55 protein-coding genes, 1 tRNA gene, 1 other RNA gene and 1 pseudogene (2 of these 58 only partly in view) are annotated in these 57671 nt (G+C 30.2%); 32 read left to right on the top strand and 26 right to left on the bottom strand.

Annotated elements, in window-relative coordinates:
* The 4 genes in view from ICMP_RS02405 to sucD are tightly spaced (at most 53 nt apart) and all read left to right on the top strand, a layout consistent with a single transcriptional unit that may run on beyond the window.
* A protein-coding gene (locus tag ICMP_RS02405; protein WP_041069594.1) for a 2-oxoglutarate dehydrogenase E1 component crosses the window boundary here: on the top strand, positions 1-2183 show its 3' portion. It extends 565 nt beyond the left edge of the window; only the last 2183 of its 2748 coding nucleotides appear in the window; the start codon falls outside the window, past its left edge; the stop codon is at positions 2181-2183.
* A 20-nt stretch (positions 2184-2203) separates the two neighbouring features.
* Positions 2204-3382: a dihydrolipoyllysine-residue succinyltransferase gene (gene sucB, locus ICMP_RS02400; RefSeq protein WP_041069592.1), complete on the top strand. Its 1179-nt coding sequence runs from the start codon at positions 2204-2206 to the stop codon at positions 3380-3382.
* 53 nt (positions 3383-3435) lie between these two features.
* Positions 3436-4605: an ADP-forming succinate--CoA ligase subunit beta gene (gene sucC, locus ICMP_RS02395; RefSeq protein WP_041069589.1), complete on the top strand. Its 1170-nt coding sequence runs from the start codon at positions 3436-3438 to the stop codon at positions 4603-4605.
* Positions 4589-5458 (top strand): succinate--CoA ligase subunit alpha, encoded by an 870-nt coding sequence (gene sucD / locus ICMP_RS02390; RefSeq protein ID WP_041069586.1) that lies wholly within the window; start codon positions 4589-4591, stop codon positions 5456-5458. The genes sucC and sucD overlap by 17 nt, the downstream gene beginning before the upstream one ends.
* 552 nt (positions 5459-6010) lie before the next feature.
* Here sucD and gpmA read toward each other — a convergent pair.
* The gene (gpmA, locus tag ICMP_RS02385) at positions 6011-6718 is read right to left on the bottom strand and encodes a 2,3-diphosphoglycerate-dependent phosphoglycerate mutase (protein ID WP_052456834.1); all 708 of its coding nucleotides are present in this window, start codon (positions 6716-6718) and stop codon (positions 6011-6013) included.
* A 184-nt stretch (positions 6719-6902) separates the two neighbouring features.
* Here gpmA and pgl point away from each other — a divergent pair, with 184 nt between their 5' ends.
* A complete protein-coding gene (pgl, locus tag ICMP_RS02380) occupies positions 6903-7916 on the top strand; it encodes a 6-phosphogluconolactonase (protein WP_041069583.1) in 1014 nt (337 codons plus the stop codon).
* Between the two features lie 14 nt (positions 7917-7930).
* Here the strand turns inward: pgl and bioA are convergent, their stop codons facing one another.
* On the bottom strand, positions 7931-9220 hold the full coding sequence (gene bioA, locus ICMP_RS02375; protein ID WP_041069580.1) for an adenosylmethionine--8-amino-7-oxononanoate transaminase: 1290 nt from the start codon (positions 9218-9220) through the stop codon (positions 7931-7933).
* 75 nt (positions 9221-9295) lie between these two features.
* Between bioA and bioB the strand changes: the two genes are divergently transcribed.
* The 9 genes from bioB (at position 9296) to gndA (ending at position 17601) form a co-directional block, all read left to right on the top strand.
* The gene (gene bioB, locus ICMP_RS02370; RefSeq protein WP_041069577.1) at positions 9296-10336 is read left to right on the top strand and encodes a biotin synthase BioB; all 1041 of its coding nucleotides are present in this window, start codon (positions 9296-9298) and stop codon (positions 10334-10336) included.
* Complete coding sequence (locus ICMP_RS02365; RefSeq protein ID WP_041069574.1) at positions 10336-11487, top strand: 8-amino-7-oxononanoate synthase; 1152 nt, start codon at positions 10336-10338, stop codon at positions 11485-11487. The genes bioB and ICMP_RS02365 overlap by 1 nt, the downstream gene beginning before the upstream one ends.
* Complete coding sequence (gene bioC, locus ICMP_RS02360) at positions 11468-12226, top strand: malonyl-ACP O-methyltransferase BioC (protein WP_041069571.1); 759 nt, start codon at positions 11468-11470, stop codon at positions 12224-12226. Before ICMP_RS02365 ends, bioC begins: the two co-directional genes overlap by 20 nt.
* Complete coding sequence (gene bioD, locus ICMP_RS02355; protein WP_041069568.1) at positions 12223-12909, top strand: dethiobiotin synthase; 687 nt, start codon at positions 12223-12225, stop codon at positions 12907-12909. Before bioC ends, bioD begins: the two co-directional genes overlap by 4 nt.
* Before the next feature lie 227 nt (positions 12910-13136).
* On the top strand, positions 13137-13382 hold the full coding sequence (gene moaD / locus ICMP_RS02350) for a molybdopterin synthase sulfur carrier subunit (RefSeq protein ID WP_041069565.1): 246 nt from the start codon (positions 13137-13139) through the stop codon (positions 13380-13382).
* A 1-nt stretch (position 13383) separates the two neighbouring features.
* On the top strand, positions 13384-13848 hold the full coding sequence (gene moaE, locus ICMP_RS02345; RefSeq protein ID WP_041069562.1) for a molybdopterin synthase catalytic subunit MoaE: 465 nt from the start codon (positions 13384-13386) through the stop codon (positions 13846-13848).
* A gap of 246 nt (positions 13849-14094) precedes the next feature.
* Positions 14095-14781, top strand: a complete 687-nt coding sequence (locus ICMP_RS02340) for a Bax inhibitor-1/YccA family protein (RefSeq protein WP_041069559.1) — start codon at positions 14095-14097, stop codon at positions 14779-14781.
* A 129-nt stretch (positions 14782-14910) separates the two neighbouring features.
* Positions 14911-15498 carry a dCTP deaminase gene (gene dcd, locus ICMP_RS02335; protein WP_041069556.1) on the top strand — a complete coding sequence of 196 codons (588 nt, stop codon included), beginning with the start codon at positions 14911-14913 and terminating at the stop codon, positions 15496-15498.
* 696 nt (positions 15499-16194) lie between these two features.
* Complete coding sequence (gene gndA / locus ICMP_RS02330; RefSeq protein ID WP_041069553.1) at positions 16195-17601, top strand: NADP-dependent phosphogluconate dehydrogenase; 1407 nt, start codon at positions 16195-16197, stop codon at positions 17599-17601.
* A 76-nt stretch (positions 17602-17677) separates the two neighbouring features.
* On the opposite strand, the gene hisIE is transcribed toward gndA, so the two are convergent.
* The 11 genes from hisIE to smpB form a co-directional block, all read right to left on the bottom strand.
* Complete coding sequence (gene hisIE / locus ICMP_RS02325) at positions 17678-18301, bottom strand: bifunctional phosphoribosyl-AMP cyclohydrolase/phosphoribosyl-ATP diphosphatase HisIE (protein WP_041069549.1); 624 nt, start codon at positions 18299-18301, stop codon at positions 17678-17680.
* Positions 18295-19071, bottom strand: a complete 777-nt coding sequence (hisF, locus tag ICMP_RS02320) for an imidazole glycerol phosphate synthase subunit HisF (RefSeq protein WP_041069546.1) — start codon at positions 19069-19071, stop codon at positions 18295-18297. Before hisF ends, hisIE begins: the two co-directional genes overlap by 7 nt.
* Entirely contained in the window at positions 19053-19790 is a 738-nt protein-coding gene (gene hisA / locus ICMP_RS02315) for a 1-(5-phosphoribosyl)-5-[(5-phosphoribosylamino)methylideneamino]imidazole-4-carboxamide isomerase (RefSeq protein WP_041069543.1), read from the bottom strand. The genes hisF and hisA overlap by 19 nt, the downstream gene beginning before the upstream one ends.
* Positions 19790-20380, bottom strand: a complete 591-nt coding sequence (hisH, locus tag ICMP_RS02310; RefSeq protein WP_041069539.1) for an imidazole glycerol phosphate synthase subunit HisH — start codon at positions 20378-20380, stop codon at positions 19790-19792. Before hisH ends, hisA begins: the two co-directional genes overlap by 1 nt.
* On the bottom strand, positions 20380-21450 hold the full coding sequence (hisB, locus tag ICMP_RS02305; protein ID WP_041069536.1) for a bifunctional histidinol-phosphatase/imidazoleglycerol-phosphate dehydratase HisB: 1071 nt from the start codon (positions 21448-21450) through the stop codon (positions 20380-20382). Before hisB ends, hisH begins: the two co-directional genes overlap by 1 nt.
* A gap of 4 nt (positions 21451-21454) precedes the next feature.
* Positions 21455-22525, bottom strand: a complete 1071-nt coding sequence (gene hisC, locus ICMP_RS02300; RefSeq protein WP_041069534.1) for a histidinol-phosphate transaminase — start codon at positions 22523-22525, stop codon at positions 21455-21457.
* A 9-nt stretch (positions 22526-22534) separates the two neighbouring features.
* On the bottom strand, positions 22535-23830 hold the full coding sequence (hisD, locus tag ICMP_RS02295) for a histidinol dehydrogenase (RefSeq protein WP_041070168.1): 1296 nt from the start codon (positions 23828-23830) through the stop codon (positions 22535-22537).
* A 4-nt stretch (positions 23831-23834) separates the two neighbouring features.
* Positions 23835-24734 carry an ATP phosphoribosyltransferase gene (hisG, locus tag ICMP_RS02290; RefSeq protein ID WP_041069531.1) on the bottom strand — a complete coding sequence of 300 codons (900 nt, stop codon included), beginning with the start codon at positions 24732-24734 and terminating at the stop codon, positions 23835-23837.
* 516 nt (positions 24735-25250) lie between these two features.
* On the bottom strand, positions 25251-26000 hold the full coding sequence (locus tag ICMP_RS02285; RefSeq protein WP_052456833.1) for a DUF2076 domain-containing protein: 750 nt from the start codon (positions 25998-26000) through the stop codon (positions 25251-25253).
* A gap of 862 nt (positions 26001-26862) precedes the next feature.
* Positions 26863-27232, bottom strand: a transfer-messenger RNA (tmRNA) gene (ssrA, locus tag ICMP_RS03360).
* A 45-nt stretch (positions 27233-27277) separates the two neighbouring features.
* On the bottom strand, positions 27278-27757 hold the full coding sequence (gene smpB / locus ICMP_RS02280) for an SsrA-binding protein SmpB (protein ID WP_041070162.1): 480 nt from the start codon (positions 27755-27757) through the stop codon (positions 27278-27280).
* Between the two features lie 92 nt (positions 27758-27849).
* Here smpB and ICMP_RS02275 point away from each other — a divergent pair, with 92 nt between their 5' ends.
* Positions 27850-28122: an RnfH family protein gene (locus tag ICMP_RS02275; RefSeq protein ID WP_041069528.1), complete on the top strand. Its 273-nt coding sequence runs from the start codon at positions 27850-27852 to the stop codon at positions 28120-28122.
* A gap of 233 nt (positions 28123-28355) precedes the next feature.
* Here the strand turns inward: ICMP_RS02275 and nadK are convergent, their stop codons facing one another.
* Positions 28356-29252, bottom strand: coding sequence for an NAD(+) kinase (gene nadK / locus ICMP_RS02270; RefSeq protein WP_041069525.1), 897 nt, complete (start codon positions 29250-29252; stop codon positions 28356-28358).
* A gap of 137 nt (positions 29253-29389) precedes the next feature.
* Here nadK and grpE point away from each other — a divergent pair, with 137 nt between their 5' ends.
* Entirely contained in the window at positions 29390-30055 is a 666-nt protein-coding gene (gene grpE / locus ICMP_RS02265) for a nucleotide exchange factor GrpE (RefSeq protein WP_041069522.1), read from the top strand.
* Between the two features lie 57 nt (positions 30056-30112).
* Here grpE and ung read toward each other — a convergent pair whose 3' ends face one another.
* A complete protein-coding gene (gene ung, locus ICMP_RS02260; RefSeq protein WP_041069519.1) occupies positions 30113-30799 on the bottom strand; it encodes a uracil-DNA glycosylase in 687 nt (228 codons plus the stop codon).
* Between the two features lie 141 nt (positions 30800-30940).
* On the opposite strand from ung, the gene lepA reads away from it, so the two are divergent.
* The 12 genes from lepA (at position 30941) to sufE (ending at position 43312) form a co-directional block, all read left to right on the top strand.
* The gene (lepA, locus tag ICMP_RS02255; RefSeq protein ID WP_041069517.1) at positions 30941-32740 is read left to right on the top strand and encodes a translation elongation factor 4; all 1800 of its coding nucleotides are present in this window, start codon (positions 30941-30943) and stop codon (positions 32738-32740) included.
* A 9-nt stretch (positions 32741-32749) separates the two neighbouring features.
* Positions 32750-33685 (top strand): signal peptidase I, encoded by a 936-nt coding sequence (lepB, locus tag ICMP_RS02250; RefSeq protein ID WP_041069514.1) that lies wholly within the window; start codon positions 32750-32752, stop codon positions 33683-33685.
* 103 nt (positions 33686-33788) lie between these two features.
* Positions 33789-34469 (top strand): ribonuclease III, encoded by a 681-nt coding sequence (gene rnc, locus ICMP_RS02245; protein WP_041069512.1) that lies wholly within the window; start codon positions 33789-33791, stop codon positions 34467-34469.
* Entirely contained in the window at positions 34466-35374 is a 909-nt protein-coding gene (gene era / locus ICMP_RS02240) for a GTPase Era (RefSeq protein ID WP_041069510.1), read from the top strand. The genes rnc and era overlap by 4 nt, the downstream gene beginning before the upstream one ends.
* A gap of 130 nt (positions 35375-35504) precedes the next feature.
* Positions 35505-36236 carry a pyridoxine 5'-phosphate synthase gene (pdxJ, locus tag ICMP_RS02235; protein ID WP_041069508.1) on the top strand — a complete coding sequence of 244 codons (732 nt, stop codon included), beginning with the start codon at positions 35505-35507 and terminating at the stop codon, positions 36234-36236.
* A complete protein-coding gene (acpS, locus tag ICMP_RS02230; protein ID WP_041069505.1) occupies positions 36236-36619 on the top strand; it encodes a holo-ACP synthase in 384 nt (127 codons plus the stop codon). The genes pdxJ and acpS overlap by 1 nt, the downstream gene beginning before the upstream one ends.
* Positions 36620-37765: 1146 nt before the next feature.
* The gene (locus ICMP_RS02225) at positions 37766-38098 is read left to right on the top strand and encodes an iron-sulfur cluster assembly accessory protein (protein WP_052456832.1); all 333 of its coding nucleotides are present in this window, start codon (positions 37766-37768) and stop codon (positions 38096-38098) included.
* A gap of 6 nt (positions 38099-38104) precedes the next feature.
* A complete protein-coding gene (sufB, locus tag ICMP_RS02220) occupies positions 38105-39592 on the top strand; it encodes a Fe-S cluster assembly protein SufB (RefSeq protein ID WP_041069500.1) in 1488 nt (495 codons plus the stop codon).
* Positions 39593-39631: 39 nt separating this feature from the next.
* The gene (gene sufC, locus ICMP_RS02215) at positions 39632-40378 is read left to right on the top strand and encodes a Fe-S cluster assembly ATPase SufC (protein WP_041069497.1); all 747 of its coding nucleotides are present in this window, start codon (positions 39632-39634) and stop codon (positions 40376-40378) included.
* Entirely contained in the window at positions 40353-41639 is a 1287-nt protein-coding gene (gene sufD / locus ICMP_RS02210; RefSeq protein WP_041069495.1) for a Fe-S cluster assembly protein SufD, read from the top strand. The genes sufC and sufD overlap by 26 nt, the downstream gene beginning before the upstream one ends.
* Positions 41629-42861: a cysteine desulfurase SufS gene (gene sufS, locus ICMP_RS02205; RefSeq protein WP_041069492.1), complete on the top strand. Its 1233-nt coding sequence runs from the start codon at positions 41629-41631 to the stop codon at positions 42859-42861. The genes sufD and sufS overlap by 11 nt, the downstream gene beginning before the upstream one ends.
* Before the next feature lie 13 nt (positions 42862-42874).
* Positions 42875-43312 carry a cysteine desulfuration protein SufE gene (gene sufE, locus ICMP_RS02200; RefSeq protein WP_041069489.1) on the top strand — a complete coding sequence of 146 codons (438 nt, stop codon included), beginning with the start codon at positions 42875-42877 and terminating at the stop codon, positions 43310-43312.
* Here the strand turns inward: sufE and pykF are convergent.
* Positions 43307-44716 carry a pyruvate kinase PykF gene (pykF, locus tag ICMP_RS02195; RefSeq protein ID WP_041069486.1) on the bottom strand — a complete coding sequence of 470 codons (1410 nt, stop codon included), beginning with the start codon at positions 44714-44716 and terminating at the stop codon, positions 43307-43309. The genes sufE and pykF overlap by 6 nt on opposite strands.
* Positions 44717-44850: 134 nt before the next feature.
* Positions 44851-44923 (bottom strand) — tRNA-Val (locus tag ICMP_RS02190).
* A gap of 177 nt (positions 44924-45100) precedes the next feature.
* On the opposite strand from ICMP_RS02190, the gene ICMP_RS02185 reads away from it, so the two are divergent.
* Positions 45101-45709, top strand: coding sequence for a riboflavin synthase (locus tag ICMP_RS02185; RefSeq protein WP_052456831.1), 609 nt, complete (start codon positions 45101-45103; stop codon positions 45707-45709).
* A 248-nt stretch (positions 45710-45957) separates the two neighbouring features.
* Entirely contained in the window at positions 45958-46290 is a 333-nt protein-coding gene (locus ICMP_RS02180) for a Grx4 family monothiol glutaredoxin (protein WP_041069483.1), read from the top strand.
* Positions 46291-46324: 34 nt separating this feature from the next.
* Here the strand turns inward: ICMP_RS02180 and rnt are convergent, their stop codons facing one another.
* Complete coding sequence (rnt, locus tag ICMP_RS02175; RefSeq protein ID WP_041069480.1) at positions 46325-46999, bottom strand: ribonuclease T; 675 nt, start codon at positions 46997-46999, stop codon at positions 46325-46327.
* A 1043-nt stretch (positions 47000-48042) separates the two neighbouring features.
* On the opposite strand from rnt, the gene tyrS reads away from it, so the two are divergent.
* Positions 48043-49293: a tyrosine--tRNA ligase gene (gene tyrS, locus ICMP_RS02165; protein ID WP_102032541.1), complete on the top strand. Its 1251-nt coding sequence runs from the start codon at positions 48043-48045 to the stop codon at positions 49291-49293.
* Between the two features lie 146 nt (positions 49294-49439).
* On the opposite strand, the gene dtpA is transcribed toward tyrS, so the two are convergent.
* The 8 genes and pseudogenes from dtpA to ICMP_RS02130 form a co-directional block, all read right to left on the bottom strand.
* Positions 49440-50915 (bottom strand): dipeptide/tripeptide permease DtpA, encoded by a 1476-nt coding sequence (dtpA, locus tag ICMP_RS02160; RefSeq protein WP_041069474.1) that lies wholly within the window; start codon positions 50913-50915, stop codon positions 49440-49442.
* A 125-nt stretch (positions 50916-51040) separates the two neighbouring features.
* A pseudogene (gene nth, locus ICMP_RS02155) lies at positions 51041-51669 on the bottom strand (endonuclease III).
* Positions 51662-52324, bottom strand: a complete 663-nt coding sequence (rsxE, locus tag ICMP_RS02150) for an electron transport complex subunit RsxE (protein WP_052456830.1) — start codon at positions 52322-52324, stop codon at positions 51662-51664. The pseudogene nth and the gene rsxE overlap by 8 nt, the downstream one beginning before the upstream one ends.
* 27 nt (positions 52325-52351) lie before the next feature.
* A complete protein-coding gene (locus ICMP_RS03440; RefSeq protein ID WP_158386967.1) occupies positions 52352-52519 on the bottom strand; it encodes a hypothetical protein in 168 nt (55 codons plus the stop codon).
* 3 nt (positions 52520-52522) lie between these two features.
* The gene (locus tag ICMP_RS02145) at positions 52523-53536 is read right to left on the bottom strand and encodes an RnfABCDGE type electron transport complex subunit D (protein WP_041069471.1); all 1014 of its coding nucleotides are present in this window, start codon (positions 53534-53536) and stop codon (positions 52523-52525) included.
* Positions 53537-53555: 19 nt separating this feature from the next.
* On the bottom strand, positions 53556-55151 hold the full coding sequence (gene rsxC / locus ICMP_RS02140) for an electron transport complex subunit RsxC (protein ID WP_084121314.1): 1596 nt from the start codon (positions 55149-55151) through the stop codon (positions 53556-53558).
* A gap of 27 nt (positions 55152-55178) precedes the next feature.
* On the bottom strand, positions 55179-55718 hold the full coding sequence (locus tag ICMP_RS02135; protein ID WP_052456827.1) for an RnfABCDGE type electron transport complex subunit B: 540 nt from the start codon (positions 55716-55718) through the stop codon (positions 55179-55181).
* Positions 55719-56300, bottom strand: coding sequence for an electron transport complex protein RnfA (locus tag ICMP_RS02130; RefSeq protein ID WP_041070147.1), 582 nt, complete (start codon positions 56298-56300; stop codon positions 55719-55721).
* 130 nt (positions 56301-56430) lie between these two features.
* Between ICMP_RS02130 and fumC the strand changes: the two genes are divergently transcribed.
* A protein-coding gene (gene fumC, locus ICMP_RS02125) for a class II fumarate hydratase (RefSeq protein WP_052456826.1) crosses the window boundary here: on the top strand, positions 56431-57671 show its 5' portion. The gene runs 163 nt beyond the window's last position; only the first 1241 of its 1404 coding nucleotides appear in the window; the start codon lies at positions 56431-56433; the stop codon falls past the right edge of the window.

Raw genomic sequence — 57671 nt, 5'->3', positions numbered from 1 at the left:
AACTAACTGCAGCTGAAGGTATAGAAAAATATTTAGGCGTAAAATTTCCGGGTGCAAAACGATTCTCTTTAGAAGGTGGAGATGTGTTAATACCCATGTTAAGAGAAATTATTCGGAATGCTAACAAAAATGGTACTAAAGAATTAGTTATAGGCATGGCACATCGTGGGCGTCTCAACGTACTGATCAATATATGTGGTAAGAATCCTCAAGATTTGTTTGATGAATTCACTGGAAAATATAAAAATCATTTAGGTACTGGAGATGTTAAATATCATATGGGATTTTCCTCTAATATTGAAATTGAAGGAAGTTTAATGCATTTAGCATTAGCTTTTAATCCATCTCATTTAGAAATTGTTGTTCCAGTAATTATGGGATCAGTACGAGCACTGATTGATCATTCTTCAGAATCAACTAATAGTATATTGCCTATTACTATTCATGGAGATGCAGCTATTACTGGACAAGGGGTCATTCAAGAAACTCTTAATATGTCTCAAACTAGAGGATATCAAGTCGGCGGTACTATTAGAATTATCATTAATAATCAAATTGGCTTCACTACATCAAATTTACAGGATGCACGATCAACGGTATATTGTACAGATATAGCCAAAATGATACAATCCCCTATATTTCATGTAAATGCAGATGATACAGAAGCTGCTATTTTTGTAGTTAAATTAGCGTTAGATTATAGAAATACTTTTAAGCGTGATGTATTTATTGATTTAGTTTGTTATAGACGTCATGGACATAATGAAGCAGATGAACCACGCGTTACTCAACCTCTAATGTATAAAAAAATTCAGCAACATCCTACCGTACGCGAAATTTACTCTGCTTATTTAGAAAATAAAAAAATTATTACACATGATGAATCCATGGCAATGATTAGTAATTATCGGAATTCGTTAGATAAAGGTAAATGTATACTACCAGAAGTGCATTCAACTAATTTAATTTCTAGAAATTGGTTACCTTATTTAAAAAATAATTGGTGTGAAGAGTATCCCCAAAAGATAGACATAGATCACTTAAAGTATTTATCTCGTTCTATTTGTCAAGTTCCTAAACACATAAAATTACAGGAACGAGTTGATAAAATTTATCAAAATCGCCAAGATATGGCAGAAGGAATTCAACCGTTTGATTGGGGGGCTGCTGAGAATTTAGCTTATGCAACTTTGATAGATGCAGGAATATCAATACGTTTCTCTGGAGAAGATTCAGGAAGAGGTACATTTTTTCATCGTCATGCAGTACTTCATAATCAAAATGATGGATCTACTTATATACCATTAAACCATATTGACGGTAAAAAAGGTTATTTTAATATTTGGGATTCTGTACTATCTGAAGAATCAGTATTAGCATTTGAATATGGCTATTCTACTACAGAACCACAAAAATTAGTGATTTGGGAAGCACAATTTGGTGATTTTTCCAATGGTGCTCAAGTCGTAATTGATCAGTTTATTAGTTCTGGTGAACAAAAATGGGGTCAATTATCTGGGTTAGTAATGTTATTACCACATGGCTATGAAGGTCAAGGACCAGAACATTCATCCGCACGTCTAGAGCGTTATTTACAGTTATGTGCGGAACAAAATATGCAAATATGTGTTCCATCTACACCGGCACAAATTTATCATCTGTTGCGTCGTCAAGTACTTCGTAACATGCGCTATCCTTTAATTGTGATGTCACCAAAATCATTATTGCGTCATCCTTTAGCAACTTCTACAATATACGAATTAGCCAATGGAAATTTTTCTCTAATAATTGATGAAATTGATAATTTTAATATAGAAAATGTAAAGAGAGTAATTTTTTGTTCAGGAAAAGTATACTACGATTTATTAGAAGAAAGACGTAAAAATAAAAAAAATAATATAGCTATTTTGCGTATCGAACAACTTTATCCATTTCCCTATACACTAGCAGAGCAAATACTTAAAAAATATTCTGGTGTGAAAGATTTTATTTGGTGTCAGGAAGAGCCATTAAATCAAGGAGCATGGAATTATAGTCGCCAGTATTTTCAAAAAATGATTCCATCAAATACTTCTTTACGTTACATTTGTCGACCAGAATCAGCTGCCCCAGCTGTGGGATATATCTCTTTACATTTAAAACAACAGAAAAATTTGATTAGTGAGGCACTGAATATTGATTAACATAAAGGAAAGATAATGAGATGAGTAGTTTTGATATTATTGCACCTGATTTGCCTGAATCAGTTAATGATGCTACTGTGGCAATTTGGCATAAAAAAGTAGGTAATCGTGTAAATCGTGATGAGGTACTAGTAGAAATTGAAACCGATAAAGTCATGTTGGAAGTATCCGCAGCAATTAGTGGTATATTAGATGTTATATTTAAAAATGTAGGTGCTACTATTACTTCTGGTGAAGTTTTAGGTCGTTTAAAACCTACTAGGGAGGAATTTTTGGCGGAGAGAGAGCCAGAGCCGCTCCCAACTCATAAAAAAATCAATAACATAGTTTATAGTCCATCAATGCGTCGTCGTATGATCAAGGAAAGTATTGATGAAAATACTATTCAAGTAGATAATTTTAATGAAGCGATTATGAAGAATACGGCACCAAAAGATTTATCAAATCAATTAGGAAGAGTAGATTTGCCTAAAAATCTTTGTGCAGAAGAGAAATATTCTACTCCGGTAAAAAGAGTACCTATGACAAGACTGCGCAAACGTATCTCAGATAGACTCTTAGAGGTTACTCGCAACACTGCAATGTTAACAACATTTAACGAAGTTAATATGCAACCTATAATAAATATTCGTAAAAAATATGGAGAATATTTTGAAAAACGTCATGGGATACGTTTAGGGTTTATGTCTTTTTATGTGAAATCAGTAGTAGAAGCATTAAAACGTTTTCCAGAAATTAATGCCTCTATTGATGGAGAAGATATTATTTATCATAATCATTTTGATATAAGTATTGCAGTTGCCACTCCCCGTGGTTTAATTACACCAGTATTAAGACATGCCGATTCATTAAGTATGGCAAGTATTGAAAATAACATAAAAGATTTAGCGGAAAAAGCTCGCAATAATAAATTAAGCTTAGAGGAACTTACGGGAGGCACATTTACTATTACTAATGGAGGTGTATTTGGATCTTTAATATCTACACCTATTATTAATCCCCCTCAAAGTGCTATTTTAGGCATACATGCTATTAAAGATCGTCCTGTTGCTGTAAAAGGAAATGTTGTAATATTACCTATGACATACTTAGCTCTTTCTTATGATCATCGTTTGATTGATGGACGTGAAGCAATCAGCTGCTTAGTAAAAATAAAGGAAATATTAGAAGATATGACAATAATTATATTAGATATTTAATTTAAACATATAAAATATTTTATTAATGTTAAAGAGTTACTTGGATAAAAATCATGAACTTACATGAATACCAAACAAAAAACTTATTTTTCAAATATGGTTTACCTATACCACTAGGTTATGTGTGTACTAAAAATATAAATATAGAAAAAGCCATTTTAAAAAGTGGTGAAGGTCCTTGGGTAGTTAAATGTCAGATTCATGCTGGAGGTCGTGGTAAAGCTGGAGGCGTAAAACTGATCAATAGTAAATATGAGGTTCATGAATTTATTAAAAATTGGCTCGGTAAATATTTAGTAACTAATCAAACAGATAATAAAGGCAAACCAGTAAATCATATTTTAGTTGAAGAAGCTATTAATATTGATAAAGAGCTTTATTTAGCAGCTGTCATTGATCGTAATAATCATCGTGTAGTTATTTTAGCTTCTATGGAAGGTGGCGTAGAAATTGAAAAAAATACTCAAAAAATACACAAAATATCATTAGATCTTCTTACGGGGCCACTACCTTATCAAGCTCGAGAATTAGCGTTTAAATTGGAATTAAAGGATCAACAAATAAATCAATTTACTAAAATATTTATTAGTATATCTAATATGCTTCTCAAATATGATTTAGAAATTATAGAAATTAATCCTTTAGTGGTTAATAACCATGGATATCTAGTTTGTCTAGATGGTAAAATAAACATAGATAATAATGCTTTATATCGTCAACCTGAAATTTATAAAATGTGCGATTTAAATCAAGAAGATATCCTTGAAGTACGTGCAAAAAATAGGAAACTTAATTATGTTGCACTAGAAGGAAATATTGGTTGTATAGTTAATGGAGCTGGCTTAGCAATGGCTACTATGGATATGTTAAAACATTATGGAGGACAACCGGCTAATTTTCTTGATATTGGCGGTGATACAACGCATGATAGAGTCGTTGAAGCTTTTAAAATCATTCTCTCAGAAAAAAATATAAAAGTAATTTTTATTAATATCTTTGGAGGTATTGTTCGTTGTGATTTAATTGCTAAGGGAATCATCAGTGCTGTGAAAGAAATAGAAGTTTCTGTGCCTATTATAGTACGTTTAGAAGGCAATAATGCTTCAATAGGAATACAAAATATAATTAATAGTCATTTAGATATTATTGCTGTAAATAGTCTAATTGATGCAATAAAATTAGTTATTCTTACGGCAGAGGGAAAACATGTCGATCTTAATTGATAAAAATACTAAAGTTATTTGTCAAGGTTTTACCGGAAAACAAGGAACATTTCACTCAGCACAAGCATTAGCTTATGGGACAAAATTAGTTGCTGGAGTAACTCCTAATAAAGGAAGTAATATACATCTGGGATTACCTGTATTTAATACAGTTCGTGAAGCAGTGACTAATACTGGAGCAACCACTTCTGTGATATATGTTCCAGCCCCTTATTGTAAGGATAGTATTTTAGAAGCAATAGACGCTGGTATCAAATTAATTATTACTATTACAGAAGGCATTCCTGTATTAGATATGCTATTAATTAAAATAAAATTAACGGAATTTAAAGTGCGTATGATTGGTCCTAACTGTCCAGGAGTAATTACTCCAGGCCAATGTAAAATCGGCATAATGCCTAGTAATATACATCAACCAGGTTGCATAGGTATTGTATCTCGTTCTGGTACATTAACGTATGAAGCAGTAAAACAAACCACCGATGGTGGTTTCGGACAATCTACATGCCTTGGTATTGGTGGTGATGCAATATTAGGATCCAATTTTGTTGATATTTTAGAAATGTTCCAAAATGATCCACAAACGGAAGCGATTATTATGATAGGTGAAATCGGAGGCAATTATGAAGAAGAAGCTGCTTTATTTATAAAAAAGAATATCACGAAACCAATGATAGCATATATTGCAGGTGTAACTGCTCCTCAAGGTAAACGTATGGGTCATGCAGGTGCTATTATTACTGGTGGAGGTAAGGGAAGTGCTGAAGAAAAAATTGCCGCTTTAGAATCAGCAGGTGTGATAATGTTACGGAGTATCAATAAAGTTAATGAGGTGTTAAAATCAATTATTTAATTTTGTAAATAATACTTAATATTTATAGTTACTCTGTTATAGATAACAGACCTCCACACACAGTTAAATAGTGAATTTTTAATTACAAATATATCCAGTCTATGTTGATTGTGTAATGACGTATTTACTAGATATTTAGATATTCAATAATTTTTATCTTCTTATATAAGAAATATTTATTTTATTAATTACTAAAATATACAAATTAATTCTAGCAATTACAGTTAGTAACTATAATACATAGCATATCAATTCAATCTAAAAAGCTGATTAGACACTTTCACTCTTTACTACTTATGTAGTTATAGTTACTTAGTCATACACTACTTATATTTTTCTATCATTATACGACTCACGACTCATTTCGATAATAATACCAGCCAGGTACTGACTGACCTGGGTTCGTTCTATGGTTTATAATCTTAATGAAGCTTCGTGCAAATGATGAAGTATCTTGGAAGGAGTATATCCTCAAGTATATCCTCAACAAATATATATTGTTTCTTATGGTAAAATCATATTAATAGTATAATTTTTTATTTAGAGAACTTGCTATACTATATTATTTAAATAATAGTGTCTAACAGGTTTAACAACTTCATTAAACTCGTATATTAATGGCATTCCTGTAGGTATATTAAGTTCCAATATTTCTTCATTGTTTAAGCCATCTAAATATTTCATCAAAGCCCGTATAGAATTACCATGAGCTACAATTAGAATGGTTTTTTTGTTTTTTATTTTTGGTAAAATAATATTATTCCAAAAAGGGATTACTCTATTTATCGTCAAAGCTAAACTTTCACTCTTAGGAAATTGTTCTAATGTAAATTTAGTGTATCTTATATCATATCCTGAAAATTGTTGATTTATACCATGTAATGGTGGAGGCATACTATCAAAACTTCTTCGCCATTCTTTAACTTGTTGATCCCCATACTTTTTGGCAACTTCAGTTTTATTTAAGCCTTGTAAAGCACCATAATGTCTTTCATTGAGATGCCAGGTTTTTTCTACAGGCAGCCAAGCTTGATCTATTTTATCTAAAACATACCACAATGTATGGATAGCACGTTTTAGTAACGAAGTATAGGCATAATCAAAAATAAAACCTTGCTTTTGTATTAACATTCCCGCTTGTTTAGCTTCCTCGCATCCTTTTTTCGATAGATCTACATCACACCAACCAGTAAAACGATTTTCATAATTCCATTTACTCTGACCGTGACGTAAGAATACTACTCTAGTTACACTAGACAAAATTATCTCCCATAATAGGTAAATCTTTTATTGCGTAATAAAATTTTTACAAAAAGTACACTATTTATTATAAATATATTTATATAAAATACTATTTTTTAATGACATATTGTATTAAATGGATTTATTTATTAGTTTCATTAAAACCGTGTTTTACGGTATTTGAACAACTTAAGGAAAGTATATGCAACAAATAGTTTATATTTCCAGTCCAGAAAGTCAGCAAATATATGCTTGGATTATGAACGATAAAGGAATGCTAACTTTATTGCAAAAAGTAAATATTTCTGGGCAAGTACAACCAATGGTAGTGAATTTTAAGCAAAAAATTTTATATGTAGGTGTGCGCCCAAATTTTGGTGTTATTTCTTTTAAAATAGAAGCTGATGGAACTTTAATTAAAGCTGGAGAAGTATCTTTACCTGCTTCTCCCAGTCATCTTTCAATTGATCATTTAGGGAAATATCTTTTTTGTAGCTCTTACAATTATGGTTGTATCAGTGTTAGTCCTATTTATCTAGACGGGTTACCTAAATTACCATCTCAAATTATTAATGGATTAAATGGCTGTCATTTTGCAAATATTGATAATTATAATCATATTTTATATGTTACTGCTTTAAAGCAGAATCGTATATACTTATTTCAATTAGATGCTGATGGTTACTTAAAAGAACATCCCCAGAAATATGTTACTACTGTTTATGGTTCAGGTCCTAGACATATGTCATTTCACCCTCTTGGGGAATATGCTTATTCTATTAATGAATTAAATAGTACAGTTGATGTATGGCAGTTAAAAGATACATCTAATAAGATTAAATGTTTGCAAAATATAGAGATGATGTCAACTAGATTAGATAAAAATTTTTGGGCAGCGGATATTCATATATTACCTAATGGCAATTTTCTGTATACGTGTGATCGTAGTAATAGTACTATTACTATATTTAAAGTCCACAATAATGGTAAATTATTGACTATTCAAGGTCATCAAAAGATGGACAAAGCTCTACAACCACGTGGTTTCTGTATCGATACCACGGGAAATTTTCTAGTAGTTGCAGGACAAAAATCTAATTTTATTTCCGTCTATAAAATATCTCAAAATTGTGGATATTTAACCCTAATTGGACATTATATAGTGGGTCATGGACCTATATGTGTCGTTGTATATAATATACAATCTCAGTCTTAATAGACGCAAATATATTAATAGTAAAAAAAATCCGAATGATCTAGAGCTTCACTAATTGCGTTAATAAGTTTATCGAGCTGTTTATAAGTAATGATATAAGGGGGTATTAAATAAATTACTTTATTAAAAGGTCGAATCCAAACATCTTGTTTAACAAAAAATTCTTGTATAGCAGCAATATTAATATATTGGTGAGTTTCAATAACTCCGATAGCACCTAGTACTCGAACATCTGCTACCCTGGAATGGTTATTTAAAGATACATACATTTTTTTTAGATGTTTTTCAATATTTGCTACTTGATTAAACCATTTGCCTTCTATTATAAGAGATAAGCTTTCACAAGCAACCGCACAAGCGAGTGGATTACCCATAAAAGTAGGACCATGCATTAAACAATTTGTAGCACTACTTATAGTATGTGCTATATCATTGGTAGTTAAAGTAGCAGCTAAGGTCATAGTACCACCTGTAAGTGCCTTACCTAAACACATGATATCAGGCACAATATCTGCATGTTCACAAGCAAATAATTTACCCGTACGTCCAAACCCCGTAGCAATTTCATCTGCTATTAATAGTAAACCATAGTGACTACACACTTCTCTAACTCTTTGCAAATAACAGGGATGGTAAAAACGCATACCACCCACTCCTTGTACTATTGGTTCTAAAATAATTGCTGCTAAATTATTATGATGTTGTTCTACTTTTTTATAAAAATCATCTAGTTCACTTTCATTCCAAGAACTATAAAAACTACAGTTGGGTGCAACAGTAAAATAATTTTTTGGCACAAATCCTCGCCATAAACTATGTATAGAATTATCTGGATCGCACACTGACATTGCAGATAATGTATCTCCATGGTATCCACCCTTTATTGTTAAAAATTTTGGACGTTTTTCTCCACGACCTAACCAATATTGCATAGCCATTTTCATTGATACTTCGACAGCAACTGATCCTGAATCCGATAGGAAAACGCATTGTAATTCTTTTGGTGTGATTCCTACTAATTTCCGACAAAGAGATACAGCGGCAGGATGTGTAATTCCTCCAAACATTACGTGTGACATGTAATCTATTTGCTTTTTTAAAGCATGATTTAAACGTTGATGATTATAACCATGTATAGCTGACCACCACGATGACATACCATCGACTAATTTACGTCCATCAGCCAATTCTAAACAGCAACCCTTTGCAGCTACTACAGCATAACATGGTAAGGGATTACGCATAGAAGTATATGGGTGCCAAATATGTTGGCGATCAAAAGTAAAATCGTCAAAATTGAACATCTCTCTTGTAAATCATAATCAAAACATTTAGTTTACATACATAATTATTTAAAATACTACTTTTAGGAGTAAATAATGCTAAATAATCATCAATGGAAATTAAAAGATGCTCAAAGATGCTTTGAGAAGCCTTTTCTAGAATTGATGTTTGAAGCTCAGCAAATACACCGAAAACACTTTGATCCTTCTCAGATTCAGATTAGCACTTTGTTATCACTGAAAACTGGAGCTTGTCCTGAAGATTGTAAATATTGTCCACAAAGTTCTCATTATAAAACTAATTTAAAATCCGAACCACTTATGAAAATACAATCAGTTATAGAAAAAGCTCGTCAAGCAAAACAATCTGGGTCAAGTCGTTTTTGTATGGGAGCTGCCTGGAAAAATCCTCAAGAACGAGATATGCCTTATTTGGAACAAATAATAAGAGAAATAAAATGCCTAGGATTAGAAACTTGTATGACACTTGGAACTCTTAATGCTAGTCAGGCATCTCGTTTAGCTGCAGCTGGTCTTGATTTTTATAATCATAATCTAGATACTTCATCTAGATTTTATAATAGTATTATTACTACTCGTAAATATCAAGAACGTCTTGATACTTTAAATAAAGTTCGTGAAGCCGGAATTAAAATTTGTTCTGGTGGAATTATTGGTTTGGGTGAAACGGTGAATGATCGTGCAGAATTGTTACTGGAGTTAGCTAATCTTCCCATACCTCCTGAAAGCATACCTATCAATATGTTAGTAAAAGTAGAAGGAACTCCGTTATCAAATAACAAAGATGTTGATGCATTTGATTTTATTCGTACTATTGCTGTTGCCAGAATCATGATGCCAACTTCGCGTATACGTCTTTCTGCCGGTCGTGAAAAAATGAACGATCAAACACAAGCTATGTGTTTTATGGCAGGTGCAAATTCTATATTCTATGGTTGCAAATTACTGACTACACCTAATCCCAAAGAAAATGAGGATTTAATGTTATTTCGTAAATTAGGATTACGGGCTGAACCAATAAATATCGATAGAGATTATGATGAGTATAAAAATGAACTTAATAATCAAATAACCGACAAAAAAAATAAACAATTCTATAATGCTGCGGCTACTTGATGAGTTGGTCTGAGCGAATAAACAAGGAATTATCCATTAGATTGAGTATGGATGCTTTACGTCAACGCCCTATCATTGAATATAATACTACTCGTTGGCTAATTAGTAAAGGTCGTAAATATCTAAATTTTTCTTCTAATGATTATCTGGGATTAAGTCAAAATCCAATGATTATTGAACACTGGCAGCAAGGTGCTGAATTAGGAGCAGGCACAGGTGCTTCAGTCCAAGTAATTGGATATCGTCTACAACAATTTCAATTAGAACAGGATTTAGCTAAATGGTTAGATTATCCTTGTGCGTTACTTTTTAATTCAGGATTTATTGCTAATCAAGCGTGTATTTATTTATTAGCTAGAAAACGGGATCGCATTATAGCAGATAAATTATGTCATGCCTCATTAATAGAAGCTGCCAGTTATAGTCCAGCAAAACTATATCGATTTAATCATAATAGATTAGATAGCTTAGTTAGTCATCTTAATAAGCCCTGTCTAGGTAATACCTTGGTTGCTACTGAAGGTATATTTAGTATGGATGGAGATCAATCACCTTTAATAGATATTGCTTATCAAACACATTGTCAAAATAGCTGGCTTTTAGTAGATGATGCACACGGTATTGGAGTAATAGGTGAAGGAGGAAAAGGTAGTTGTTGGCAACATAAAGTGAAACCAAATATATTAATAGTAACTTTCGGGAAGGCATTTGGAGTCTCTGGAGCTGCTGTATTATGTAATGAAGCAACTGCTGAATATTTTAATCAATTTTCTCGCCATTTAATATATAGTACAGCTATGCCACCAGCTCAAGTTGCAGCTTTACAAGCCGCTTTACGAAAAATTCAAGAAGGTGACGGATTAAGAAAAAAATTAAAACAACATATCGCCCATTTTCGCGCAGGTGCAAAAAGTTTACCTTGGTTATTAAAACAGTCTACAAGTGCCATTCAACCGTTAGTAGTCGGCAAAAATTCATTGGCGTTATATTTAGCCTATCGTTTACGTCTGGCTGGATTTTGGATAACGGCAATACGTCCTCCTACAGTTCCTGTTGGTACATCACGACTACGTATAACTTTAACAGCAGCACATGAATTAGAAGATATTGATAGATTATTGGAGGCACTACATGAAGTTGCCAGTAAATAAGCTTGAGATCGCACATGCTTTCGGTCGTGCTGCGGTTCATTACAATAAATTTTCCGAATTACAGAGATTGATTGGTGACAAAATGGTAAGTTTACTACCATTTAACTTTACTGGAGATCTTCTTGATGCAGGATGTGGCCCGGGATGGTATAGTACATTTTGGCGAAAACGTGGATATAGAGTTACTGCTATAGATATATCGGAAAAGATGTTAATACAAGCACGTAACAACACATCAGCTGATAGATATCTTATTGGTGATATTGATTCCTTACCTTTATTAAAGGAGAGCATGGATATAGTATGGAGTAATTTAGTAGTCCAATGGAGTACTGATCTACGTAGAGCACTATGTCATTTTGTTCGAGTGACAAAAATCGGAGGATTTATAGTCTTTTCTACTTTAATAGCAGGTTCTTTGCAAGAGATACATGATGCTTGGCGTCATATTGATGATTATTCACATGCTAATCATTTTTTAAGTAAAGATGACATCTATTATGCTTGTAAAGGTTTTACAGTGAATCTTAAACATCAAATAATTACATTATATTTCCCAACTGCAATTAGTGCCATGCGTTCTTTAAAAGGCATAGGAGCTACTTATTTACATCAAGGACGTAATAACAATATATTGTTAACACGCGACCGTTTAGCTAAATTAGAAACTTTCTGGCCACATGATGCTAGAGGCTATCCTTTAACCTATCAATTAATATATGGGATAATTAATAAATGAAGTCTTTATTTATTACTGGAATTGGCACTAATGTTGGTAAAACAGTAGTTAGTAGAGCATTATTAGAAATTGCTGGAAAAGGAGGATTGAGTACAGCAGGGTATAAACCAGTAGCATGTGGTGGGAAAAAAATCGGAAATAATATTTGTAATGAAGATGCTTTGATACTTAAAAAGTATAGCAATGTGCAACTTGCTTATAATGAAGTTAATCCTTTTAGTTTTACAGAACCTACTTCTCCTCATATAAATAGTTTACATGAGGGTAAACCAATTATACTAAATATTATTTCTCAAGGGTTGAGAAGACTCGAGTCAAAAGCAGATTTAATCATAATAGAAGGAGTAGGTGGATGGTATACACCTATTTCTATGGAATCTACGATGGCAGATTGGGTAATAAGAGAACACCTACCGGTAATTTTAGTAATTAATCTTAAATTAGGTTGTATTAATTATGCGTTATTAACGGCTAAGGCAATAATTGCTAGTGGTATACAATTGATGGGGTGGATTACTAATGCAACTGAATTATCAGATAAATGGCAAGAGGATTATATAAAGATTTTCAGAAATATTTTACGCGCTCCTTGCTTAGGTAATATTCCTTGGCTTAATAATGATCTTGTATTTACTAATTGGAATAATTATCTCAATTTAGATTTTTTAAAAATCATACCTTAACCTATTATTGTAAGGACTAATATTAGTAACTAATTTAATTATTGAAATACTAAATTTTAGTAAGCATTTGTTATAATTACATTATATATTATGACATTGCCTGAATAATATTTCTTTCAATAAATCATTAAAATTTCATGGTGAAAATATCCATTTAAAATTTAATCAAGTGAGATATATTTATATAGTATTTATGACCATAAAATAGTCCTGTATGAGAAATAATTATGATAAAAATTATGTTTTTTGCTCAAATAAGAGAATTAGTAGGTATTAGTCAGCTATTTGTAGAAAATAAGTATACAGATGTAGAATCATTGCGTAGATCATTAATTAATCGTGGTAGTCAATGGGCAATAGCGTTGGACACAAATACTTTACTATCATCTGTAAATCACACATTAGTACCTATGAATTACCATTTGACTGATGGTGATGAAGTAGCTTTTTTTCCACCGGTGACAGGAGGCTGAGATGGAAATAAAGATATGTGTAGGAAATAGTCCTTTTAATATTTGCCAGGAATATCAATGGCTAAATGCATGTGATCGAGATGGAGCAGTTGTTACTTTTACTGGTAAAGTACGTAGTCATAATGATGATAAAAGGGTTTTGCGATTAACTTTAGAGCATTATCCAGAAATGACAGAAAAAATTTTAAAAAAAATCATTATTGATGCAAGTTATAGGTGGATATTACATCGTATTATAGTAATACATCGTATAGGCGAGCTTTCTTCTGGAGACAATATAGTTCTAGTAGGAGTTAGTTGCTTAGATCGCAGTAGTGCTTTTTCAGCAGCAGAGTTTATCATGGACCATATAAAAACACATGCTCCTTTTTGGAAAAAAGAAGCTACTATTCAAGGTAATGAATGGATAAGTATGAGAATAAAAGATATTAAATTGGTTAATAGATGGAATAATCTATCCAGATAATTTTAAAATATTTGCCAGATAAATATATTTTGTATATAGTATATATACGAAATATTTAAAACTATCTATTATATCAAAAAGATAAATGTAATAATTAAATAAATATTTATAGCATTGATCAATATCTATAGGAAGAATATAGATAACTTATAAAATAAGTTGTCTGTAGCTTAATAATTAATATTTTTTAATTATTGAAAAGTTGTACAACAAAATATCTTATTGGATTGGAGAGGTTTATCTAATATGCATAGATATGCACATACTAATAGTTCTATGATAAGACAGAACCCTCTTTTACAAGATTATCTTTATCAAGTATATGGTTGGATGACTTGTGGTTTGTTATTAACAGCTTTTGTCTCTTGGTTTGCAATTCATACACCTAGTGTTGCAGGAGTGTTATCAAGTAAAAAACTAGTTTTGACTGTAATGCTATTACAATTTTTTGTAGTCTCTACAATTTCTGGTGTATTAGAGCAACTAAATAGTCGTGTGGCTACGATGTTGTTTATGTTTTACTCATCTCTTGTTGGCTTAACAATATCAAGTATAGTGGTTTTTTATACAGCGGCTTCTGTGAGCAGTGATGTTGTTATCACAGCTGGTATATTTGTTACCATAAGTTTATATGGGTACTTAACTAAACAGGATTTAAGTGTTTTTCATAATTTATGTGAGATTGGTGTAATTGGAGTTATGTCAGCTTATTTGGTAAATATTAAGTTGAATTCGCTAAACTCATTCATTACATACATTAGCGTAATACTGTTTGTGTTTTTAACAGCATATGAGACTCAAAAACTAAAAACAATTTATAAAAATGTGAATTTAAATAATCAAGATCAAATGCGCCGTTATTCCATAATAGGTGCTATGGGTATTTATTTAGATTTTATCAATTTTTTTATGATATCTTTACTTATACTATAAAACAGAAATGAGTATTTTTAAATTTGCTTGCTGTCCTGGTACTATGGTGTAGATTAAATCTCATAAAAAATTATTAATATAAATTAGGAAATTTTTTTTTAGTATAATGGATGCAGGAGAAGAATATTAATGCGGCTGTGTGATAGGGATATAAAAAATTGGTTAGATAACCATAAATTAAATATTACCCCAAAACCACCTATTCAACGTATTAATGGAGCTACCGTAGATATATGTTTAGGTAATCAATTTAGGGTTTTTAATGGATATAATGCACCATTTATTGACTTAAGTGGATCTCAAAGTAAAACAAATACTATATTAAATCAAGTTGTCAGCAATGAAATAGTGCTTTCAGATGGACAGGTTTTTTTCTTGCATCCAGGAGAGTTAGTACTTGCAGTTACTTTGGAATCAGTAAGTTTGCCGAATAATCTAGTTGGATGGTTAGATGGACGATCTTCATTAGCACGTCTTGGTTTAATGGTACATGCTACAGCTCATCGTATTGATCCTGGTTGGCAAGGGAGTATTGTTTTAGAGTTTTTTAATGTAGGAAAATTGCCTTTGGCATTAAAGCCTGGAATGCTTATTGGTGCATTAAGTTTTGAATTACTAACTGGTCCAGCAGAAAGACCTTATAATTCTCGTAAAGATGCTAAATATCTTAATCAACAAGGAGCTACTAGTAGTCGTATCGCTTCAGATCCCTCGTAATTATTTAAGAATTTTTCTAATGAATTTATAAAAGTAGAGTAATTAATATTTTTTAGGTTATCAATCTATCTAATAATTATTAAGATATTAAAAATATATTTTCCATAATTGTAATATTAGTGCTTTGCGTTGGTTGCGGGTTTACAATATGTGCTGTAATGTTTTATTATATAATATTTATCGAAACATTACCTTATTAAAACAGATATTTGATGTATGAATATTTCATTTTGTGTTTAACTCATTTGCTACAGTTTATAGAGTCATGCATACCTTATTCCGAATTTAGTTATCTAGGAGGTGGCACTGCTGCATACTGCATATACACGTTTTAAACTCATTAGTGCTTGATGCAATATTGGAGTAAAAAACGTGGATACACATTCTTCTGCTATAATAGAATAGTTCATGAATCAGATCAAATTAGTGAATATATAAGAGGAAGACCTAATAATTTATCACATTGAATTTTTCAAGTAGCAATTAGTACATAAAAAAAATATTCCGACTATTGTCATAAAATATCAAAGCAGTGATACTGTATAACATTATCTCTCAGTATAATAATGAATTTAATTATCGCAGCTTGATAAATATAATCATTATATATTGTAATTTAATTTAATACCTTGGTTAATTCAACTGATTCATATATAGTATCGTCGTATACTACTTTATTTAAAAATCGAGCATATAATGTCTAAACAACAAATAGGTGTAATAGGTATGGCAGTTATGGGACGTAACTTAGCCATGAATCTAGAAAGTCGTGGTTATACGGTATCCATATTTAATCGTTCATGCGAAAAAACAAATGAAATAATAGCACAACATCCTTTTAAACATCTTGTACCTTTTTTTTCTTTAAAAGATTTTGTAAAATCTCTGGAAAAACCTAGATGTATTTTTCTCATGGTACAAGCAGGAAAATCAACAGATGATATTATAAATTCTTTAATGTATGACTTAGAGAAAGGTGATATTTTAATTGATGGTGGCAATGCATTTTATAAAGATACTATTAGACGTTGCGAATATCTTACTAAACATGGAATTCAATTTATTGGTGCAGGTATATCGGGAGGGGAAGAGGGAGCATTAAAAGGTCCGGCAATTATGCCTAGTGGACATAAAGAAGCTTATCTAATAGTTGCTCCAATTCTAAAAAAGATAGCTGCTTACTTTAAAGATGAACCATGTGTTAATTATATAGGTCCTAATGGATCAGGTCACTATGTTAAAATGGTACATAATGGTATTGAATATGGTGATATGCAATTAATTTCGGAAGCATATTTTTTATTAAATAAACTTTTAAAATTGAATAATGAAGAAATAGCAAATGTTTTTAAGCAATGGAATAAAGGTGAATTAAATAGCTATCTTATTGAGATTACTCAAAATATTTTTCATAAAATCGATGATAAAGGCAATTACTTAATTGATTTCATTTTAGATGAAGCATCAAATAAGGGAACTGGTCAATGGACTAGTCAAAGTGCTTTAGAATTAGGTGAACCATTATCAATTATTACATCATCTGTATTTGCTCGATATTTATCTGTATTAAAATCTCAACGTTTGAAGGCTTCAAACGTATTATCTGGTCCCTTAGTAAAGGTGTTCAATAAAAATACAAATCTATTTATAGATAAAATTGGTCAGGCTCTTTATTTAAGTAAAATTATTTGTTATACACAAGGTTTTTCTCAACTAAAGAAAGCTTCTGATAAAAATCATTGGAATATAAACTACAGTAGTATTGCAAAAATATTTAGAGCTGGTTGTATTATTCGAGCTAAACTATTGCAGAAAATATCACATGCTTATGAACAAAATCCAAAACTAGTTAACTTATTGCTAGATAAATCTTTTCAAAATATTGCTAATGATTATCAACAAGAATTGCGAGATGTTGTAACTTATGCTATTCAAAATGGATTAGCAATACCAGCTTTTTCAGCTGCTATTGCCTACTATGATAGTTATCGTTCACCAACACTACCAGCAAATTTAATTCAAGCTCAGCGAGATTATTTTGGTGCTCACTGCTATAAACGTATAGATACGCCTGGGATGTTTCATACGGAGTGGAATGACTAATAATTATTAGTTATTTTAAATCAATAATAGAACATTGTTACTAATTTTTCTGTGAATGTTATATTATCATAATAGTTTATCGTTGATAATGACGCATTTTTAAATTATTAATAATGGCATTTAAATCTAAATCGTGAATTTGGAGAAGAACTAACAAGTGATAAATTAAATCTGATACTTCATTGATTAACTCGTTGCGATTATTAGTAACAGCTGCTAAAGCTGTTTCCAATCCCTCTTCTCCTACTTTTTGAGCAATGCGTTTGATTCCTTGAGTGTATAGTTTAGCAGTATATGAATTATCACAAGAAGAACTATTTTTACGAGATGCTATTAATTTCTCTAAAAACCATAGAAAAGCCCAACTAGACTGATAATTATCTAAAAAACAACTGTCATTCCCTAAATGACATGTAGGACTTATAGGATCTACTAATATTAATAAAGCATCATTATCACAATCGGGAATAATACTCTTTGTTTTTAAATAGCAACCAGAGCTTTCACCTTTTGTCCACAAACGATTCTTAGTCCGAGAAAAAAAAGTAACTTTATGATCAGCTAAAGTTTTTTGTAAGGCATCTTGATCCATATAACCATGCATTAAAACTTGACCAGAGCTATTATGCTGTATAATGACAGGTATTCTTCCATGTGTTTTCACCCAATTCAATTTAGATAATATTTTTTCACTCAACACTGACGGATCTCCACTCCATGTTTAATTAAGAATTTTTTTAATAACCCTATATTAATAATCTGCTTATGAAAAACTGATGCAGCAAGTGTGCCATCTACTTTAGCTTCATTAAACGCTTGTAAAAAATGATCCATAGATCCTGCTCCTCCAGAAGCAATTAAAGGAACTTTACATAAGTGTCTTGCTTTTTTTAACTGAACTATATCATAACCTTCACATTCCCCATCTTGATTCATCATATTTAGCACTATTTCTCCGGCTCCTAATTTTTGTACTTCTTGTATCCATTCAAGCATATCCCAAGAAGTGACACGAGTACATAGTTCATCACCAGTATATTGATTAACATGATATCTACCATTAATTTTATCGAACCATGTATCTATACCAATGACAACACATTGCACACCAAATCGATGAGCAAGCTTAGTGATTAATGCAGGATTAGCTAATGCTGGTGAATTAATAGATATTTTATCTGCACCATAAGAAAGAACACGAGATGCATCTTCTTCGCTTTTAATGCCACCAGCTACACAGAAAGGAATATTAATGACTTTTGCCACACGATAAATCCAACTTTTATCTACTACTCTACCATCACTAGATGCAGTAATATCATAAAATACTAATTCATCTGCTCCTTCTTGTACATAACGTTGGGTTAACTCAAGTATATCACCTACTATAGTATGATTACGGAATTTTTTTCCCTTGACTACTTTACCATTAAGTACATCTAAACAAGGTATTATACGTTTTGCCAGCATTTTATTGCCTCTGCCAAAGTAAATTTGTTTTCTAATAAAGCTCGCCCAATTATTACTTCTTGTACACCACTGCAGCGGAGTTCTTGAATATCTTGGAGAGAACTTATACCTCCAGAAGCTTGAAAAATAATAGAAGAGTATCTCTTTACAATTTCTTTATAAAGATCTATATTAGGTCCACTTAACATCCCATCACGAGAAATATCAGTACAAAGAACATATTTTAACCCAAAATCAAGAAATTCTTGAATTATTTGTTCTAAGGTAAAATAAGTTATTTCTTGCCATCCGTTAATTGCTACTATTTTTTCATTATTACCGCTAATACGTATATCTATAGCTAATACAATAGTATCTGGATGAAACATTTTCAACCATTCTTTAACTAATCTGCTATTTTTTATGGCCATAGAACCTATAACTACTCTTTTTACACCAGTATCCAGTATCGTTATAATATCATTATAATTACGAATACCTCCTCCTATCTGGATAGGTATATTGGTACTATTTACTAAATATTTAATTAATTTTGTTTGTCTTTTATCAGGTTCTTTTGCTGCATCTAAATCTACTAAATGGAGCATTTTTGCCCCTTGTTTTTCATAGGTTTGTAAATGTGCTAATATATTATCACCATATTCATATGACGATCTATAATCTCCTTGTTGCAATCTGATGATTTTACCATCAATTAAATCTAAGGCAGGTATTATCATTATGTCTCCAAAAAATTTTTGAGTAATTGGATACCTAATTTACCAGAACGTTCTGGATGAAATTGCACACCATAAAAGTTATTTTTCTGTAATGCAGCCGTAAATTTTTGACCATAAGAACAATATGCAGTTGTGGTGGTATTTAATGGCATAGCATAGCTATGAGCAAAATAGAAATAAGAATTGTCTGGAATATTATAAAATAGAGGAGTATTAGCGGACTTAATAATTTTATTCCATCCCATATGGGGTAATGATAAACCATGAGCATTCATAAAAAAAACAGGTTCATTTATAATACCTAAAGTTAATATTCCTTGATTTTCTGCACTATTCATACCTAATAATTGCATACCTAAACAAATACCTAGTATAGGTTTAGTAAATTCTTTTATTAATTTAATTAAATTATTTTGATTTAAATGTTGCATAGCTACTTGAGCAGTGCCTACACCGGGAATAATCAATTTGTCAGCTTGTATTAATATATTAGAATCACAGCTAATTTTAGCTTCATAGCCTAAGTGCTTAATTGACCACTTAACTGAAGCTAAATTAGCACATCCAGTGTCTATAATAACTACATTCATCAGAGTATTCCTTTAGAACTTGGCACCGTACTGCTATTTTCTATATGAATTGCTTGTCGTAATGTTCTACCAAATACTTTAAATAAACTTTCTACTCGATGATGGTCGTTTTTACCTTTAGTTTTTAGATGAAGTGTACTTAGCATATTACAAGATAGTGAGCGAAAGAAATGTTCTACCATTTCAGTACTTAGATCACCAATTTTCTGATATTTAAAATCTGATTTAAAATGAAAAAATGGACGCCCACAAATATCTAGTGAACAAAATGCTAAACATTCATCCATAGGTAGTACAAATCCAAAACGCTTTATTCCTCTTTTATTTCCTAGTGCTTCTATTAATGCACTTCCTAAAGCTAATCCAGTATCTTCTACGGTATGATGATCATCTATATATAGATCACCTATCGCTTTAATGTTCATTCTAAAACCACCATGAACAGCTATTTGATTTAGCATATGATCAAAAAATCCAATACCTGTATTAAAATTACTGTTGCCTTCTCTATCTAACCATACCTCTACTTGAATGTTTGTTTCTTTCGTAGTACGATTGATAATAGAATAACGATCAATCTTTGTTAATGTCTTTTTAATACTCTCCCAATTTTCTCCGTTATTACCATATTTAATACTCTTAATTCCCATATTTTTCGCTAATTCAATATCTGAAATTCTATCTCCAATCACATAACTATGATCTAAATCAATTAGACCTTTTTGTAACCACGGCTCAAGCATCTTGGTTTTTGGTTTACGGCACTCACAGTTGTTATCTGAAGTATGTGGGCAAATTAGGACATCATCAAAATATATACCTTGCGAATTTAAAATTTTCATAATAAAATTATGTGGCTTATAAAAATTATCATTTGGGAATTTACTGGTACCTAATCCATCTTGATTAGTTACCATTACTAAGCGATAACCTACATTTTGTAAAGCCAGTAAAGCGGGAATTACCTTAGGTTCAAAATTAATTTTATCGACATGATCTATTTGAAAATTTTGTTGGGGTTCAGTGACAATAGTACCATCTCGATCTACGAACAGAGTTTTTTGATTCATGTTTTTATCCCATTGGTAAAATGTGTAAAGCATCAATTAGTTTTTTACATTCATCAATAGTACCAATAGAAATACGCGCACATCCTTTTAAACCGTAATTATTATTTTGATCTCTAAGAATAATACCCTTATTCCAAAGATATTTAAATACTTCGTGATAATTATAAAAACATACTAATATGTAATTAGCTTCACTTGGAAAAATTTTTTCTACATATGGACACTCAGTAAGTTTTTTATACAACCAAGAACGATTATTTGTTATTTCATTTACACGTTGACGCATCATTTCAATGCCTTTAGTATTTAATACTTGGCTGGCAATATCTGCTACTAAAGTAGAAAGGGGATAAGGAGCAATTACTTTGAGTAATAAATTAATAACTAATGGATTAGCTAAGGTAAATCCACAGCGTAAACCAGCCAATGCAAAAGCTTTAGATAAAGTTCGTAACACGACTAAATTTGGATGATCTTTTATCCATTCCACAATGGTAGCTTCAGGGCAAAATTCCACATACGCTTCATCTATGACTAATATTATTTGGGAATCTATTATTTTTAATAATGACTTAAGATCCCTAGGATTTAGAATATTTCCCGTAGGATTATTTGGATTACAGAGAAATATGATTTTAATATCATCTAGTTGATCGCTGATAGCTGATAAGTTAAGCTGCCAATTAAATACAGTGTTGATAGCTTTACATTTTACTCCCAGAGTCATCGCACTAAATTTATACATACCATATGTTGGCGGACATATCAATATAGCATCTTGGTTAGGTTCACAAAAAGTACGTATTAATAATTCAATAGCTTCATCTGCCCCTCTGCTAACCAAAATTTGATCTGGACTTAAATTAGCGTAATTAGCATACCTAGTTATCACTTTATTTGGTTGACATTCAGGATAACGATTCAGTAAGGGTGCTGATAATGAATATGATATAGGTAAAGGATATTCATTAGCGTTTAACCAAATATCACCTACTCCTCCTATACGACGTGCTGATTGATAAGGAATTAATGTCTGGATATTTTTACGTGCTAGTGCCTTAATATTAAAATTCATTCATGTCCCTTATATTGCAGCTATACGTAGAGCAACAGCTTTTTTATGGGCTTCCATTTGTTCATATTCTGCTAATATTTGAATTGTTTCTGATAAATTTACTAATCCTAATTGTGTTAGTTCTTGTACTACCATACGTTTTTGAAAATCAATTACACCTAAGCTAGAATAAGTATTTGTATAACCATACGTTGGTAGTACATGATTAGTACCAGAAGCATAATCTCCAGCTGATCCTGGTGACCATTTACCTAAAAATACCGAACCAGCATTGGTAATTTTTTCTAATAAATCCCGCGGATTTTCTGTTTGAATAATTAAATGTTCCGGTCCATATTGATTAGCAATCTGTAGACATTGATCTAAATCTCTAGCTATAATCAACGAGCTATTATCAAAAGATTTTTCTATGATCAATTTACGCTTGAGATGATTAATCTGTTGTTGTATCTCTTCTATGACATTACTAATAATTGTCTTTTCAGGAGTTAAGAGAATCACTTGTGAATCAGCTCCATGTTCTGCTTGTGAAAGCAAATCGGCGGCCACAAATGCAGGATTAGCACTGTTATCCGCAATGATCATAATTTCTGAGGGACCTGCAGGCATATCTATGGCTGCTCCATCAAAATATTGACTAACCTGTCTTTTAGTTTCAGTAACATATATATTACCTGGTCCAAATATTTTATCTACTTTAGGAATAGATTCAGTTCCAAATGCAAGAGCAGCAATTGCTTGTGCTCCACCTATTTGAAATATTTCTGTGATGCCACATAAATATGCAGAATATAATATCTCATTAGTAATTGGTGGAGGTGAACATACTACTATGCGGTTACAACCGGCTATTTTTGCTGGTATAGCTAACATTAATAAGGTAGAAAATAGTGTTACTGAACCTCCAGGAATATATAATCCTACACAATTTATTGGCCGTGTAACCTGTTGGCAACGTACTCCTGGTTGTGTTTCAATATCTATTGTTTTTAATGTTTGTGCCTTATGAAAAGTTTTAATATTTATAAAAGCTTTGTTTATTGCATGTTTAAGATTTTTATCTATAGCTGCATCAGCTTGAGCAATATGATGGCTATCGATTTGAAATTTATTTATTTTGATTTTATCAAAACGTAGACTAAAACTACGTAAAGCTTTATCTCTATCGCTTCTTACTCGTTCTATTATGTCCTGCACTGTTTGAGTAACTTTATTAGAAGTTATAATTAGGGGTCTTGCTAGCAAGGATTGTTGTTCCTTAACATTACATTTTTCCCATTGCACTGGTACATAAAATTTTTTCATCATTTTACTCCATCATTTTTTCAATCGGCAAAACAAGAATAGAACTAGATCCTAAAGACTTAAGTTTTTCCATAGTTTCCCAAAAGAGATTTTCACTACTCACCATATGCATAGCCACTCTATTTGTTTCGCCTGCTAGTGGAACTACAGTTGGATATTCTGCTCCTGGCAGTAAATTCATAATTTCTTGTATACGTTCCCGTGGAGCATGTAGCATAATATATTTTGATTCTTGTGCTTTAATAACCCCTTGAATTCGTGTAAGTAATTTACTGATTAATTCTTGTTTACTAGATGATATACTACCTGGTCTCTGTATAAGTACTGCTGTTGATTTATATACAATTTCTACTTCGCGTAAACCATTAGCCTCTAAGGTAGCACCAGTAGAAACTAAATCACAAATAGCATCAGCTAAACCAGCACGGGGAGCAACTTCTACGGAACCATTTAATAAGCAGGATTTAAAAAAAATTTCATATTTATCAAAATATTTTTTTAATAAATGTGGATAAGAAGTAGCAATGCGAAGATTATTTAAACATTTTATTGTATTATATTTTTTTGTTAACGGTATTGCTAATGATAAACGACAATTCCCAAAATCTAGTTTACGCAAAGTAAAAAATTTTGGATTTTCTCCTTGTGCACGACGTGTTAAGAATTCTTCTTCTAATACATTTTGACCTATAATGCCGAGATCTACTACATCATCCATTATTAAACCTGGAATATCATCATCACGTACACGCATAACATCAATTGGCATATTTTCTGCAAAAGCTATTAGACGTTGATGTTGTAAATTAATCTTAATACCACAACGTGCTAGTAATTTACGAGAATCTTCACTTAGTCGCCCAGATTTTTGTATAGCTATGCGTAAGCGATTTTTATCTAACATAATGCATTTTCTCTTTTTAGTTTTTGAAGTATTATATTAGTTATAAGATAACCCTGAATGAATTTTCATAGGAGTATTTTTTTATTTACATGGATAGAAGATTATATCTTTTAATTTTTCTTAAAAAGATTAATTAGATTAACAAAGATGAGGATTATTCAACTCAACACGAAAGTAAATTCATAATTCTGAATAATATTCGCTATCAAATTAGCTGAGATATGAGTACTAGACCACATATTTTGACATGTAATTATATTTAATAAAACATTAATAAATATATTATTAATAGATTAAATCGGACATAAAAATTATTTTTATGCAGTCATTAGTTATGTGATATATAGGTACCTATTAATTGGTAAATATTATTACAATAATATATATGAGTGTAATTTTAAATACCTATTTTTTTCTCCAATAGTTTAACATTATTTTTCCACCTAACCAATTAATCAACTATTAACTTCTAATAGTTATTAAACAAACCATAAATTTTTATATGAAACTGCCATCCTATTCATTATTGTCATAGTTTGAATCATCCTGATCATATAATAAAGAATCATTATTATCATCCTGGTTATAATCTATATCTGAATCCTGGTTATAATCTATATCTGAAAGCGACATTTCTTCCTGTAGTATTGAACTTGAACTTATGTCGTCATCAGTATTGTCATGGTGAGTAGGAGAAATATGATTAATTAGTATTGTGTTGTCATCTGATGTATGGTGATGGTGAGTAGGAATATTAATTCCCTCTTGTGATAGAGAAGGATGAACAAATGATTTTAGCACATCTCCAATCATTACTCCTCCTGCCACTCCTAGCGCTGTTCTTAGTGCGCTATTAAGAAAACTTATATTTTGTGAAGAAGATATTGGTGTTGATGATGGAATACTAGTATTTTTCTGTATCTTTCCATAAGAACCAACAGGTATTTGCTGGCTATTGCTAGATGATCTTTGTCTATCAAAAACTTCATTAATACCAAATAGTTTCGATAAAAAACCTTTACCTTTATCTTTATCTTTTGATGCAGCAGCGTCTTTTTCTAGATTACTAATCTGTTCATTTAGTTTTTTGATAGCTTCTTCCTGGATAAGAATGACTTGAACCATATAATATACGGCTTCAGGGTGTTTTTCAATATGTTCTTTAATTAACTTTTCAGCCATTTCATCACGCGGAGCAGTCTTGTTATCTGCATTTTTTAAACGATCGAATAAACCATTAATCATTTCCTGTTCAGTGTTATTCATAGTTTAACCTCATTGCATATGAAATATTTATAATAAGAATTAAATATCAGTAAAAATCAGATATAGTTAATTCATTATCATATTATGTATTTGTAAGTATATTAATTGTTATAGATATATCAATATTATCAACTAAATTGTACCACGCTGAATAGTAGCGATCAGTGGCATAATGTTTGTAAAATGTAATAATTTTAATATATACTTTTATTGCCTAATTACCTCCATCTCTTTTATATAAGAATTAATAACTTATTATCTCGCTAATTACAAGTGTAATTTGTATTGTTAGCGCTGTTATCTTCAGTAATACGTCAAGGCTATGAATTAATGTTTAATTTTTAGAGATATACTGATTCTTGATTCTTAGCTGTATGATTTTTGCGCTCTTTTTTGTGAAAAACATCCTTCAACCATGTCTCATACAAGATGGACTGATTGGTTTATAAGTGCAGTATCACTTTGTAATTACTATTATGGCATGAGCTCGAGTAGAGTGAAGTATTAAATAACTTAGTAAGATCAAAATAGGATGGCTAATATTAACCACTATCAGTTATATTATTGTGAATTAAGTTGGTAAGTATTATAAGTAATACAGAGGCAACTATATTTTATTAAATTTATGATTATTGGATCACCTGATAATGTTTCATAAAATTATACATTTTCAGATTATATAAAATTCCTATATATTCCCATTGTTTAAACAATAAATGTTTCAGGACTTAAATTAAAGAAGAATAATTAATCATCAATATATACCTTTTTGAAAATAATTTTAAAGATACTGTGACTATCAAAATCATCTATTATGCAATATCTTACTTTATAAGTCAGAAAAGTCATTTTCCACTATAATATATGGAGCTGGCGGGAGTTGAACCCGCGTCCAAAATTTCTATATCCTCGGTAACTACATGCTTAGTTCAATCTTTGAATTCACTTGTTAGTTTAGAGTGAACACATTACTAACAAATTAGCTTTACTGTTAATTTTAACGTTTTACTCTAAGCAAAGTATCCACGCGATCTCTATTGGTATTTTGACCTCTCTTTATCCTAATCTTAAGAGAATCGATTATAAGGAGAGAGGGCTTTAATCAGTTATTAAGCTGCTAAAGCGTAGTTTTCGTCATTTGCGAATATTTGTTGCGGTTTATTAACGAGGCCTACCGCACCTCGGCATGCACCTAGGGTTTCGATAATTCTGTCAAATCCAAAATCAGCCCCAACGGTTAAATTATAGGAGAATATATCTTACAATGCAATATTAATTTAATATTTTTGTTTTTTTAAGAGACGTTTTTTATATACTTCCCATTCTCTTTTTTTTATAGTGGAACGTTTATCATGATATTTTTTTCCTCGAGCAATACCTATTGTAATTTTACACCATGCATTTTTCCAGTAAAGTGAAAGTGGGATAGAGGTATAACCATCTCGATTAATGTAATTGTATATTAGCTTTATTTCTTGTCGATTAAGTAATAATTTACGAGGACGTACTGCTTCACAGATGATATGTGATGATGCCATAGCTAAAGGTTGAAATGTAGCTCCAAAGAGATAAGCCTCACCTTTTTGAAGTGAAATATAACTATCTGTAATATTTATTTTTCCTGCACGAATGGCTTTCACTTCCCATCCTTCTAAAACAATTCCAGCTATTAACTCCTTCTCAATATTATATTTATAATATGCACCTTTATTTTTAGTAATAATACTGGAAGGTATGTTATCTTTTCTTTTATTTATCATATTACTATTAATTTTTATTAAAAAACTGCATTTTATAACACTATAGTTTATAGTGAACTATTATTCTTAAATATTAAAAATAAATTCTTATGTGTGATATTTTAGTAGAAGTAGTTTATGCATTATCTGAAAAACAATATATAAGTAAAGTTAAATTAACAAAAGGAAGCATTGTAAAAGATGCAATTCAGGCATCTGGCATATTAAATGTACATCCTGAAATAAATTTTTATACTAATAAATTTGGGATTTATGGCAAGTTAGTAGAATTAAATAAAATTTTATCAGATAAAGATCGCGTAGAAATTTATCGCCCAATAATCTCTCATCCCAGAGAATTACGTTATCGGAATTATAAATAATGTAAACAAATATTTTTCCTTTTCAGTTAAGGTGTATTTTGTGTTCAAAATCGTCATATGATGCCTTATTTACATGTCGTTCTTGAATTGAATGCAAATAAAAGTATCTATGATTTACCATAGGACTATTTTGGAAAATAGATCTCTCTATTACAGGATTTTAACATAATATCTAATATTAATACAGTTTGAACTCTATATGTAGTAGAGTAGAAGACAGATATGGAGGTATGTTATTGATTTTTATACTTATATGGTATATTTTTAGCCCATCCTAATTTAGAGCTTAAAGTATGAAAATAATCATAATTTTTAGGATGTATTAAGTTTAAAAAATGCTCACTCTGGTGAATTAATACTTCTTCATCTTTATCAATCGGTATCGTAATTTGACTATCACAGCTAATTTTTAGATTACTACATAATGAAGAAAAACGTAAGCGAATCCTACTCTGACTACCTATCACTAATACTCTCGATGATAAAGTATGTGGGAACATAGGAACTAAAGAAATCGCATTTAATGAAGGAGTTAAAATTGGACCTCCAGCAGAGAATGAATAAGCAGTTGATCCAGTAGGTGTAGAAATAATTAAACCATCAGAACGTTGTGAAAAAGCAAAAATATCATCTATATACACTTCAAATTCTATCATATGAGCTATTTTACCTGAATGTATTATTACTTCATTAACAGCTCTACCAAGATCCTTTAGATCTTCACTTTTATATAATTGCACTTCTAATAAAAAGCGCCTTTCTAGATAAAAATGTCCGTTTAAAACATCATTTAGCTGTTGTTTCATATTATTCGGATTAATATCCGTTAAAAAACCAAGGTTTCCTCGATTAACTCCTATGACTTTAATATCATGATATGCTAATACACGTGCGGCTCCCAACATATTGCCATCACCACCTACTACTATAGCCAAATCAGCATATTTTCCAATATCCTCTAATGTATGATGTTTTGTATTTTTTAATGATAAGAGATCAGCTATTTTTTTTTCTACAATCACTTCATATCTACTAGCTTTAAGCCAATTATACAGCATTGCATGTGTCTCTAATATATGAGGATGATTAGTATTACCAACTATACCAATACAGTGAAAATATCTCTGCATATCAAGTATATCTCCTTGACTTTAATAAAGTAAAATTATTATAGTAAATAATATGATATATTACCTTGAATAACGTACAAAATATCCCCATAGTGATCTGTTACTGATACTAATTGCATTCAATGTGGAGCACATTCATGAGTAACAAAGAACCATATGTAAAGAGCAAACAAACGTCTGGAGACTATATACAACAAGATCTGCAAGATGCCAATGAAAAATCGTCATCTAATCCAAAAGAAAAAATTAAATGTCATGATGAAAAACCAATATTTCATTGTAGTGATACTATTGATAGTAAATTAGACGAAATATATGATACACGTATAGCTGCTTTAGAAAAACAATTAACTCAACTACAAAATGATTTACGTGATACAAGATTGAGAGCACAAGCAGAAATAGAAAATATTCGTCGTCGTACTTCAATAGATATTGAAAAAGCACATAAATTTGCATTAGAAGATTTTACGAATGAATTACTTCCAGTAATAGATAGTTTAGAATCAGCCTTAGAAGCAGCTAATAAAGAAAATACTGCGTTGTCCAATATGATTACAGGCATTGATTTAACATTAAAATCCTTACTGAAGGTTATCAGTAAATTTGGAGTTAAAATTATTAATGATATAAATATCCCTTTTAATCCAGATGTACATCAAGCAATGTCCGTTATTGAATCTAATGAAGATAATGTAGCAAACAATTATATAGTACAAGTTATGCAACGCGGTTATATACTTAATGGACGCTTATTACGTCCAGCTATGGTAATAGTTGCAAAAAAAAAGATTAACTCCTAAAGATAAAGATCTGTTTGATTAAATTAATAAACAGCTATTTCATGCTAAAATGGCTGTTTATGGTATTTTTCGTAATTTTGGTATCCAGTTTATGGGTTGCTTACCTATTTGTTTCAAAATATTATTTGCTTGAGAAAAATGATGACATCCTAAGAACCCGCGATGTGCAGATAAAGGAGAAGGATGCGGTGCTTTCAGTAAGTAATGAATGCTATCATCAATTAAGTAACTTTTTTTTTGTGCATGAGAACCCCACAACATAAAAATTACCTTTTTACAATTATTGTTAATAACAGAAATAACCTTATCAGTAAAAAATTCCCAACCCAAATTCTTATGAGAAAATGCTTTTTTTGCTTCGACGGTTAATACACTATTAAGCAACATAACTCCTTGTTGAGACCAGCTCTCTAAAAAACCATGATTCGGCACTTGAAATCCTAAAATGTCGTTTTCTAATTCTTTATATATATTTCCTAACGATGGTGGTATAGCTATTCCAGGTTGCACTGAAAAAGCTAAACCATGCGCTTGATTCTGTCCATGATAAGGATCTTGTCCTAATATAACTATTTTTACTTCATGAAGTTTGGTTAAAGTAAAAACTTTAAATATATTTTTATAGGCAGGATAAATAGTTACTCCTGCTGCACGTTGTTTAGCAAGATATTCCATTATATTAATGAAATACTTTTTTTTTCTTTCGGGATTTAATGTGTTATACCATGTTATTTCATGATTCATTTTATATAGCAATACTATCAATGTTATTAATTAACTAATTTTTAATCTAAATTAAGTTAATTATTCATTCCATAATTGAATTATTATAGATATGTATATATATTATAAATTTAATAAATTAAATAAACATATTCATATTCAATGAATAAAATAAGAAATTTTTCTATTATTGCTCATATTGATCATGGTAAATCAACTCTTTCTGATCAATTTATTAAGATATGTGGTGGCTTAAGTCATCGAGAAATGGCTTCACAAGTACTGGATTCTATGGATTTGGAGAGAGAACGCGGAATTACTATCAAAGCACACAGTGTAACACTAAATTATAAAGCAAAAAATAATGAAGTGTATCAATTAAATTTTATTGATACTCCAGGCCACGTGGATTTTTCGTATGAAGTTTCTCGTTCTTTAGCTGCCTGTGAAGGAGCATTATTATTAGTTGATGTTACTCAAGGGGTAGAAGCGCAAACCTTATCAAATTGCTATGCAGCTATGGATATAAATCTTGAAATACTAATTGTCCTAAATAAAATAGATTTATCTTCTGGGGATCCCCAACGCATCTCTCAAGAAATAGAAGATATTATCGGGATTAGTGCAAGTGATGCTATTCAGTGTTCTGCAAAAACTGGTATTGGTGTAATTGAATTGTTAGAAAGAATAGTCAGGGATATTCCTCCTCCTCAAGGAAATCCTAACGCTCCATTACAAGCGTTAATTATCGACTCTTGGTTTGATAATTATCTAGGAGTAATATGTCTAATACGTATTAAAAATGGCACTATAAAAAAAGGTGAAAAAATAAAAGTTATGAGTACAGGATGTATTTATAATGTTGAGCGTATAGGAATTTTTTCACCAAAACAAATAGATAAAAAAGAATTAATATGTGGTGAAGTAGGTTGGTTAGTTTGTACTATTAAAGATGTTTTTGGTGCTCCTGTAGGGGATACTTTAACAGGAGCATATCATAGCGCAGACAAAGCATTACCAGGATTTAAAAAAATTAAACCACAGGTATATGCTGGAATTTTTCCTATGTATTCTGAACAATATCAATCTTTCCGCGATGCTTTAAACAAACTCAGTTTAAATGATGCTTCTTTTTTTTATGAATCAGAAAGTTCTATGGCGCTTGGATTGGGATTCCGCTGCGGCTTTCTGGGTTTATTACATATGGATATTATCCGAGAACGTTTAGAGAGAGAGTATAACTTAAATTTAATTACTACAGCTCCGACAGTAATTTATGAAATACAAACAAATAATAATGATATATTTTATGTAGATAATCCTGCTAAATTACCTCCATTAAACAATATAAAAGAACTACGTGAACCAGTCGCTGAATGTAATATTTTACTTCCTAAAAAATATATAGGTAATGCAATTACTCTTTGCACGGAAAAGCGGGGTGTTCAAAGAGATATAATCTATCATGGAAATCATGTATCTATAATATATGATATTCCTCTAGCTGAGTTAGTAGTCAATTTTTTTGACACACTTAAATCCACTTCTAAAGGGTATGCTTCTTTACAATATAACTTTAAGTATTTCCAATGTTCTGATATGGTACGTGTAGATATTCTCATTAATGCAGAACCGGTAGATGCCTTAGCATCTATTATACATCGCAAAAGTGCACAAAACTATGGTCGTGAAATAGTCAATAAAATGAAAGAACTAATTCCGCGTCATCAATTTGATATTGTAATTCAAGCTGCCATTGGGCATCACATTATAGCACGTTCAACTATAAAACAACTTCGTAAAAATGTCCTTGCCAAATGTTATGGCGGTGATGTAAGCCGCAAAAAAAAATTATTAAAAAAGCAAAAAGAGGGTAAGAAAAGGATAAAACAAATAGGTAATGTTAAATTGCCTCAAGAAGCATTTATGGCAATTTTACAAATTGATAAAGATAGAAAATAAGGTAATATTATGGGTGAGAAGTATAATTTAATTTTAATTATAGCAATAATAGTCAGCGTAATTATGTGTCTTATAAATATTTTATCAATTAATAATGATTATTACCTAGAATATGCTAATAATATATGTAAAAAAGAACATCTCTTAAACTATTGTAAAACTATAGGATCTGCATTTCCTATGTTAACTATAGTTTTTTTGTTACGTTCTTTTGTGTGTGAACCATTTCGGATTCCGTCTGCTTCTATGATGCCTACATTGCTAATAGGTGATTTCATTTTTGTGAAAAAATTTTCTTATAATATTCAAATACCATTTTTAAAAAAATTAATCCATATTAAACCGCCAAAGCGGGGCGATATTGTAGTATTTAGATATCCTCCAAACCCTAAATTATATTATATTAAACGCATCATTGGCTTACCAGGAGATAAAATTACTTATGATGTTAATAAAAAAGTCCTAATAATAACTCCAAATTATCTTCAGAATATTATTAGCAAAAAAGAATTACCTATAAATTATTCTAATATTCAATCCAGTAACTTCATTCAAGTATTCAATAATGCTAATTATAACATAATTGCTGATAGATTTTATAAAGTTCCACAAAATAAAAAAATATTTGGAGGGTATCGTTTACTGATGCGCACGGAAACATTAGATAATGTTAGTCATGATATCTTATTTATTGATAAGTTACCTAATCAATTAAACATGTATTATCACCAACCTGGTCAAAAAGAAGGCTCTTGGTTAGTACCTAAAGACCAATATTTTATGATGGGGGATAATCGAGATAATAGTGCTGACAGCCGTTATTGGGGTTTTGTTCCTGAAGGTAATTTAATTGGTAAAGCTGTTATAATTTGGTTAAGTTTTGAAAAACAAGAAGGAAAATGGCCGACCGGTATTAGATTGAGTCACATCGGTTATATTAATTAACCAAATTTAACTACATACTTGTGATGTATGTGCTATTAGATATGTCGTTATTTAATAAATAATTTTCTTAAATCATATTTTTCAAAAGAAAAACTGGAATTACATGAAATCTATACAGATTGCTAAACTTCATGATAAGTTAGGCTATACTTTTTCTAATTTGGAATTATTACAGCAGGCACTTACACACCGAAGCGCTAATATTCATCATAATGAGCGTCTTGAATTTCTAGGTGATTCTATTCTTAATTATGTTATAGCAAATGCTCTGTACCATCGTTTTCCCTGCGTCAATGAAGGTGATATGAGTAGAATGCGAGCAACTTTGGTACGTGGTCATACATTAGCTAAAATAGCAAAAGAATTTGATTTAGGAGAATATCTATATCTTGGACCTGGTGAATTAAAAAGCGGTGGATGTAGTCGTGAATCGATTTTAGCCGATACTATTGAAGCACTAATAGGTGGGATATTTCTTGATAGTAGTATACAAATAGTCGAGAATTTGATTCTAAAATGGTATCAAAAGCGTTTAGAACAAATCAGTCCTGGTGAAAAACAAAAAGATCCAAAGACACGTTTGCAAGAATATTTACAATCATGTCATTTACCATTGCCCTATTATTTTGTCAATCAAGTAGAAGGTGAAGCTCATGATCAAGAGTTTACTATTATATGTAATGTCAGTGGATTAGATAAACCACTAGTAGGAGTGGGTCCAAGTCGCCGTCAAGCAGAGCAACATGCTGCTGAGCAAGCATTAAATAAATTAGGAATTCAATGAAAACAGAAAAAACTACTTATTGTGGTTGTGTAGCAATTATTGGACCACCAAATGTTGGTAAATCTACACTATTAAATCAGTTACTTGATAAGCAAATTTCTATTACTTCTAATAAACCACAAACTACACGTCACTGTATTATGGGCATTCATACTGAGGATGTCTACCAAATAATTTATTTAGATACTCCTGGTTTTCAGGTAAATAGCAAATATGTAATTAATAGTCTTATGAATAGGATAGCTAGTAGATCTATAAAAGAAGCAGATTTAATTATCTTTGTGGTAAATGGAACAGTATGGACAAAAGATAATGATATCGCACTTGATAATCTAAGGAAAAATAAAATTCCTATAATACTAGCTATTAATAAAATAGATCAAATTAAAAAAAAAAATATTTTACTTCCATATATTAAATATATTAGTCAAAAAATTAATTTTATCGATATAGTTCCAATCTCTGCAATAACAAAAAAAAATATTCATGTAATATCTAATATTGTAAAACAGTATCTTCCTCATTCAAAACATCATTTTCCTTCAAATCAGGTTAGTAATCGTTCAGAATGTTTTATTGCTTCAGAAATTATCCGTGAAAAGTTAATACATTCTCTTAATGCTGAATTACCTTATTCTTTAACGGTAAATATCGAAAAATTTATAAAAAATGATTATGGTATATATAATATCAAAAGTATAATTTTTGTAGAAAAAATAGGGCAAAAAAAAATAATTATTGGTAGTAAAGGTAATAAAATTAGGAAAGTGAGGATTGAAGCTGAATATAGCTTACAGAGAATATTTCTCTCAAAAATAGATCTTGAATTATGGGTAAAAATTAAGGAAGGGTGGAGAAATAATAAATATTTATTACGTAATTTAGGCTACATAGAAGATATCTAGATTATAAAGAATATTTACCAATTATTTAATATAAATTACATTATTTCCTACTTATTAAATATTGATATCATCAATAACGACAATAGCGATCTTTTGCTTTAGAGTGATAAAAATGACTAAAGAGTATAAAATGACAAATATTTTATTAGGCGTTAATATTGATCATATTGCTACTATACGTAACACACGTGGCCAAAATTATCCTGATCCTGTACACGCTGCTTTTATCGCTGAACAATCAGGAGCAAATAGTATAACATTGCATTTACGTGAAGATCGTCGTCATATTAAAGACAGAGATGTATATATTTTACGGGATACTATACAGACAAAAATGAACCTTGAAATGGCGATTACTGATGAAATGATTAAAATAGCTTGTGATATTAAACCTGATGTATGTTGCTTAGTGCCAGAAAATAGGCAGGAATTAACTACTGAAGGTGGATTAAATATATTATTGAATAAAAAGAAAGTTAATAATGCCGTAAAAAAACTACAAGAGGAAGGAATTTTAGTTTCTTTGTTTATTGATGCTGACTATAATCAGATAGACGCTTCTATTGCTAGTGGAGCAACTTGTGTAGAAATTCATACCGGTAAATATGCCGAAGCAAAAGATGACATAGTTCAAGATAATGAATTTTTACGTATACGTCAAGCTGTTAATTATGCAGCTAAATTGGGTTTGAAAGTTAATGCTGGTCATGGACTTAATTACCATAATGTAACACAAATTGCATCCGTGAAACAAATAAATGAACTCAATATTGGTCATTCTATTATAAGCTGCGCTACAATAGAAGGATTATCTGAGGCGGTCAAAAAAATGAAATATCTTTTAAAAAGAGCACGTGATTAATGGCTATTATTGGATTAGGAATGGACATTATTGAAATTGCACGTATTTCTAATATTATTAAGCATTCAGGAAATCGTTTAGCACGTCGAATACTTACTCAAAGAGAATGGTTACAATACAATAAGCATCATCCTAACCAAGTACGATTTTTAGCAAAACGTTTTACAGTCAAAGAGGCTGCATTAAAAGCATTTGGTACGGGGATAAGTAATGGAATTACTTTCAATCAGTGTGAAGTATACAATAATAAATTAGGCAAGCCGGGTTTACATTTTTTTTCAAATGCTGCAGATATTGCAAAGGAATTAGGGGTTAAAACTATTCATGTTACATTAGCAGATGAACGTTATTATGCTTGTGCAACAGTTATTTTGGAAAGTTAGAAATGAAAAAATATGTTACTCTATATTAGTAATATATTGATAATGATATTATATATCATAAAAATATTGCCAACAACGTAGAAAAATAGCAGCGATTAATGTACCGATAATAATCCCATATACACTAACTCCCCAGTAGCAATAAGTACCAGATAGGTATTTTAATATCTTTTCCTACTAGACGGGGAATCATAATATTCTCCACTATGGATTGTAGGATAAAATAGGCATACATAAGCCACCAATAGCCCACAAGTAAATAGCTGCGGGAATCAATATTCCAGGAGTTTCTATTGCTGGTATTAGCGAGATCATCATGAGAAATTTCCCTAAAACATTAGCTTCAATAGCACCCAACCCATAAGGTAGAAAGCCAATCCTCCTAATATCCCTCTTACCAAAGTTCCTTTAGTAGCTATTGAAACATCCGCAAAAACCATGAATGAGCTGTTTTTTACATGTATACTTCTAAGAATTACTTTTAATAAGTATTCTCTATCTTTTAGGAAAAAGAATAAAATACAAAGCATAATACAAACATTTATAGCAAAGCTAAAAGTATTTTTGCTGATAATAAAGCCACGACTCGCTAAGTATTGACTAAGGTGAAATAGAATTTGCTAAATTTTGACCTGAATATCAAATGCATTAGATAATTTATATCCCTTTAATAAACAGACTATTATTTTATTTGGGGGAAATATTGAATATAATATGCCAAAAATTGACTAATTGACATAGCCACCTTTTAGTTTTATAAAAATTATCGCTAAAATAGCTGCCGAAAGAATAGAAGAAGTATAAGGTCGTAATATGTTAAAAAAAATGATGTAACAAAGGTGAATATTAAAACAAAAATATTTTATTAAATTATCTATAATTCATATTAATTACTGAACATATTTCTTATACTTATCAATTAATCATTTGATATGAATATATGTTTGTGATTACAATATAAAATAATTATAAATATATTTTAGATAGTATAAATGAGCTAATAGACTATACTATGGTCAATAACAGCAACAATTTTTGAAAAATTTTTATTTTATTGCTTAAAAATGTATTTTATAATATTTATTGTAAATATACATATTATTTATTATATAAAATATAACCTCATTTTTAAGAAGAGATGTCATAATGTGGAAAGGATTAACTATGACTCCAAATGCTGTGAAAAAAATGGAAAATCTTATACAAAGAGATTCTGAAGCTAAAGGAATACGTCTGAATATTAAAAAATCTGGATGTGCAGGATTTGAGTATGTTATGGATTTAGTCAAAAAAAAAATCAAAGATGATCTGACCTTTACCACAGCGGGTGTTACCTTATTCGTATCTCCTGAGGTTATGCCATTAATTGATGGAACAGAAATTGATTATCAATTTGAAGGACTAAATGAATGTTTTAAATTTAACAACCCCCAAGCACAAAATTTGTGTGGATGTGGGGAAAGTTTCAGTGTTGAGTAAATAAACATGTCTGAAGAATATAAAAACACCAAAAATATAAACCACTTGAACCCTGATATTTCTTATAAACAAGGTTTTTTTACACATCTAAAAACGGATGAACTAGAACGAGGTATTAATGAAAATGTAGTGCGTGCAATTTCCGCAAAGCGTAATGAACCCATATGGATGTTACAGCGACGTCTTGAAGCCTTTAAAGCTTGGATAAAAATGGAAGAACCGCATTGGTTAAAAGCACATTATGATAAGTTAGACTATCAAAGTTATAGCTATTATTCAGCACCTATCTGTGATCATTATGAGGAGAGTGATAAGTCCCATTTACCAGCAGATCAAAACAATCAAAGAGATAGATATTTAACCAAAGAAGTTGAATCTGCCTTCGAGCAGTTAGGCATACCAGTAAAAGAAAATAGTGAATTAGCCGTAGACGCAATATTTGATTCTGTGTCTGTAGCTACAACATGTCGTAATAAATTAGCAAAAGAAGGTATAATTTTTTGTTCATTCAGTAAAGCAGTAATTGAATATCCTGAATTAGTAATGAAATACTTAGGTACAGTAGTGCCATATAATGACAATTTTTTTGCCGCCCTAAATTTTGCAGTAGCCTCTGATGGTACTTTTATATATATTCCTAAAGGAGTTTATTGTCCTATAGAATTATCTACTTACTTTCGTATTAATGCAGAAAAAACCGGACAATTTGAACGCACTCTCTTAATAGCTGATGAAGATAGCTATGTAAGTTATATTGAAGGTTGTTCTGCTCCCGTACGTAATAATTATCAACTTCATGCAGCAGTGGTAGAAGTGATAGTCCATAAAAATGCTGAAGTAAAATATTCGACTGTACAAAATTGGTTTCGTGGAAATCAAGAAGGTAAAGGAGGTATTTTAAATTTCGTTACAAAACGAGCGATATGTGAAGGTTATAATAGTAAAATGTCTTGGACTCAGTCGGAGACAGGTTCAGCTATTACCTGGAAATATCCCAGCTGTATTTTGCAGGGTGATAATTCTATCGGAGAATTTTATTCTGTAGCTTTGACAAGTCATTATCAGCAAGCTGATACTGGTACGAAAATGATACATATAGGCAAAAATACTAAGTCTACTATTATATCTAAAGGTATTGCTTTGGGAAAAAGTCAAAATACTTATCGTGGCTTGGTAAAAATAATGCCTACTGCTTATAATGCTCGTAATTTTACTAGATGTGATTCAATGTTAATTGGTAGCGATTGTAGTGCACATACCTTTCCATATATTGAAACTATTAATAATAGTGCAACATTAGAACATGAAGCAACTACATCACGAATAGGAGAAGATCAAATTTTTTATTGTATGCAACGTGGAATTAATGAAGAAAATGCAATTTCAATGATTGTTAATGGTTTTTGTAAAGATGTTTTGTCAGAATTACCACTTGAATTTGCTGCAGAAGCACAAAAATTATTATCCATTAACCTTGAACATAGTGTTGGATAAACAGAAATAGTTTATTTCTAGTATTTCCAGAGGAAAAATATGTTAAGCATTAACAATTTACATGTTAGTATCAAAGATAAAATAATTTTGTGTGGATTAAATCTTGAAGTAAAACCAGGTGAAGTACATGCTATTATGGGACCAAATGGATCCGGCAAAAGTACTCTTTCTGCAGTGTTAGCAGGAAGAGAAGATTATAAAATAATTAATGGAAGTATTAGATTTAAAGATAAAGATTTACTAAATTTCTCTCCTGAGGAAAGAGCAGGTGAAGGTATTTTTGTAGCATTTCAATATCCTACAGAGATTCCTGGTGTAAGTAATCAATTTTTTTTATATAATGCTCTAAATGCGGTGAGAAAATATAGAAAACAATCTGAAGTCGATCAATTTGATTTTCAAAATATTATTCAAAAGAAAATCAAATTATTAAAAATGCCAAAAGATTTATTAAGTCGCTATGTAAATGTAGGTTTTTCAGGTGGAGAAAAAAAAAGAAATGATATTTTACAAATGAGTATCTTACAACCAGAATTATGCATTCTTGACGAAACTGATTCTGGTCTAGATATTGATGCTTTGAAAATAGTAGCTAATGGTATAAATAGCTTGCACAATGGACAACGTTCTTTCATTATAGTTACTCATTATCAACGAATTCTTAATTATATTAAACCAGATTTAATTCATGTGCTTTATAATGGTAAGATAATAAAATCTGGAGATTTTGCTCTGGTAAAACAGCTAGAGGAGCAAGGATATGGCTGGCTCGCCAATCAAAAATAATAAAGCTCTGCAGCACTGGAGTTATATTTTTGAATCAAGAAAAAACAATCACTCAACTAATGCTAAATATCATTGGGAAAAATTTAGGCAACTTGGTTTGCCAAATAATAAAGATGAGAATTGGAAATATACACCATTAAATAAATTATATGCACAGAATTTTTCTATAGCACCTTCATATAATTTAAGTTCTGACCAAATAAAAAAATTTGCATTACCTCTAGATGCAGTACGTTTAGTATACTTTAATGGATATTTGCAATATAAAATTAGTGATATAGATAATGACACCTTCCAAATTCATAATATACCTGCCCATGAAGATTATTCTATCCCACGAGCAATTTGTTCAGAAGTATTTCTTCATTTGACAGAAAGTTTATTAGAAGAAATTACTATAATTAACTTATTAAGTGATCGACCTAATGATGTTAGTTCACTTTATCTTCTACATATTACTAGTGGAGAAGATAACTCTCTTAATACAGTAAATTATCGACATCATTTACATTTAACAGGAAATACACATATACAAGTTATAGAACATTATGTAAGTTTAAATACAATTGGTCATTTTACTGGCACACGTTTCACTATATCATTAGGGAATAACACGAGACTAACACATATTAAATTAGTGTGTGAAAACAGTGAAAGCTATCATTTTGCTCATAATGATATTATATTAGCACACAAATCCCAAGCTAGTACCATTAGTTTCTTTATAGGAGCAAAATTATTACGTCATAATACTAGTGCACAATTAAATGATAAAAGTGCAGAATTAATTATAAATACATTGTCATTACCAATTAATAAGGAAATACATGATAGCCGGAGCTATGTGGAGCACAATAAAGGTTATTGTAGTAGCTATCAATTACATAAAACCATTACATGTAATCAAGCTCGTTCAATCTTTAATGGTATAATTAAGGTATCAAAACATGCACTAAAAACTGATAGTAAAATGTTAAATAATAATTTATTAATAGGAACATTGGCGGCAGTATATACAAAACCCCAATTAGAGATTTATGCGGATGATATAAAATGTAGTCATGGTGCCACTGTTGGTCATATTGAATATGAGCAAATTTTTTATTTACGTGCTCGCGGTATCAGTGAAAGTTTTGCCAAAAATATAATTATTTATGGTTTTATAGAAGATTTAACTGGAATGCTTAAAAACAATATAATACGTAAACTAGTATTAGAGCGTATAGCATGCCGTGTTCCAGGAGATAAATATGAATTTTGATATTGAGGAAGTTAGAGCAGGTTTTCCTATATTAAAAAAAAAAATAAATGGTTATCCATTAGCCTATTTCGATAGTGCAGCGAGTGCTCAACGTCCATTAAATGTAATAAAGGCAGAAAATTCTTTTTACCAAAACAGATATGCAGCTGTGCACCGCGGGATTCATTCGTTGAGTACTCAAGCAACATCCGCTATGGAAAAGGTACGATATCAAATAAAATCTTATTTAAATGCCAATTTTTCAGAAGAAATTATATTTGTAAAAGGTACTACTGAAGCTATTAATTTAATTGCTAATAGTTGGGGGGGAAGTCAATTAAAAAGAGGTGATAATATTATCATCACTGTAATGGAACATCATTCTAATATTGTTCCTTGGCAGATAATTGCTGAACGAACAGGTGCATATGTGAATGTATTATCGGTAATGCAGAATGGTGAATTAGACTTAGATAAATTAGAAAAAATTATTAATGATCGTACAAGATTATTAGCAGTGACACATGTTTCTAATGTATTAGGAACTATTAATCCCATTAAAGATATTGTTAATGAAGCCAAAAAAGCTGGGATAGTTACTGTTATTGATGGTGCACAGGCAATAATGCATCAAATAGTTGATGTTCAGGATATTGGCTGTGATTTTTATGTATTTTCTGGTCATAAAATGTATGGACCTAATGGTATTGGTGTACTATATGGACGAAAAGAATTATTAGAAATCATGCCCCCGTGGGAGGGTGGCGGATCTATGATAAATAAAGTAGTCTTACCTACTGGAACAACTTTTAATCAAATACCATGGCGTTTTGAAGCGGGAACGCCTAATACTGGAGGAATTATTGGATTAGGAGCTGCTATTTCTTATATAAAATCACTGGGTTTACATAACATTCATGAATATGAAAATATGTTAATAAATTATGCTTTAACTGAACTTAACTCAATACCAAATATTATCATATATGGACCTAAAGTTCGCACTGGAGTAATTGCTTTTAATTTAGGAAAATATCATGCATATGATGTTGGGTGTTTTTTAGATAAATATGGCATTGCTATTCGTACTGGTCATCATTGTGCAATGCCATTGATGCAACATTATGAGGTACCAGCTATGTGTCGAGCCTCGTTTGCATTTTATAATACTATTGAAGAAATTAATAGATTAGTTACAGCATTAAAACGTATTAATTATCTATTAGACAGTATAGATAAATAGGAAAAATTAACAAATGGTGTTACCAGATAAATACAAAATATTACGCAATTTTAATTCTTATTCAAACTGGGAAGATAAATATCTTTACATAATTTCATTAGGTAGTAACTTATCATCAAGTTTATCAGATATTTTGCATAAACCTGAGTATATTATTTCCGGTTGTCAGAGTCAGGTTTGGATTCGTATGGAATTACAATCTGATGGTACTATTTTTTTTCAAGGAGATAGTGATGCATCTATTGTTAAAGGTTTAATAGCTATAGTTTTTAGTTTATACCAAGGAATGAATGCTAAGGAAATTTTAGAATTTGATGTATTTCATTGGTTGAAAAAATTTAATTTAACAAATTATCTCACGCCTTCAAGAAGACAAGGAATAGAATCTATCATTAAGAATATTCGTTTAAATGCTGAATCCTTAGCTTACAATAGAGTAAAAACATTATAGTATATGAACTGAAGTAGTATTAGTAGTACCGCTAGACACTAGAGCACCAGAGACCATAATAGCCATATCACCTTTTTTAGCATATCCACATTGTAGCGCAATTTCTTTACTCACACGATAAAAATCGTCTGTTGAAGATATTTTAGGCACTAAATGAGTTTCAATTCCTCTAGTGAGGATTAACTGATTTGCTGTTATTCGATTAGTAGTAAGAGCAAGAATCATCGCATTTGGAAAATATTTACGAATTGACTTAGCGGAATTACCACTTTCTGTAGCTACGATAATAAGAGGAGAATCTAATTTTTCAGCTGTTTCAACAGCACAACGACATACGGCTTCAGTGAGAGATAATTTATTAGCATAATAATTATAAAGTCGGGGTTTAATAATATCGTCTGTTCTTGTACAAATTTTAGCCATTATGCTAACAGATTCTACTGGATAGCTGCCCTTTGCGCTTTCTCCAGATAACATAACTGCATCGGTACCGTCTATAATGGCATTTGCCACATCTCCTGCTTCTGCTCTAGTAGGTCTGGGATGTTTTATCATTGAATCCAGCATGTGTGTAGCAGTAATTACGATTTTACCAACTTTATTACATTTATTTATCATCATTTTCTGGGCAAAAATAACTTCTTCTACAGGTATTTCAACACCTAAATCACCACGTGCTACCATAATACCATCTGAAACATCTAAAATTTCTTCAAAATTATTTAATCCTTCTTGATTTTCAATTTTAGAAATTATCTGAATATTCTGCCCACCGTGATTTTTTAAATATTTACGGATCTCCAGAACATCTGAACGTTTTCGAATAAACGAAGCGGCTATAAAATCTACTTTTTGCTCACAACCAAAAATTAAATCACACTTATCTTTTTCTGCTAATGCTGGTAACCTAACAGATACTCCTGGCAAATTAATTCCTTTATTTTCGGATAATTCTCCATCATTTAAGACCTTACATATCACGCTATCATCCGTTATTTTAATTACTTTCATAGCAATAAGGCCATCATCAATAAGTATGATATTACCGATATTTACATCTTTTGCTAAACCACTATAAGTTACAGCAACACATTCTTTGTTGCCAATTATAGATTGATCTGTAGAAAAAGTAAAAAATTGCCCTGCTGTTAATGATACATCATTACTATTTTTTAATTTCATGGTTCTAATTTCAGGACCTTTAGTATCTAGTAAAATAGCCACTTTGTAGCCTGTGTTTTTTATAACATTTCGCATATTATTTATACGTTTACTATGTTCTGCATAGTCACCATGAGAAAAATTTAGACGCATGACATTCATACCACATTTTAATAATTTAGTTAACATCTCTTCAGATTCAGACTTTGGTCCTATAGTACAAACTATTTTAGTTTTTTTCATAAAAGTATATTATCTACAATTTACGTATAATTTTTTACTATATATCTTTAAAAGATAAATTCGTAAAAACAATACAGGGGAATACAGATATTAAAGTATTGTTAATAAAAAAAATTACACTAGCCAATTTATAATGCGTTCTAATGGAATTGAACCATTGACCTTCACCACGTCAAGGTGATGCTCTACCATCTGAGCTAAGAACGCCTGTATCTATTCATATTCGATAGGAATAATTATATCGCGTACGTTTTTATTAAAATAGCATTTTATAAAAATAAAATTAATATTTCTTATATTATTGTAACATAACACAATTATTAAGTTAAAACTTTTTATAAAATTTTACTATTTTTATATTCTTAAATTTAATAGGGAATCCTCATGTTTTCAGGTATAGTTCAAGCAACAGCTAGAATTGTGGATATAAAGGAAAAAAAATATTGTGTAACACACGTATTGCAGTTACCTCAAGAATTATTAACAGACCTAAGTTTAGGAGCATCAATAGCAAGTAATGGTTGCTGTCTTACTGTAACAGAAATAAATAGTAATTTAGTAAGTTTAGATTTAATAAAAGAAACTTTGAAAATTACTAATCTCAGTAATATCTCTATAGGAGATATCGTAAATATTGAGCGTGCAATAAAATTTAATAATGAAATTGGTGGACATCTCATGTCAGGTCATATCATAACAACTGCGGAAATAACTGAGATAATTAATTTAGAAGATAATTATAAAATTTGTATGAAATTACATGATAACAATTATATGAAGTATATAATGCATAAAGGGTTCATTGGAATCGAGGGTGTTAGTTTAACAGTAGACAAAGTTAGGGAAAATGATTTCTCTGTTCACCTTATTCCAGAAACTTTGAAGAATACTAATTTGGGAATAAAAAAATTAAATGATACACTAAATATAGAAATTGATTCCTATACCCAAATAATTGTTAATACTGTAGAAAATATACTACTTAAAAAATGATAAATACACATTCAGAATTATCTGTGCTATTATCTTCAAAAATATATTTTTTAGATAAATTATATCAAATTTTGATGCAGAATAAATTGCACATATTAAATTTTGACATTCAAATACACATCAGATGCTATTAAATATTCAGGCAATAAATACTTTATTGAAATTAATTATACGAAAAGTTATTTTTTTGCAAAATTATTTTATATAATATAATAAATATATGTAAATTTAATATTAGGAAAATGATTATGGATATTACAGAAAAAATAAAAAATCAGATAGCAAAAAATCCTATTTTAATATATATGAAAGGTTCGCCAAATTTACCTAGTTGTGGTTTTTCGGCTCAAGCAATAAAAGCACTTTCCGCGTGTGGTGAACGTTTTGCTTATATAGATATTCTTCAAAATAACGATATACGTATGGAGTTACCTAAATATGCAAATTGGCCAACTTTTCCACAGTTATGGATTGATGGCAAATTAATAGGAGGATGCGATATCATCATGGAAATGTACCGTAATGGAGAATTACAAAAACTAATAAAAGTTACTGCTGAAAAATATAAAAATAGAGAATAAATATAAGCCGATGTTAATTCGGCTTATATTTAAATTATTTGGATACTTTTAGTGTGATATTGTTTTCAAAAAAACAAATAGGCCAACCACCTAATCTTTTCCATCTATTCACAATTTCACAAAAAAGTATAGCTGTTTGTTCTGTATCATAAAGAGCTGAATGTGCCATTGTATCATCGAAGTTTACACCAGCAGCTTTACAGGCTTTTGCGAGCACAGTTTGTCCCAATACTAACCCACTTAACGAAGCAGTATCAAATGTAGCAAAAGTATGGAAAGGGTTTTGTTTGAGTCCAGTGCGTTCTACAGCTGCCATAATAAAATTATGATCAAAATTTGCATTATGAGCTACCAAAATGGCTTTATTACAATAGTTATCTTGAATACCTTTATATACCATACCAAAGATGGCATGCAAAGCATCATGTTCACTAACTGCACCACGTAAAGGATTATTTGGATCTATTCCATTAAATGCTAGTGCTTTAGGATTCAAAATAGCTCCTTGAAAAGGTTGAATATGAAAATGCATGATATTATCATGTAATAACCAACCATCTTCATCCATTTTAAAAGTTGCTGCTGCAATTTCTAATAATGCATCAGTTTGAGCATTAAAACCAGCTGTTTCAACATCTATGACTACAGGATAGAAACCACGAAAGCGTTGATTTAACGCATTGAATTTATTTGATTTAGGTTCAGACATTATTATCTCAAAAGTGATGTAAAGCCTATGTACTATTTAAAATAATTAGGTAAATTATCAGGAAAGAAATGTAATTCAATATATCCTTATTCATAATTATTTATTAGATAATTTGATAAATCTTGTTATATAATTATTATTTTTGTAAAAATACAACACATATAGTATTTAAAATATATATCAGCAATAATATACTAATTTCACTTTTATAATCCAATAGTTGTTAAAAACTAGTTAATTTTTATAAATATAATATATAAATAATTATTTTGATTTCATCAACGCAAAAAAAATTTTTTATTAGATTATATAATCTGATCAATTTATCATTGATTTAATAAATAATAATTGCTAACTAATTCTTAATTTAAATTAATAAATATGCATATAACCTATTTACTAGTTTTGTACACATAATACTTTTGACTGAAATATCACAAAATGAGTTCTGCTATATAATAGCAATATTTTAAAAAATTTAGTTAGATAATGATCTTTAATATAAAATAAGATAAACTAAATTAAGATTTATACTCATCAGAAATTTACTCATATTAGACGTGAATACAACTTCGGCACATTACGTCGCAAGGATTTACCTAAACACCTTATAAAGTTGTTTGACAAGTGGTTTTTCAATTATCAGGCATAAATATACCTGATCCTACAGCAATGATAGTTGCTACAGTAGATGAACATGGACAACCGTACCAACGTACGGTATTGTAGAGGCATAAAATTTTTTACTAACTTAAACAGCAGAAAAGCAAAACACTTTTTATTATTTAATTCAAAAATTTCCGCACATTTATACTGGCCACATGTAGAACGTCAAGTTATGATTTGAGGGAAAGAAATATTTTCAGCATCGTCCTAGAGAGAGTCAAATCGGAGCATGGGTATCAAAACAATCTAAATGCATCAGATCGAGAAGTATTTTTGAAAATTTTTTTAGCAATGAAAAAACGATTTACGCATAATAAAATTTATTGCCATTAAAAACTACTATACAATGTAGAAAATAAATTAATTTGGAGTTATTAATGAGCCGGACTACCTTAATACAGACATTACATGAAAGAGGATTGATAGCTCAAGTAACAAATGAAAAAATGTTATCTAAAATATTACAAGAAAAATCAATAACTGTTTATTGTGGATTTGATCCTACCGCTAGCAGCTTGCATTTAGGACATTTAATTCCCTTAATAATTCTTAAATATTTTCAAAATGCAGGACATAAACCTATTATATTAATAGGCGGTGCTACCGGATTAATTGGTGATCCAAGCTTTAAAGCAATGGAGCGCAAGCTTAATAATAAAGAAAATATTAATAAATGGCTAGAAAAAATTAAGATACAAGTTAAAAATTTTTTAAATTTTGATAGTAGTGAAAACAGTGCTATTACACTTAATAACTATGATTGGTTTAGTAAAATGAATGTTTTAAGTTTCTTGCGTGATATTGGTAAGCACTTTTCAGTCAATCAAATGATTAATAAAGAAGCAGTAAAGCAACGTTTAAACCGTGATGAACAAGGTATATCATTTACCGAATTTGCTTATAATATTTTGCAAAGTTATGATTTTGCTTATTTAAATCAATCATATGGTGTAAAATTGCAGATTGGAGGATCTGATCAATGGGGTAATATTATTACCGGTATTATGTTAACTAAACGTCTATATAAAAATGAAGTTTTTGGTTTAACAGTACCCTTGTTAACAAAACATGATGGAACTAAATTTGGCAAAACTGAAAATGAATCAATATGGTTAGATGCAAAAAAAACTAGTCCATATAAATTTTATCAATTTTGGATCAATATTTCGGATAAGGATGTTTATCGGTTTCTTAAGCTATTTACTTTTCTCAGTGTACAAGAAATTAATTCTTTAAAAATAAAAAATGCACAATACGTATTAGCTGAATATGTTACCCGTCTAGTACATGGGAACGAGGGATTAATAACTGCGCAACGTATCACCATAGGTCTTTTTTGTGGTGATTTAAAAAAATTAACTAAATTAGATTTAGAACAGTTAGCTCAAGATGGAATATCAAATATCACTCTTCAACAAAATGCAGATTTACCACAAGTATTAGTTGATGCTCATTTAGCTCCTTCCAGAAGTCAAGCTCATAATATGATTAATTCTGGAGCAATATTAGTAAATGGTCAAAAACAACATAATGTTAAATATACATTTTGTAATAAAGATAAGCTTTTTGGTAAGTTTACTTTAATATGTAGAGGGAAAAAACACCATTGTTTAGTAATTTGGAAATAAATATATTTTTTTCATGAATGTCAGAACTGTTAAGAAAAGATTTTATCTATATGAAATATTTTAGGAGTATTATATAAATAAAAATCTTTTCTCGCATTTAATAATTTTTACAATGAAATGCTCTTTTTATTGTAAAATATTTTATATCACATATTCGTAGATTGATTGCCTATCAAACGATTAATTAAAGGTGCGGATATCAGCATAAATGCACCAATTATTGCGGTGATAACTCCTATTTTTAGAAAAACATGGCTATAATTAGCCAGTAATAATATAGGATCATTATTAGACGGTGCTGCCATAAGAGTTGCTATCTTACCTGCAATTACTGAAGCCCCTGCGTTATTCAGAAACCAAGCCCCCATGATAAAACCCATCAGATTTCGTGGTACTAATCTTGCAATCATAGCTAATCCTAAACCAGCAATCATCAATTCACCAATACTTTGCAAAGCATAACTAGAAATTAACCAATAAACAGAAACTATACCTTTACTATTAGCAAAGATAGCTCCTAAAGGAAGGACTAAAAAAGATAAGGAGCAAAACATCATACCAATAGCAAATTTATGTGGCATAGGTAATTTATCACCTAATTTATTATAAATCACAGCTAATATAGGACTAAATACTATAATCCAGAAAGGATTTAAGGCTTGATATTGAGTTGGTTCAAATTTTAGACTAAAAATACTGTGTTCAACATTATGTATAGCAAAGAAATTTAATGATGTTGGCATCTGCATATAAAGTACGAAAAACACAATTGCTTCTAACATCAATAAAAAAGCAGCTATCATTTCACTACGTGCATTGTTTTTTAATAAAAAAACTTGTTTTATAAAGATTATTATGATAATAGAGCTAATTACGCATATGGTTATATTAGTTACTATTTGATGATGTAATAACCAAGTTGCTAAAACAATAATACTGATAATACCAGTTATAGTGACAAATAGTTTATTGAAATTTAATGGTAAAAAATCCGGTGTAGAACCATAATCTTTTACCACATGTTGAAAGAAAAGAAAATTTATTAATGTTATTAATAAGCCAATAACTGAAAGTGAAAATGCTACATTCCAATTATACTTGGCCGCTAACCATGGTGTTAATATCATGGCAAACAGAGAGCCAATATTAATAGACATATAAAACATAGTAAAAGCACTATTAATACGTGGATCTTCTTTTTCATAGCATCGAGATAGTAAAGAAGAGGGATTAGCTTTAAACAAGCCACTTCCTACTGCGATGGTAGCCATACCTAAGTAAACCATATTTAAGTTATTATTACATAAAGCTATAAATACATATCCTAATGATAATACTAATAAACCTAGTATAATTACGCGTTTTGTACCAAGTACGTTATCACCTAACCATCCTCCAACTGCTACCAGCCCATACACTAGAGCATTAAAAGAAGCAAACAAATTAATAGAATTAGATTCAGACATTCCTAATTGTTTCACTAGGTATACAGCGATAATTGCTTGTAAGCCGTAGTAACCAAAACGCTCCCAAATCTCAATAGAAAAAATTAAATAAAATGCTTTTGGCTGCTTAAATGCATTTTTTGTAATAGTATTATCTAGTTTATTTACACTTGACACATATACCTCAGTCAGTTTATAGTTGTTGAAAGTTTCCGGTATAAGAGATATATATCTTATACTAAAGTTTAGAGTTCAAAGTATTATATGTTTTGGTCATTTATAAAATATTCATTAAGTAAGTGTTATTTAAATTTATTATTATATTCACATAAATCTTCAATTAAACATGAAGAACATTTTGGTTTTCTTGCAATACATATATAACGACCATGTAACATTAACCAATTATGACAATTTATTTTAAATTTTTCTGGAGTGACTTTTAATAACTTTTTCTCTGTTTGCTCAATAGTATTGCTCTCTACAAAACCAGTACGATTACATACCCGAAAAACATGAGTGTCCACAGCAATAGTGGTTTGACCGAAAGCAATATTTAACACTACATTAGCTGTTTTCTGTCCTACTCCTGGAAGGGATTTCAGGGCTGTCAAAGATGCCGGTACTTTTCCTCTATATTTTTGAAGGAGAATCTGAGATGTTTGAACTATATTTTTGGCTTTATTATTAAATAAGCCAAGAGGTTGGATATAATCTGTGATCCCTTGAATACCAAGATTAATCAAGCTCTCTGGAGTGTTTGCAATAGAATACAGTTTGGTAGTTACTTGGCCTTTTTATCAGTAGATTTTGCAGACAACATTACTGCTATTAATAACTCGAAATTAGAAGTGAAATTAAGTTCACTTATAGGATAAGGATTATTATTGTGTAATCTATATAAAATATGTACACGTTTTTCTTTATTCATGTACTTTTAATATCCTTTTGTTAATCATAAACTCTGATATATTTTTTATATATTGATAGGCAATATTCTTTAAGGCTATTAATAATCCTAAAATCATCAAACCACCGGCCGGCAATTTTGCTATTATAATAGGAGAATTTAGATGCATCACTTGAATGCGTAAATAAGTAGCCCAAGAGCCAAACTGCTGAGAAGCATTATCAAATATTATTCCATTAGCTATAATCTCACGTACTAATGCTAATACAAACATTTCACTTATAATATTTATGCTATTTTTTATTCCATTTAATCCTGCCGGAATAATTTCATTAGTATAAGCTATTGTTTCTGCTTCGCGGATAATATTACAATTAGCAATAATTAAAGGTAAAAAAAAATATATATTTTTATAGATACTATATACATAAGCATGTATTAACATCTGCAAGCAAGTTATAATTCCAGAGATGATTATCATATATATAGGGAAACGTATATCTGTTGGTATACAACGCCTTAATGCAGAAATAATCATATTATTAATAGTTGTAATTAGCATTATAATCACACCAAATACTAAAGCATTACTTACAGTAGAAGTAACTGCTATTATAGGACATAGATTGAATAAATTACTTTTTTTACAACTACTATTACATTGATTTTTCATCATAATCATGTTCATTAGTGAGTAAATGGCTTATATATGACTAATATCTAATATATTTTTCGTAATATTTGCTGTACTAGTCATTTTATGAGATAAGATAATAGGTTCAGTAATATTATTTACAATGGCTATTATACTTATAACAATAACAGTGTATAACCATAAGGTAATACTGTTTTTATAAATGTTATTTAACATCAATTAATCCTTATTAGCATCATAAAAATAGAGTTCAGTATAATAATCTATTAAAGGTACACATGTATTAGCTAATAAAATTGAAAAAGCTAGACCATCATAATAATTACTAAAACTCCGAATAATCCATATTAATAAACCAATAATACATCCATAAATAAGACAACCTATATTACTAGTTGGTGATGTTACCGGATCTGTTGCTATGAAGAAACATCCTAACATAGTAGTACTAAAAAATAAATGAATTAATGGGGTTGAATACATATAAGGATTAAAAAGATAATTGATTATAGAAAAGAATGAAAGAGAAATTAATATGCTAAATGGTATATGCCAGCGAATTACACCTCTAGTAATCATAAATAAACCACCAATCATATAATTAATATTAATCCATTCCCATTTTTTAGTCATAAGTAATTGACTGTATATTATTTTTTTTAATAAAATATGATTTATCATCACATCGGCATAAAAGTTATTTTTCAAAAAAAATAATAAATTTTTTTGTATGGTATTATCAGTTACCATTTGCAATGGATATTTATTAAAAATAATCTTTATAGCTTCTAAAAACGACAGTCGATTTATTTGAAATTCATATAATAGTAATCCATGGGTTATTTGTGTAGGAAAACACACTAATATTAATATATAACCTACAATAGCTGGGTTAAAAATATTATTACCTAATCCACCATAAGAATGTTTAGCCAAGGAAATTGCAAAAAAACTTCCTAGCATAATCAACCACCATGGAGTTGTTGGCGGAACTAAGTTACCAAGTAATACAGCTGTTATCAAAGCTGAATTATCTGCAAGATTTATAAAAACAGGTTTTTTTCTTAGGATAAGAATTATAGCTTCAGTAAACCAAGCCGTAATTATAGCTATGGTAACTTGAAGGAATATACCATCACCAAAACACCAATATTGAACACTCATACTAGGAACAGCTGCTATTAAAACTAATAGCATCATATACCTAGTATTGTTATATTTAACTTTCTTCATATAAGAAGATATTGCTTTGCTATTCCATAAGACATTTATTTTTTTGTAATATAGCTAATTTTTTTTCTTTTGCTCTACTAATAGCTTCTGCTACAGCAATTTTATATTTATTTTTAGCGATCTTATCATTTTCAAGATGATTTTGTATTTTTTTTACATTATTCTCTGTTTTTAGAGTACCAGTTCTTGGTATTATGGTTTTTATTTGACAATTAGACGTTATAGATAGTTCATCTATTAAACGTTTTTGGCGTTCATGAAATCGTTTTTTTGAACAAGCTATAATTTGTTCTCTACATTTTATTTCCTGAAGCTTAGCTTTTTCTTGGCGAAAATAATTTACTAGAGAAATATTACTTGGACATACATTACTGCAGATATCACATTCTATGCATTTATTTATATGATATGCAAGTGTCTTATTATGATCACCAGCCATACTATACCAATACAGTTGTTGTGGAAGTAACCCTATAGGACAAACTTCAGCACAAATTCCACAGCGAATACATGAAGTTTCCGGAAATTTATTCGGGTGGATGTTAATTTTAGAGAAAAAAAATATAAAATTTGTCGATTTTACTACAGGTGCATTTAAAAATGTTACGCTAGTGACATTTAGAGATCTAGCTAAAATAATTAGTTGATTATTACGTTTAGATACAAGTTTATTATTATACAATATGTGGTATATTGGGGTACCAATGCGAGCCCATACATTACATGAAGAGGAAAGAGCATCTCCAGTTAATGTTGTTACTCCCTCCGTAACTGGTTCACCGTTAATAATAGCACGTTTTACTTCTCTAGCTGTGCTGGCGTTATGTATAATAATTCCAAGATCTGAAAAATTTCTTTCATGAGATAATGAAAAACCAGTTATTATTTTTATTAATTGTTTATCATTGCTATATTTATGGGGAATAAGATGTAAATATATATCTTTTTTATCACCTAGTGCTTTACTAAGTGCTGTAATGACTTGTATTTTGTTTTTTTCAATACATATTATCAACTTGTTGACTTTGAAAATCCATCCTAAAATACGACAACCTTCTAATACTTCTGCTGCATGTTCTTTTGTTAAGCTTTCTTCTGAAGTTATATATGTTTCGGAGTCTATAGCTTTAATAATAAGAGTATTGGCCTGATATGGGTTATTATTCAAGCTATTTGCTCGAGCCAAGTATATTTGTTTGATTTGCAATATTCCGGCATCATGTATTATCTGCAATAATTCATTTCTATTTTTATTTTGATACTTTGATAATTTTTGACATTTAATCCAACAATCCTCTCCATCAGGTATGATAACAATGCATATATCGGAAAATGCAGAATTATGTCCTATAGACTCTATAAATCCCGATGTTGGCGCATGAATGGGTGAAATTTTATTTGTCCCTTTTATTAATAGTTGACCACGTAACACTTTTTCACCAGGACATACACAAATTTCATTTTTTAATCCACTATGTTGTTTCAGAGGAATAATAAACTTATCTGGCAAAGTTAAATGTTTGATATCATTAAGAACACAATTATTTCTTTGTGAAATAAAAAAACTACTCTTATGTTTCAAGTGTTGATAGAATAAATAAAAAAGATTTAACATATCTTATTGAGCAAAAAAAATTTTTAATTAGCTACTATTATGATTAGTTGCAATAATGTTCACAGATTTCATCTGTATACAATTAGTAGGACATGAATGAATACATAACTCACAACCAGTACAAAATTTACCCATAACAGTATGAAGAGTTCTTTTACTGCCAATAATGGCATCTACTGGACATATCTGAACACATTTAGTACAACCTATACATGCCACTTCATTAATCCAAGCCACTTGATTCCATGCAGAATGTGCTTCATTACCATCAACTAATGATACATCCTCAATATCGAGGTTAAGTAAATAAGCAATTTTTCTAATTGTATCGTTTCCTCCTGGAATACACTTGTTGATTTGTTCATTTTTGCTAGAAATAGCATTGGCATAACTAAAACAATCGGCATACCCACATTTTCTACATTGTTTTTGTGGCAATATATCGTCGATGCACTTACTGAGATTATCACTTGGTAATAATAAAAAGTAATGGGATACATATCCCAATATGGCTCCTAATAATAAGCTTAAAATACTTATTTCGATGATACTAATACATATATTCATTTAAAAATTAATCATACCTTGAAATCCCATAAAGGCTAAAGAAATTAATCCAAGAGTAATTAACCTAATAGAAATTCCTTGAAAGGGAACAGGAATATTAGCTAATGTTAGACGTTCTTGTATACTGGAAAAAAGTATAATCACTAGCGAAAAACCTAAAGAAGTACCCAAGACATAAAATATTGTTTCTAAAAAATTACATTTTAAATCTATACTTAATAATAGGGTATTTAATATCATGCAATTGGTAGTAATGAGAGGGAAAAATATACCTAGTGATTGATAAATTAATGGATTTACCTTTTTCATAATAATTTCTACTAATTGTACCATTGTGGCTATTATTAAAACACAGATTGTATAGCGAAGATAAATCATTTGAAGAGGAACTAAAATAATTTTAGTGAATATCCAAATCCAGATTGAAGAAATAACTATCACACAAGTTGTTATACCACTAAAAATTTGAGCTATTTCAATATTTTTACCAGCTCTCATCAAAGGACACAGCCCGCAAAAATGTAATAAAACTAAATTGTTTATTAATGACGAACTAACAAATATTAAAAAAACATTTTTCATCATAATCTTTATATCAAAAAATTCAGTGATATTTTTTAATATTATAATATATTAAAGGTATTATTAATACTTTAACTAAAATATATAAATTTAATTTTTGCTTAAAAATATTAATGTGAAGGAAATAGAAATGTTGATGAATAACCGTATTGAAAGAGATTCAATGGGGGAGATATCTGTTCCCAATGATAAATTATGGGGTGCGCAAACTCAGCGTGCGCTAGAGCATTTTAGAATTTCCCATGAAAAAATGCCTAATATTTTAATATATGCTCTAGCGTTAACTAAACGTGCAGCTGCTATGGTTAACTATGATCTTGGTTTATTATCTTATGAAAAATCATCTGCTATTATTAAAGCAATCGATGAAATACTGGATAATGAAGACTTCAGTAATTTTCCATTAGTCATTTGGCAAACAGGTTCTGGTACTCAAACTAATATGAATATGAATGAGGTTATTGCCAATCGTGCTAGTGAAATACTAGGCGGTCAACGCGGTATGTTACGTTTAGTACATCCAAATGATGATGTTAATAGGGGTCAAAGTTCAAACGATGTTTTTCCTACGGCTATGCATATTGCTAGTGTCATGTCATTGCATAAAGAACTTATTCCTCAAATTAATCTTTTGATTAGTACGTTCCATAAAAAAGCACAAAACTTTAAAAATATTGTGAAAGTAGGCCGCACACATTTACAAGATGCTATACCATTAACGTTAGGACAGGAAATATCCGGTTGGGTATCTATGCTGAATCATAATTTACAATATATAAAAACCAGCCTACCATATATTTATGAATTGGCATTAGGAGGTACTGCAGTAGGAACGGGTTTAAATACACATCCAGAATATTCTGAGAGAACAGTAAAGGTTTTAAGAGATCTTACAGGAGAAAAATTCGTTCCTGCCAAAAATAAATTTGCCGCTTTAGCTACATGTGATGCCTTAGTATATACTCACGGTTCATTGAAAACTTTAGCCGCTTCTTTGATGAAAATTGCTAATGATATACGTTGGCTTGCTTCTGGACCACGTTGTGGTATTGGAGAAATTTTAATACCAGAAAATGAACCAGGTAGTTCAATTATGCCAGGAAAGATAAATCCTACTCAATGTGAAGCAATGACAATGATTTGTTGTCAAGTTATGGGCAATGATGTTTCTATTAACATAGGAGGAGCTTCTGGAAATTTTGAACTAAATGTATTTAGACCGATGATTATTTATAATTTCTTACAATCAGTTAGATTATTAGCTGATGGTATTAAGAGCTTTAATGGCTACTGTGCTATTGGTATTAAACCCAATATAAATAATATTAATTATTTACTTAATAGATCACTGATGCTAGTTACTGCTTTAAC

This window comes from Candidatus Ishikawaella capsulata Mpkobe (assembly GCF_000828515.1).
GTDB lineage: Bacteria > Pseudomonadota > Gammaproteobacteria > Enterobacterales > Enterobacteriaceae > Ishikawella > Ishikawella capsulata.
Note: the sequence above shows the minus strand (reverse complement) of the source record. Positions and strands in the feature narration are given on the sequence as shown.

Coding starts and splice junctions, on each gene's coding strand:
- sucB (WP_041069592.1), top strand. CDS start 2,204: ATGAGTAGTTTTGATATTATTGCACCTGATTTGCCTGAATCAGTTAAT.
- sucC (WP_041069589.1), top strand. CDS start 3,436: ATGAACTTACATGAATACCAAACAAAAAACTTATTTTTCAAATATGGT.
- sucD (WP_041069586.1), top strand. CDS start 4,589: ATGTCGATCTTAATTGATAAAAATACTAAAGTTATTTGTCAAGGTTTT.
- pgl (WP_041069583.1), top strand. CDS start 6,903: ATGCAACAAATAGTTTATATTTCCAGTCCAGAAAGTCAGCAAATATAT.
- bioA (WP_041069580.1), bottom strand. CDS start 9,220: ATGTTCAATTTTGACGATTTTACTTTTGATCGCCAACATATTTGGCAC.
- bioB (WP_041069577.1), top strand. CDS start 9,296: ATGCTAAATAATCATCAATGGAAATTAAAAGATGCTCAAAGATGCTTT.
- ICMP_RS02365 (WP_041069574.1), top strand. CDS start 10,336: ATGAGTTGGTCTGAGCGAATAAACAAGGAATTATCCATTAGATTGAGT.
- bioC (WP_041069571.1), top strand. CDS start 11,468: ATGAAGTTGCCAGTAAATAAGCTTGAGATCGCACATGCTTTCGGTCGT.
- bioD (WP_041069568.1), top strand. CDS start 12,223: ATGAAGTCTTTATTTATTACTGGAATTGGCACTAATGTTGGTAAAACA.
- moaD (WP_041069565.1), top strand. CDS start 13,137: ATGATAAAAATTATGTTTTTTGCTCAAATAAGAGAATTAGTAGGTATT.
- moaE (WP_041069562.1), top strand. CDS start 13,384: ATGGAAATAAAGATATGTGTAGGAAATAGTCCTTTTAATATTTGCCAG.
- ICMP_RS02340 (WP_041069559.1), top strand. CDS start 14,095: ATGCATAGATATGCACATACTAATAGTTCTATGATAAGACAGAACCCT.
- dcd (WP_041069556.1), top strand. CDS start 14,911: ATGCGGCTGTGTGATAGGGATATAAAAAATTGGTTAGATAACCATAAA.
- gndA (WP_041069553.1), top strand. CDS start 16,195: ATGTCTAAACAACAAATAGGTGTAATAGGTATGGCAGTTATGGGACGT.
- hisF (WP_041069546.1), bottom strand. CDS start 19,071: ATGCTGGCAAAACGTATAATACCTTGTTTAGATGTACTTAATGGTAAA.
- hisA (WP_041069543.1), bottom strand. CDS start 19,790: ATGATAATACCTGCCTTAGATTTAATTGATGGTAAAATCATCAGATTG.
- hisH (WP_041069539.1), bottom strand. CDS start 20,380: ATGAATGTAGTTATTATAGACACTGGATGTGCTAATTTAGCTTCAGTT.
- hisB (WP_041069536.1), bottom strand. CDS start 21,450: ATGAATCAAAAAACTCTGTTCGTAGATCGAGATGGTACTATTGTCACT.
- hisC (WP_041069534.1), bottom strand. CDS start 22,525: ATGAATTTTAATATTAAGGCACTAGCACGTAAAAATATCCAGACATTA.
- hisD (WP_041070168.1), bottom strand. CDS start 23,830: ATGAAAAAATTTTATGTACCAGTGCAATGGGAAAAATGTAATGTTAAG.
- hisG (WP_041069531.1), bottom strand. CDS start 24,734: ATGTTAGATAAAAATCGCTTACGCATAGCTATACAAAAATCTGGGCGA.
- ICMP_RS02285 (WP_052456833.1), bottom strand. CDS start 26,000: ATGAATAACACTGAACAGGAAATGATTAATGGTTTATTCGATCGTTTA.
- ICMP_RS02275 (WP_041069528.1), top strand. CDS start 27,850: ATGTGTGATATTTTAGTAGAAGTAGTTTATGCATTATCTGAAAAACAA.
- nadK (WP_041069525.1), bottom strand. CDS start 29,252: ATGCAGAGATATTTTCACTGTATTGGTATAGTTGGTAATACTAATCAT.
- grpE (WP_041069522.1), top strand. CDS start 29,390: ATGAGTAACAAAGAACCATATGTAAAGAGCAAACAAACGTCTGGAGAC.
- ung (WP_041069519.1), bottom strand. CDS start 30,799: ATGAATCATGAAATAACATGGTATAACACATTAAATCCCGAAAGAAAA.
- lepA (WP_041069517.1), top strand. CDS start 30,941: ATGAATAAAATAAGAAATTTTTCTATTATTGCTCATATTGATCATGGT.
- lepB (WP_041069514.1), top strand. CDS start 32,750: ATGGGTGAGAAGTATAATTTAATTTTAATTATAGCAATAATAGTCAGC.
- rnc (WP_041069512.1), top strand. CDS start 33,789: ATGAAATCTATACAGATTGCTAAACTTCATGATAAGTTAGGCTATACT.
- era (WP_041069510.1), top strand. CDS start 34,466: ATGAAAACAGAAAAAACTACTTATTGTGGTTGTGTAGCAATTATTGGA.
- pdxJ (WP_041069508.1), top strand. CDS start 35,505: ATGACAAATATTTTATTAGGCGTTAATATTGATCATATTGCTACTATA.
- acpS (WP_041069505.1), top strand. CDS start 36,236: ATGGCTATTATTGGATTAGGAATGGACATTATTGAAATTGCACGTATT.
- ICMP_RS02225 (WP_052456832.1), top strand. CDS start 37,766: ATGTGGAAAGGATTAACTATGACTCCAAATGCTGTGAAAAAAATGGAA.
- sufB (WP_041069500.1), top strand. CDS start 38,105: ATGTCTGAAGAATATAAAAACACCAAAAATATAAACCACTTGAACCCT.
- sufC (WP_041069497.1), top strand. CDS start 39,632: ATGTTAAGCATTAACAATTTACATGTTAGTATCAAAGATAAAATAATT.
- sufD (WP_041069495.1), top strand. CDS start 40,353: ATGGCTGGCTCGCCAATCAAAAATAATAAAGCTCTGCAGCACTGGAGT.
- sufS (WP_041069492.1), top strand. CDS start 41,629: ATGAATTTTGATATTGAGGAAGTTAGAGCAGGTTTTCCTATATTAAAA.
- sufE (WP_041069489.1), top strand. CDS start 42,875: ATGGTGTTACCAGATAAATACAAAATATTACGCAATTTTAATTCTTAT.
- pykF (WP_041069486.1), bottom strand. CDS start 44,716: ATGAAAAAAACTAAAATAGTTTGTACTATAGGACCAAAGTCTGAATCT.
- ICMP_RS02185 (WP_052456831.1), top strand. CDS start 45,101: ATGTTTTCAGGTATAGTTCAAGCAACAGCTAGAATTGTGGATATAAAG.
- ICMP_RS02180 (WP_041069483.1), top strand. CDS start 45,958: ATGGATATTACAGAAAAAATAAAAAATCAGATAGCAAAAAATCCTATT.
- rnt (WP_041069480.1), bottom strand. CDS start 46,999: ATGTCTGAACCTAAATCAAATAAATTCAATGCGTTAAATCAACGCTTT.
- tyrS (WP_102032541.1), top strand. CDS start 48,043: ATGAGCCGGACTACCTTAATACAGACATTACATGAAAGAGGATTGATA.
- rsxE (WP_052456830.1), bottom strand. CDS start 52,324: ATGATGAAAAATCAATGTAATAGTAGTTGTAAAAAAAGTAATTTATTC.
- ICMP_RS03440 (WP_158386967.1), bottom strand. CDS start 52,519: ATGTTAAATAACATTTATAAAAACAGTATTACCTTATGGTTATACACT.
- ICMP_RS02145 (WP_041069471.1), bottom strand. CDS start 53,536: ATGAAGAAAGTTAAATATAACAATACTAGGTATATGATGCTATTAGTT.
- rsxC (WP_084121314.1), bottom strand. CDS start 55,151: ATGTTAAATCTTTTTTATTTATTCTATCAACACTTGAAACATAAGAGT.
- ICMP_RS02135 (WP_052456827.1), bottom strand. CDS start 55,718: ATGAATATATGTATTAGTATCATCGAAATAAGTATTTTAAGCTTATTA.
- ICMP_RS02130 (WP_041070147.1), bottom strand. CDS start 56,300: ATGAAAAATGTTTTTTTAATATTTGTTAGTTCGTCATTAATAAACAAT.